This window comes from Duncaniella muricolitica (genome assembly GCF_910574735.1).
Lineage (GTDB): Bacteria > Bacteroidota > Bacteroidia > Bacteroidales > Muribaculaceae > Duncaniella > Duncaniella muricolitica.
The window spans coordinates 1-57,671 of the sequence record NZ_CAJTCF010000008.1 but is presented as its reverse complement, the minus strand read 5'-3'; the positions used below and the strand labels follow the sequence as shown (position 1 = coordinate 57,671).

47 protein-coding genes, 1 tRNA gene and 2 pseudogenes (1 of these 50 running past the window's edge) are annotated in these 57,671 nt (G+C 52.0%); 13 read left to right on the top strand and 37 right to left on the bottom strand.

Annotated elements, in window-relative coordinates; genetic code table 11:
* The 3 genes in view from QGT73_RS03170 to QGT73_RS03160 are tightly spaced (at most 29 nt apart) and all read left to right on the top strand, a layout consistent with a single transcriptional unit that may run on beyond the window.
* Positions 1–1,081: the 3' portion of a TonB-dependent receptor gene (locus tag QGT73_RS03170; RefSeq protein WP_123406633.1), read on the top strand. The gene continues 1,013 nt to the left of window position 1, outside the view; 1,081 of the gene's 2,094 nt are visible here — the last part of the coding sequence; its start codon lies off the left edge, out of view; its stop codon occupies positions 1,079–1,081.
* A gap of 7 nt (positions 1,082–1,088) precedes the next feature.
* Positions 1,089–1,763, top strand: coding sequence for a hypothetical protein (locus QGT73_RS03165; protein ID WP_123406631.1), 675 nt, complete (start codon positions 1,089–1,091; stop codon positions 1,761–1,763).
* Positions 1,764–1,792: 29 nt separating this feature from the next.
* Positions 1,793–2,374 carry a hypothetical protein gene (locus QGT73_RS03160; protein WP_280121391.1) on the top strand — a complete coding sequence of 194 codons (582 nt, stop codon included), beginning with the start codon at positions 1,793–1,795 and terminating at the stop codon, positions 2,372–2,374.
* A gap of 119 nt (positions 2,375–2,493) precedes the next feature.
* Here QGT73_RS03160 and QGT73_RS03155 read toward each other — a convergent pair whose 3' ends face one another.
* The 27 genes and pseudogenes from QGT73_RS03155 to QGT73_RS03025 form a co-directional block, all read right to left on the bottom strand.
* On the bottom strand, positions 2,494–3,228 hold the full coding sequence (locus tag QGT73_RS03155; RefSeq protein ID WP_280121390.1) for a hypothetical protein: 735 nt from the start codon (positions 3,226–3,228) through the stop codon (positions 2,494–2,496).
* Between the two features lie 5 nt (positions 3,229–3,233).
* A complete protein-coding gene (locus QGT73_RS03150; RefSeq protein ID WP_280121389.1) occupies positions 3,234–4,181 on the bottom strand; it encodes a relaxase/mobilization nuclease domain-containing protein in 948 nt (315 codons plus the stop codon).
* Positions 4,162–4,560 carry a plasmid mobilization protein gene (locus tag QGT73_RS03145; RefSeq protein WP_280121388.1) on the bottom strand — a complete coding sequence of 133 codons (399 nt, stop codon included), beginning with the start codon at positions 4,558–4,560 and terminating at the stop codon, positions 4,162–4,164. The genes QGT73_RS03150 and QGT73_RS03145 overlap by 20 nt, the downstream gene beginning before the upstream one ends.
* Before the next feature lie 167 nt (positions 4,561–4,727).
* Positions 4,728–5,144, bottom strand: a complete 417-nt coding sequence (locus tag QGT73_RS03140) for a DUF3408 domain-containing protein (protein ID WP_280121387.1) — start codon at positions 5,142–5,144, stop codon at positions 4,728–4,730.
* A 704-nt stretch (positions 5,145–5,848) separates the two neighbouring features.
* A pseudogene (locus tag QGT73_RS03135) lies at positions 5,849–7,056 on the bottom strand (primase-helicase family protein).
* Positions 7,057–7,068: 12 nt separating this feature from the next.
* A complete protein-coding gene (locus QGT73_RS03130) occupies positions 7,069–7,383 on the bottom strand; it encodes a helix-turn-helix transcriptional regulator (RefSeq protein ID WP_280121386.1) in 315 nt (104 codons plus the stop codon).
* A gap of 300 nt (positions 7,384–7,683) precedes the next feature.
* On the bottom strand, positions 7,684–8,688 hold the full coding sequence (locus QGT73_RS03125; protein ID WP_280121385.1) for a DUF6043 family protein: 1,005 nt from the start codon (positions 8,686–8,688) through the stop codon (positions 7,684–7,686).
* Between the two features lie 663 nt (positions 8,689–9,351).
* Positions 9,352–9,424 (bottom strand) — tRNA-Phe (locus QGT73_RS03120).
* A gap of 389 nt (positions 9,425–9,813) precedes the next feature.
* Positions 9,814–11,247, bottom strand: a complete 1,434-nt coding sequence (locus QGT73_RS03115; RefSeq protein WP_280121384.1) for a glutamate synthase subunit beta — start codon at positions 11,245–11,247, stop codon at positions 9,814–9,816.
* A 33-nt stretch (positions 11,248–11,280) separates the two neighbouring features.
* The gene (gene gltB / locus QGT73_RS03110; protein WP_280121383.1) at positions 11,281–15,756 is read right to left on the bottom strand and encodes a glutamate synthase large subunit; all 4,476 of its coding nucleotides are present in this window, start codon (positions 15,754–15,756) and stop codon (positions 11,281–11,283) included.
* A 22-nt stretch (positions 15,757–15,778) separates the two neighbouring features.
* Positions 15,779–17,140 carry an ammonium transporter gene (locus tag QGT73_RS03105; protein ID WP_280121382.1) on the bottom strand — a complete coding sequence of 454 codons (1,362 nt, stop codon included), beginning with the start codon at positions 17,138–17,140 and terminating at the stop codon, positions 15,779–15,781.
* Between the two features lie 325 nt (positions 17,141–17,465).
* The gene (locus QGT73_RS03100) at positions 17,466–18,284 is read right to left on the bottom strand and encodes a DUF4249 family protein (protein WP_280121381.1); all 819 of its coding nucleotides are present in this window, start codon (positions 18,282–18,284) and stop codon (positions 17,466–17,468) included.
* Between the two features lie 5 nt (positions 18,285–18,289).
* Positions 18,290–20,353 (bottom strand): TonB-dependent receptor plug domain-containing protein, encoded by a 2,064-nt coding sequence (locus tag QGT73_RS03095; protein WP_280121380.1) that lies wholly within the window; start codon positions 20,351–20,353, stop codon positions 18,290–18,292.
* Between the two features lie 126 nt (positions 20,354–20,479).
* Entirely contained in the window at positions 20,480–20,920 is a 441-nt protein-coding gene (gene rplI / locus QGT73_RS03090) for a 50S ribosomal protein L9 (protein WP_123616234.1), read from the bottom strand.
* A gap of 22 nt (positions 20,921–20,942) precedes the next feature.
* Positions 20,943–21,212 carry a 30S ribosomal protein S18 gene (rpsR, locus tag QGT73_RS03085; protein WP_170957576.1) on the bottom strand — a complete coding sequence of 90 codons (270 nt, stop codon included), beginning with the start codon at positions 21,210–21,212 and terminating at the stop codon, positions 20,943–20,945.
* Positions 21,213–21,578: a 30S ribosomal protein S6 gene (gene rpsF / locus QGT73_RS03080; protein WP_123616236.1), complete on the bottom strand. Its 366-nt coding sequence runs from the start codon at positions 21,576–21,578 to the stop codon at positions 21,213–21,215.
* Between the two features lie 183 nt (positions 21,579–21,761).
* Positions 21,762–24,164, bottom strand: coding sequence for a TonB-dependent receptor (locus QGT73_RS03075; RefSeq protein WP_280121379.1), 2,403 nt, complete (start codon positions 24,162–24,164; stop codon positions 21,762–21,764).
* Positions 24,165–24,227: 63 nt separating this feature from the next.
* On the bottom strand, positions 24,228–25,544 hold the full coding sequence (locus QGT73_RS03070; RefSeq protein ID WP_280121378.1) for a Na+/H+ antiporter NhaC family protein: 1,317 nt from the start codon (positions 25,542–25,544) through the stop codon (positions 24,228–24,230).
* Between the two features lie 16 nt (positions 25,545–25,560).
* Positions 25,561–26,127, bottom strand: a complete 567-nt coding sequence (locus tag QGT73_RS03065; protein WP_280121377.1) for a GNAT family N-acetyltransferase — start codon at positions 26,125–26,127, stop codon at positions 25,561–25,563.
* Entirely contained in the window at positions 26,124–27,074 is a 951-nt protein-coding gene (ribD, locus tag QGT73_RS03060; RefSeq protein ID WP_280121376.1) for a bifunctional diaminohydroxyphosphoribosylaminopyrimidine deaminase/5-amino-6-(5-phosphoribosylamino)uracil reductase RibD, read from the bottom strand. The genes QGT73_RS03065 and ribD overlap by 4 nt, the downstream gene beginning before the upstream one ends.
* A gap of 49 nt (positions 27,075–27,123) precedes the next feature.
* On the bottom strand, positions 27,124–28,800 hold the full coding sequence (gene ispG, locus QGT73_RS03055; protein WP_280121375.1) for a (E)-4-hydroxy-3-methylbut-2-enyl-diphosphate synthase: 1,677 nt from the start codon (positions 28,798–28,800) through the stop codon (positions 27,124–27,126).
* Positions 28,801–28,809: 9 nt separating this feature from the next.
* Entirely contained in the window at positions 28,810–29,313 is a 504-nt protein-coding gene (gene purE, locus QGT73_RS03050) for a 5-(carboxyamino)imidazole ribonucleotide mutase (protein ID WP_280121374.1), read from the bottom strand.
* A 39-nt stretch (positions 29,314–29,352) separates the two neighbouring features.
* Positions 29,353–29,958, bottom strand: a complete 606-nt coding sequence (locus tag QGT73_RS03045; RefSeq protein WP_280121373.1) for a phosphatase PAP2 family protein — start codon at positions 29,956–29,958, stop codon at positions 29,353–29,355.
* A 30-nt stretch (positions 29,959–29,988) separates the two neighbouring features.
* The gene (gene rpoN, locus QGT73_RS03040) at positions 29,989–31,434 is read right to left on the bottom strand and encodes an RNA polymerase factor sigma-54 (RefSeq protein WP_280121372.1); all 1,446 of its coding nucleotides are present in this window, start codon (positions 31,432–31,434) and stop codon (positions 29,989–29,991) included.
* 46 nt (positions 31,435–31,480) lie between these two features.
* Positions 31,481–32,464 carry an NAD-dependent 4,6-dehydratase LegB gene (locus QGT73_RS03035; protein WP_280121371.1) on the bottom strand — a complete coding sequence of 328 codons (984 nt, stop codon included), beginning with the start codon at positions 32,462–32,464 and terminating at the stop codon, positions 31,481–31,483.
* Position 32,465: 1 nt separating this feature from the next.
* Entirely contained in the window at positions 32,466–32,912 is a 447-nt protein-coding gene (locus QGT73_RS03030) for a lipocalin-like domain-containing protein (protein WP_280121370.1), read from the bottom strand.
* Positions 32,913–32,946: 34 nt separating this feature from the next.
* On the bottom strand, positions 32,947–34,470 hold the full coding sequence (locus QGT73_RS03025; RefSeq protein WP_280121369.1) for a capsule assembly Wzi family protein: 1,524 nt from the start codon (positions 34,468–34,470) through the stop codon (positions 32,947–32,949).
* 572 nt (positions 34,471–35,042) lie between these two features.
* Between QGT73_RS03025 and QGT73_RS03020 the strand changes: the two genes are divergently transcribed.
* The 3 genes from QGT73_RS03020 to QGT73_RS03010 all read left to right on the top strand — a co-directional run bounded on the left by QGT73_RS03020 (position 35,043) and on the right by QGT73_RS03010 (position 38,987).
* The gene (locus QGT73_RS03020; protein ID WP_123616246.1) at positions 35,043–36,038 is read left to right on the top strand and encodes a class II fructose-bisphosphate aldolase; all 996 of its coding nucleotides are present in this window, start codon (positions 35,043–35,045) and stop codon (positions 36,036–36,038) included.
* Positions 36,039–36,225: 187 nt separating this feature from the next.
* Positions 36,226–37,629 (top strand): Na+/H+ antiporter NhaA, encoded by a 1,404-nt coding sequence (gene nhaA, locus QGT73_RS03015; RefSeq protein ID WP_123616247.1) that lies wholly within the window; start codon positions 36,226–36,228, stop codon positions 37,627–37,629.
* A gap of 110 nt (positions 37,630–37,739) precedes the next feature.
* The gene (locus QGT73_RS03010; protein ID WP_280121368.1) at positions 37,740–38,987 is read left to right on the top strand and encodes a phosphoglycerate kinase; all 1,248 of its coding nucleotides are present in this window, start codon (positions 37,740–37,742) and stop codon (positions 38,985–38,987) included.
* Between the two features lie 217 nt (positions 38,988–39,204).
* Here QGT73_RS03010 and QGT73_RS03005 read toward each other — a convergent pair whose 3' ends face one another.
* The gene (locus QGT73_RS03005) at positions 39,205–40,152 is read right to left on the bottom strand and encodes a tRNA-dihydrouridine synthase family protein (RefSeq protein ID WP_280121367.1); all 948 of its coding nucleotides are present in this window, start codon (positions 40,150–40,152) and stop codon (positions 39,205–39,207) included.
* Between the two features lie 159 nt (positions 40,153–40,311).
* On the opposite strand from QGT73_RS03005, the gene QGT73_RS03000 reads away from it, so the two are divergent.
* From QGT73_RS03000 to QGT73_RS02990, 3 genes are all read left to right on the top strand, one after another.
* Entirely contained in the window at positions 40,312–41,418 is a 1,107-nt protein-coding gene (locus QGT73_RS03000; RefSeq protein ID WP_123616250.1) for a dermokine domain-containing protein, read from the top strand.
* A 179-nt stretch (positions 41,419–41,597) separates the two neighbouring features.
* A complete protein-coding gene (locus QGT73_RS02995) occupies positions 41,598–43,274 on the top strand; it encodes an OmpP1/FadL family transporter (RefSeq protein ID WP_280121366.1) in 1,677 nt (558 codons plus the stop codon).
* Between the two features lie 30 nt (positions 43,275–43,304).
* Positions 43,305–45,365 (top strand): AAA family ATPase, encoded by a 2,061-nt coding sequence (locus QGT73_RS02990; RefSeq protein WP_280121365.1) that lies wholly within the window; start codon positions 43,305–43,307, stop codon positions 45,363–45,365.
* A 58-nt stretch (positions 45,366–45,423) separates the two neighbouring features.
* Here the strand turns inward: QGT73_RS02990 and QGT73_RS02985 are convergent, their stop codons facing one another.
* The 8 genes from QGT73_RS02985 to QGT73_RS02950 all read right to left on the bottom strand — a co-directional run bounded on the left by QGT73_RS02985 (position 45,424) and on the right by QGT73_RS02950 (position 53,961).
* Entirely contained in the window at positions 45,424–45,738 is a 315-nt protein-coding gene (locus tag QGT73_RS02985) for a hypothetical protein (protein ID WP_280121364.1), read from the bottom strand.
* 35 nt (positions 45,739–45,773) lie between these two features.
* Positions 45,774–46,559: a DUF4296 domain-containing protein gene (locus tag QGT73_RS02980; protein ID WP_280121363.1), complete on the bottom strand. Its 786-nt coding sequence runs from the start codon at positions 46,557–46,559 to the stop codon at positions 45,774–45,776.
* A 68-nt stretch (positions 46,560–46,627) separates the two neighbouring features.
* Positions 46,628–47,266, bottom strand: coding sequence for a lipoprotein signal peptidase (locus QGT73_RS02975; RefSeq protein WP_280121362.1), 639 nt, complete (start codon positions 47,264–47,266; stop codon positions 46,628–46,630).
* Positions 47,267–47,268: 2 nt separating this feature from the next.
* A complete protein-coding gene (locus QGT73_RS02970; protein ID WP_280121361.1) occupies positions 47,269–47,649 on the bottom strand; it encodes a TraR/DksA family transcriptional regulator in 381 nt (126 codons plus the stop codon).
* Between the two features lie 54 nt (positions 47,650–47,703).
* The gene (gene ileS / locus QGT73_RS02965) at positions 47,704–51,132 is read right to left on the bottom strand and encodes an isoleucine--tRNA ligase (protein WP_280121360.1); all 3,429 of its coding nucleotides are present in this window, start codon (positions 51,130–51,132) and stop codon (positions 47,704–47,706) included.
* A 144-nt stretch (positions 51,133–51,276) separates the two neighbouring features.
* On the bottom strand, positions 51,277–52,572 hold the full coding sequence (locus tag QGT73_RS02960) for a M64 family metallopeptidase (RefSeq protein ID WP_280121359.1): 1,296 nt from the start codon (positions 52,570–52,572) through the stop codon (positions 51,277–51,279).
* 91 nt (positions 52,573–52,663) lie between these two features.
* Entirely contained in the window at positions 52,664–53,206 is a 543-nt protein-coding gene (locus tag QGT73_RS02955; protein WP_280121358.1) for a 30S ribosomal protein S16, read from the bottom strand.
* A gap of 86 nt (positions 53,207–53,292) precedes the next feature.
* Positions 53,293–53,961: a porin family protein gene (locus QGT73_RS02950; protein WP_280121357.1), complete on the bottom strand. Its 669-nt coding sequence runs from the start codon at positions 53,959–53,961 to the stop codon at positions 53,293–53,295.
* A gap of 252 nt (positions 53,962–54,213) precedes the next feature.
* Between QGT73_RS02950 and menB the strand changes: the two genes are divergently transcribed.
* From menB to QGT73_RS02930, 4 genes are read left to right on the top strand one after another with little or no spacing between them, the layout of a single operon-like run.
* Positions 54,214–55,035, top strand: a complete 822-nt coding sequence (gene menB / locus QGT73_RS02945; RefSeq protein ID WP_280121356.1) for a 1,4-dihydroxy-2-naphthoyl-CoA synthase — start codon at positions 54,214–54,216, stop codon at positions 55,033–55,035.
* Positions 55,035–56,066: an o-succinylbenzoate synthase gene (locus QGT73_RS02940; protein ID WP_280121355.1), complete on the top strand. Its 1,032-nt coding sequence runs from the start codon at positions 55,035–55,037 to the stop codon at positions 56,064–56,066. Before menB ends, QGT73_RS02940 begins: the two co-directional genes overlap by 1 nt.
* On the top strand, positions 56,063–57,022 hold the full coding sequence (locus QGT73_RS02935; protein WP_280121354.1) for an AMP-binding protein: 960 nt from the start codon (positions 56,063–56,065) through the stop codon (positions 57,020–57,022). The genes QGT73_RS02940 and QGT73_RS02935 overlap by 4 nt, the downstream gene beginning before the upstream one ends.
* On the top strand, positions 57,019–57,432 hold the full coding sequence (locus tag QGT73_RS02930; RefSeq protein ID WP_280121353.1) for a secondary thiamine-phosphate synthase enzyme YjbQ: 414 nt from the start codon (positions 57,019–57,021) through the stop codon (positions 57,430–57,432). The genes QGT73_RS02935 and QGT73_RS02930 overlap by 4 nt, the downstream gene beginning before the upstream one ends.
* Positions 57,433–57,553: 121 nt before the next feature.
* Here the strand turns inward: QGT73_RS02930 and QGT73_RS02925 are convergent.
* Positions 57,554–57,671, bottom strand: a pseudogene (locus tag QGT73_RS02925) (IS982 family transposase); the annotation flags it as partial.

Below are 57,671 nucleotides of genomic sequence, written 5' to 3'. Positions count from 1 at the left end.
TCGTCTGAATTTGTATATCAGAAAAAGTTTAGGGCAGAAACATTCCATTATGTTAGGAGGCAATGGTGGTGACAACATCAACCGTCTTGAATACACCGGCGACAACGGATATAGAGACAGATTCCATAACGCTTTTGCCGCAGGAATGGTCGGCTATAATTTCCAGACACAGAAAATATCGGTCAACCTTGATGCCGGTTTCGCTTGGGAAAACAGCGATATAAATGGAAAGACGAACAGTGACACGTATCCGTTCACACACATAAATGTGCGGTATGTCCCGAATCAGCGAAACAGTTTCTCCGCCTATTTCCAGTATGCTACAAACAGCCCCGGCATATCGGAGAAATCTTCAGATTTACTCCGAGATAATGAACTTATGTATATTACCGGCAATCCATTATTGGAAAATTGCAGACACACAACAGTGAACCTCGCATATACATGGATGCCGTCAAACGCTTTCGGCATGAGTGCCTACGGACGCTATTTCGGTATGTATGACCGTCAGTTGCTTGTCTATACACCATATCAGGATGGTAAAGCCCTGTTACGGTCATATATCAACGACGGCGATTATCTCAACGGTGAGATTGGATTGGCTGCTAACTGGAAACTGCTCAACGGAAAACTCCAGCTCTATGCCAATCCCAGTCAATCATTCTACAAATCAACCGGCATTTTTAACGATAACTGCAATTCGTTCCGAGTGACGGCTCAGGCAAGCTATTATCTCGACAGCTTCTATTTCCAAGCCTATTACGAGAGTCCTAAGAAAAGCATGTTCACTTCTTCTCCCCGGATAAATAAAGGTCGGAATTTCCATAGTGTGACTGTCGGTTGGGCAAACGCCAATTGGAATTTGCGCGTAATGGCAGCCAACTTCTTCAATAAAGGCTGGGACGGTGCGACCAATACAACAGCCTCACCATATTATAACGAACAGCAGACTATCATCGGTACATCATCACACCCTCGCATAAACTTCACCGCCACTTATACATTCGGCTACGGCAAGAAAGTACAACGCGGCAATGAAGTAGGTGAACAATCAGGCGCAGCCTCCGCAATCTTGAAATAAAACGGATATGAAGAAATTTTTGATACTTTTTGCTTTATTGTTGCCATCACTGGAAATCTTCGCTCAGAAAGAAAAAAATCCGTTTACCGCGACGCTTTACGGCGGTATCTACCTTAACAACGATCAGGCATGGTCGATAGAGCCGTCTATCGCATGGCACTTTCATAAATACATGGGTGTGGCTTTCGGCATGGAGTTGACCTCTCAATATAATCAACCAAGCAGACAGACCACAATAAACGGCAAAGAGGCAAGTTTGACGGATAATGAGAAGAATATTGCTTGGATTATTTTCAAACCAACTGTAATTTTCAAATCTCCAAATCTTTTGAAAAATAAAGAATACATACGGTTGTGGCTTCAAGCCGAGCCGGGAATCAGTCTTGCCTGTCCTTTCAGGAATTCACTTACATACGACATCTATGATATAAAAGGGGATGTTGGTACAATGGTAGATTACATGAAGTTTCCAAACAAAGGGCTTAAATGGTTTTATTGGAACGCAAGGCTATCTATTAATGTCGCTTTTGACTGCTTTGTGGTTGGTGCCGGATATGGCATTTCCAACCTCGACTATTACTCCGGACGCAGGAATGTGACGCTGCAAAATGGCTCAAAATTTTGGGTCCCGAAAAAGGAATTGAGCCAAAACATATTCCTGTCCATAGGCTATCAATTCTGACATTTTTATTATACTTTTTTCGCAGGAAGATGAAGAATATAAAAAAAGTAATTATTTTGCTGATATTTATAGTGCTGTTATCTTGCAATAAGATAGTTGCAGAAACTCCGGTAGTTCAAATGCTTGAAGGAGAAATCAGAGCCGGTTTGACTACCCCGATTGGTGGCTACCATACAGGGAAAGCGCAAATAAGCGCCTCTCTCGGCATTGAGGGTCGTTACAACATCAAAGGTACTCCGTGGGATTGCGGACTGATGCTTGATCTCTCCACCGCAAGACGCGGATATGAGCATCTGTATAATGACGGCTATGACCGCTGGCAAAGCAACCGTACTCTTGCATTAGCTCTGACAGGCGACTATAATTTGCGTCAAGGTACCAAGATAAATCCATTCGCGGGAATGGCGTTAGGCGCTGGCTTCAATGACGTAGTGGGAGACAAATATTTTCCGACAAAAGGTACGTCCTTTTATGCAGCTCCAAGAATCGGTGTTGAGTTTCTCTATCATATAAGAGTATGCGCACAGCTTAATCTATGTCGAAAAGGATATAACAACTTTAGTCTTTCATTGGGATTTGTGCTTGGTGGCCGTCCCAAAAAGAAAAATTGAAAAAACAGCTAATCATACCAAACCCTGCGGCTCCCGGAAAATGTCGGGATTCGCATCAAAAAAAGACCACCGAAAAAAATGATATTCATTTCTCGGTGGTCTTTACTATTTAGCCCGAACTATTTTTCGGTCGGATTAAAGTAGAGGAAAGTCTTGTCGGTTTCGTTTTTATGCTCCCGATGGCGGATAAGGTTCTTGATGCTGTCCTGCTCTTGGGGTGTGCCAGTCAAAAATTCTCTCTCATGGTTCAGTAATAACCGGAGTTCTTCTTCGGATTTATAGAGAGTCCGTTCTCTACGGTATAGCCATTCCACCTCCGTGAGTTTGTCGTTTTGACCAAGAAGATAGAAGAAGCCATAGCCGAACACAATATTGAATAAAAGGGAGACAGCGAAGAAGATATAGAACCACCGGGGGATTGATGCCCATATCGTACCGTTGGAGAGGTTGCGGACGCGATAGTTTAACCTTTCGGCAGAATCCTCCAACTTGGAGTATCGCTTTGCGAACGCTTTGTCGGCGCATTTCTGTGCGACTTTCTCAAGCGTGTCTTCGTCAATGACGGGATTTGACATCTTTTCCACTATCGGCCAGATGCCTTCGGTGACGGTCTTCACCGTGATTTTTGTTTGGGCTGTCAATCCCTTTTCCAGCAATTTAGAAAGGGATTCCTTCGTAGCTACGTTGTCAGGCACAACAACAGTTATTTCCGGCGCAGCCGCCGATTGAGGCGGAGGCGTTGCCTGTGACCGGGTTTCAAGTGTCGCGATGCGCTCCGTGTTGTCGGTTACCTTCCTTTGCAGTCCGTCAAGCTGCTCGCCTTGTTTTTTGACGGTATCATACATGTTTGCCATAGTTTCTAAAATCTAATTCCTTTTTTCTTCTTTTTACGTCTGTTCATCTCACGAGCAAATGCCTCTTCCTGCGGGTCGTAGCCGGGTCCGACCTTGAACAGATCCAGACCGTTTCCGATGACTGCCTCCGCAACCGCCTCGACAACATTCTGCTGTTTCGGCGGTTCTTGTTGCCGATAGACTACTTTCGGCTGCGCCACAGACCTCTCGCTTTGACCCTGCTTGCGGTTCAATTCAAACAGGTTGTTAAGTCGGCGATAGGTGAAATGTTGGTCAATCTTGCTGCCGTTCACCGTTATGTCACCGTCGGTAAACTTCACGCCGATATGTTTTCCGGTGTCGCGGTCATCATGGAACCTGACCTCAATCCCTGCGCAGTCAAGCCGACGCATGAACTCATCCCAAGATTTGCACCCATAGATTGCGGCGCGTATCTTGTCACGGAACTCCGGAATTTTGTCCTCATATTTCTGCTTCAGCGGCGAGTATGTGAGGCCGTATTTGTCTTTAATGTCTTTCACAACCTTGTCGCTCCGCTTGAAATTGTTGCGCTCATTGACCGCCTTTCCCGACATATTCACGCGGTTATAGACGATATGGAAATGCGGATGTTCCGTTTCCAAATGGCGCACGACAAGGTATTGAGTATCGGTTATGCTCATGCCTTGCATATACTCCTTTGCGAGTTTTGCCATGAAATCATCGGTCAGCCTCGGTGCGTCCGCCTTGTCAAAACTGATGGATATATGTCCGGCAGGGGCTTCCTTATCGGGCATGAAACCGTGCGCCGCCTCAAATGACTGTACCATTCGGCGATAGTCGAGAGTGAGAATATCGCCGCTGTCAATGATACGCCAAGTGTCAGGTGTGTACTCTTTTTTGTCGTGGAACTCGCGTGTGACATACCCCACGACATCATGAAACGAACCGCTTTTAAGTATTCTTGCAAACATAGTCAGCCTCCCTGTTTGGTCTTAATTTTCCGAGAATTTCCCAGAGTGTGTCGATTACTTTTAGTAGTTTCTGCGCCGCCCTGTGCATTTTCAGGGTGTTCAACCACGTTATAGCCTGATTGAAATCAGGGCTTAGGCGCAGTATTTGCTGTGAGATTTTCATCTCGGTTTCCGTCAGTCTGCTGACGATTGTGAGCCGGAACGCCCCGTGCCTGACGAACTCGGCAATCTTCACGCCGGAGGCTTTTGCCCTCTTGCGGAGGTCGGAGTATTCGGCCTCGGTCAGCTTGATTGTCACGACACGGTTCCTTCTCTCTTCGGTCGGCTTGGAGGGGCGACCGCCCTTGTTTGTATGGGTCACTTTCATTGTTGAAGTCATTTAATTGATTGTAATGGGGGAAGGCAAAGAGCGGCTTGTTCCGCGCAGTTTCGGGTTTCGTTTTCGGAGAAAAAGAAATCCCGAAACATATCCTTGCCTTCCCAATTCACTCCGTTTCTTGTGAAGCTGCCCCACGGTGTACCGGGTGCAGTGGTTCACTGCGATTTTCAGAGCTTGCGCCACGCTTCCACTTTCTGCCGGATCTCGGCGAGGTGGTTGCTGATTATGGAATTGGCGTAGGCGGTGGTGTTCGCTTTGCTGTCACCGATGCGACGCACGATGTAGTCAAGCTCGTTCCAAAGGTCATCGTCAAGAACGACAGTGTGACGCTTGCTGATTTTGAACGGCGCGAGATAGGCAGCCTTGTAGCTGTCAAGTTCCTCGCGGCTCTGCTTGCGGCTCATCCTCGTTGCCTTGGCTTCATCGGGCGCATCCGATGTATCGGGTTGAACGGTTGCAGTCGTTGCACTCGGTGTAATGACTGTATCGGTTGCGTCAAGTTCAACCGTTGAAGTTGGCTCAACGGCTACATCCGATAAATCGGTTGTACTTGGTTCAACCACTACGTTTGTTTCAGCCGACATATTGGTTTCATCAGTTCTATCCGATTTCTTCAGTATATCGGTGACACATGATTGGTATCTCGTATGGGTTGCACCCGGTTCATCTGATTGAGTCGCCGGCTTTGTTTCATCGGCAATGCCGATTTCATCAGTGAACAGTTGGGGTGATTGCATCCGGGCAACTTGATTTGTGTTGTCAACCGGGTTCACCGACTCAACTGAAACTGCTGATTTAGCCGATTTCTTCTTGTTGGACGATTTGGGTTGCTTCACGGAGTTATCGGGTGTGCCGTTCAACTGAGTTGAATCAGGCACGGAATTTACTTGCTGAATATGTTTCATACTTATATCTGGTTTGAAGAGTTTGTGAATACGCCGGATTTTCCGACAATTTCAGTTCCGTGGTGTCGCGCTTTCCTGTCGCTGCGTTTGCCCAGCAACTGATGATTGTGTTGAAATTGATAATTCGATGAAGAGAGGGTGTAACTATCTGCTGAATAGTTCGTTATTTTCTCATCGGCATTTCATCAATATTTTTATACCAACGAAAAGAAGAAGTAAACGGGTCAAAAGAGAAATTCATTTCCGATATTTTTTCTTTTCGGTGGTTCTAATCATTGTTGAGCCGATGATGAATGGGCGATGAGAAGAAAAGCCATTGACTGCTATGCTCTTATATACCTTTTCATCAATTCATCAAATTATCTAATCCAACGAGAAAAAAATTAAAGGTTCTCAAGCATCTGCCGGGTGACGGTGTAGAAGCGTCCAACCTTGCGGCTCTCAACGTATGCAGGTTCGTTGAGAAAAACTCCTATCTGGTATGTCGTGTATGAAGCGAGTTGGGAGATGGAGATAATTTCCAACACTCCTGTATCACCTTTCTCAGTGCAGTTCGGTCTGCCTTGACCCGTTGGTAGTCGAAGAGGTTAAGAATGTCGTTAATGCAGAATGACACGGCATCCACATTCTTCGTCACCATTATGTCCATAAGCAGCTCGGCGAGCTCTATCTCCACGCGGTTGCGGTTGGCGCGGATTATCCGCTGCAATGCCTCGGTGTCGGTCAGTGCAGGGTCAAACCACATACGGCTTTTCTCGGTGGTGGATAACGGTCGCTCAGAAAGATGGTACAGAAACGCGGGTATCTCGGCTTTTACCTTGTCGAGAAATGCCGTGTCATCGTGTTGCAGCCGTTCAATCTTCCTGACCCAATAGCGCGTTTCGCCGGGATCGATGACAACAGGCAGATACTCGTTGTTGGAGCAAAGCACGAACTTTGCGAAGAAACTCACCTCCTCGCGGTCTTGACCTTTCGCCTCCATCTTGTAGCGGTAGGTGGTGGAAAGTTTTTTCAGCCGTTCGGAGTCCTCGCGCTTGTTGAGCAACACCTCATCGACCACGATGATAAGTTTGCCGTTCTAATCCGAGTTGAACTGACTGCGGAAGCTTTCGTTTGTGTTGAAGGTCACATTGGCCTCAAACAATGCTTTGAGAAAGTTGAGGAATGTGGATTTACCCGTATTTCTTTCCTCCGACACAAGAAGGAGTATCGGAAGTTTCTGCAACGGCATCGTGTAGAGCAGTTGCAGATAGTCAAGACCGAGGTCGTACTGGCTTCCGAAAATATGCCGCACAAGAGCCTCGATTGTCGGCCACTCTCCCGGCATGGGGATATGGCTGATTGGTGAGTAACGGTTGAGGAATGTGCCGACAACGGGCTTGTAGTCGATGTGTGCCGGAACACAGCAGAAGCCGTCATACTTGGGAATGTTGGCAAGAAAGTCCTTGCCGTAGTCCTGCCGAATAGTCTATATGCTCCACGGCATACGGCACTCCGACAGTTCGCCCATAGCGTTGGGGCGCATGACGGTCTTGTAGTAGGTAGTGGCAATCCGCACAAAGCGGTCTTCCTTGATCTCGTTGTTCTCCATAGTGTTCAAGGATTAAGATCTCGCGCCACGCTCGGCGATTACGCGGGCCACATCGCTCTGGCGGTAAAACGCTTTCTTGCCGACCTTGACAGGAACGAGGATTTTGTTTCTTCCCCAGTTCCAAAGCGTGGTGTGGCACACTCCGAATTTCTCCATCACCTCCTTCTTCGACAGCAGGGCTTCCTGTGCCGCGCACACCATTGGGGTGAGCAGCTCCGCTTTCGCTGCCGCGATGGTCTGGTTCACCAAGAACAGCAGGTCTTCGGGGGTGACGCTGATGGTAATCCCGGTGACTCCGCTTTTAACTAACTCTAAAAGATTTTGCATAGGCAAATACTGATGCCGCCGGATTGTTAGGACCAAACGGTTTCGGCGGGCGTTATAAACCGTTCGGCCACCGCTCCCGTCTGGAACGGCGGTGCAAAGATAATGGGCAACTGCCCGCTTTGCAATAGTTATAACGCTGCAAATCAGCAAAATAAATTCGTTTAATTTCGTTCATTTAATTAAACGAATAAAACGAAATAAACGGTTTCAGAGCCACTCGCCGGAAAACAGGAAAAGCCACCCGACCGATAGGGTCAGATGGCTTCAGTTCCTTTGTAAAATCAGTTGGGTTGTATGTTTTCAGGCAACGGCCTTCTCAAATAATTGCGTTATCATTTCAAAATCCTTTTTGGACTGTCCTATGTCGATAATCCTTTTACCTCCGCCCATAGGCATGAGCAATTCATTGTGCGCCTTCTGCACACTTCTTACGCCGACAAACTTATGCTCCGTAAATTTTTCATTCAGGGCATCGTGGAAAGTGGTGATGTCGCAGTCCTCGATATGTGAACCTTCCTTCAAGAATATAAACAGCAGGGCAAGATGGTTGCCTTTGGAATGCTGTCTGATGACCCGTGCAATCCCGTCAATTATTTTATCGGTATTGGTCGGTATCAATTCCTCAAGCGGCTTGCGGATTCTCTTTCTGCCCCGTTGAGCAGGCATCTTGATGGCTTCCTCTTTTTTCTCGGAGGTCGCGGCTTCTTCAGTCGTATCCACAACTGTATCTTCCGCTTCAATATCATTGTCAAACTCCGGCATAGTGGAGTCTGTCACAGGCAATGTCAGCCCCATTGATTTCTGCACCTGACGGAATTTCTCCCAATCCTCTTTTGTGCGGTGACCGAGTGCTATGCTCCTTTTGATGGCGGCGCGGATTATGAGTCGTGCCATGCAACGTGACAGGAAGCCTGAACTTTTCTCTTGGATCAGATCCTCGTTGTAGGCAACCATCACTTCCCAACTCTGACCGAAATATAGCCACGCCAACATAGCAGGGACAATGGACTCCGGATTGCCGGACTGAAAGTCGTTGAGAATTGACGTACCTATGTCTGCATCGGCAAGCACCTTTTCAAGAGAGCCGATACTGTCTTCGCCACCGTCGGCGATATGCGACATAAGGGCGGACGCATATTGCGGCGCAATAATCTGGGCGTATTGGAATATTACTTGAAATCCTTGTCGGTCGCGTCCGCTTATCTCATTGGCGAAAGCGCAGTATTCCTCTCGGTGGCTGTCAAGCCACTCTTTGATAAGTTCCTTGAATCTCTCGTGTGTTATAGTTCCGGGCTGAATCTTCATAAATTAAAAGTGGAATCGTGAGGGCCTTCATTAACCCACAACAATCAAAACCTTCAACTATACCGGAATGTTCACGCACATACTTAAATATATATATATACTGAAACATGACTATCGAATCACATAGTCTGTTCTCGAAGAAGACCAAATTGTCTTACCTAATGTATAGGAAACATGATATTCAAAATATGGATTGGTTGAAACAACCCCTTTCTTAGCGGATTTCCAAACTTTTATCCCTTTTATTTCCACCAAGCACTTCTCTCCTTTCAGTACCGAATGGATGCTTTCGAATAGCTGATGAGTAAATCTTACTGGAATAAAATCTTCATGGAATCTATATGGCGTGCCATTCTCGTCGCAACTAACTATCTGTTGACAATTCTCTGGTGTGATATTTACATTAAAGAGCACTCTTCTTCCGTTAATGATGTCGCACAGTTGAAAATCGTTTACGGTTAGATGAAGAATACTCCTAAGTATCGCCATGTTGAATTAAATTTTGTTAAAGAATTCAGTTCCCTTTCATTCGTTACCGTTCAGCACCGTCCAAGGCCATTCAAACGCGATATTGATAGTGACTTTTGTAGTGACTTTGCAGAATAGTGACTGAATGAAAAATCGCTAACAATCTGTAATTTAGATTATTAGCGATTTTTGAGGTGGTGCCACCAGGAATCGAACCGGGGACACAAGGATTTTCAGTCCTTTGCTCTACCAACTGAGCTATGGCACCGTGTTTTTCTCTTTTGCGTTGCAAAGGTATGGACTTTTATTGGTTCCTGCAAATTTTTCGACAATTATTTTTCAAAAAAAATTTCACTTTTTTGAACACGATACGGTTAAAATCGCGTCTACCACCTATACGCCAATGCATTACATCACTCCGCGAAAGACAAACTTTTTTTGCTCTCTTTTGTTACTTCTTGTGCTCTTGATGAAGCCATGACCATTGTATCATACAAAAACAGTGTTTTATTGATGAGATTATTTCAGGAAATTTTGAGTGGAATTTCCGATTTTTACATTCACTGATATAAAAATCACGACAGCGATGACAAAAAATGTGTGACTACCCACTTTTCCGACACCGCCGTCGTGCTCCAACAGTATATAGCTACATCATCAGTTGGCTGTACTAAGATATGCATGGATGCCTTTGGCCGCATCACGGCCGGCTGCGATGCATCTTACAACGAGAGATGCTCCTGATGCCACATCACCTGCTGCAAAAACTTTATCCACATCGGTGGCGTGCGTCAACGGATCAACCTTTACATTGCCGCGCGCATCCTTTTCGACACCGAGCTGGTCAAGCAGACCTTCAGCGAGCGGATTGGTGAATCCCATAGCCAGAAGCACGAGTTCGGCTTTGATTGTCGACTTACGCCCCGTGTGCACAAGATTCATACGGCCGTTAGAAGAATCTTTTTCCCACTCTACCTCTTCAACCTCAACTTCGCTTACACACCCCTTGTCGTCCGGGATGAAACGGCGAGTATCAAGAAGCCAACGACGGTCACACCCCTCCTCATGGCTGCTTGAGGTCTTAAGCACCACAGGCCAGTAGGGCCACGGCGTGTCGGGATTATCATCTACCGGAGGTTTGGGCATTATCTCTATCTGCGTTACCGAGATGGCTCCCTGTCGATGCGATGTGCCCACACAGTCACTGCCTGTGTCGCCACCGCCTATCACAAGGACATTTTTCCCTTTGGCTGTCACACGTTCTTTTTCGGTAAACTTACGGCCGGCATTGACGCGGTTTTGCTGCCGGAGCAGTTCAAGGGCGAAGTGCACACCCTTGAGTTCGCGCCCCTCGACCCTAAGGTCACGCGGCTCTTCAGCCCCGATAGCCAGACACACGGCGTCATAGTCTTCGAGCAGTTGTGTTGCCTTGATGTCACGGCCTACATTCACACCGCATCGAAACTCTACCCCCTCGGCCTCCATCAGTGCTACACGACGGTCAATGACACTTTTGTCGAGTTTAAAGTCAGGGATACCAAACCGGAGCAATCCCCCGGGAGCCTCATTCTTCTCAAAGACGGTCACACTGTGTCCGCGACGGTTGAGCTGATTGGCACATGCGAGTCCGGCAGGTCCGGAGCCTATCACTGCCACCCGTTTGCCCGTACGCTGAGTCGGAGGCTGAGGCTTCACACGCCCTTCGGCAAACGCCCGCTCCACGATGGCAAGCTCATTTTCACGCACTGTCACAGCTTCATGCTGCTTGTTGAGCACACAACCCTTCTCACACAAAGCCGGACACACGCGCCCTGTAAATTCAGGAAAGTCATCGCTCATCGACAGAAGCGCATATGCCCCCTCGATGTCATCCATATAGAGACGGTCCTGCCATTCTGGCTGACGGTTGCCGAGCGGACAGCTCCAGTGGCAAAAAGGCACACCACACTCCATGCAGCGCGACGCCTGTTCGCAACGTTCCACGGCATTAAGGCGCATCTCCACCTCGTTATAATCCTTCACGCGCTCTTCTTTCGGACGATAACCGCCCTCTTTGCGCGATATATTCAGAAAAGCCTTGGGGTTTCCCATTTTTTCTTAATCTACTTTTTATAATACTGTTTTTTAACTCTTCCTCTCAGCTTCGAGCACCTTTTTATACTCTATGGGAATCACTTTAAGGAATTGGCCCACGTATGTATCCCAGTCGTCAAGCATCCTCGCAGCCAGGGGCGAGCGGGTATGCTTGTAGTGGGCCGATACCAGACGGTGCAACTCGCGGTTGTCCGATACATTTTCAATCAGCGAGAGTTCCACAAGCTCCATATTGCAGAAATAGTCAAAGTCGCCATTAGGATTCCATACATAAGCAATGCCGCCACTCATACCGGCCGCAAAGTTTCGTCCGGTCGTGCCAAGCACAACTACCCTGCCACCGGTCATATACTCGCAGCAATGGTCGCCTACACCCTCCACCACGGCAGTGGCACCCGAGTTGCGCACGCAGAATCGCTCCCCTACCCGACCGTTGATATAAATCTCGCCCGATGTGGCTCCGTAGAGCAGCGTATTTCCGGCAATTATATTATCCTCAGGAGCAAAGGCCGACCCGACGGGTGGGACTATCACAATCTTGCCGCCCGAAAGCCCCTTGCCTACATAGTCGTTGGCATCGCCTTCAAGCCTGAACGAGACACCATGCGCCAGAAACGCTCCGAAGCTCTGTCCGGCCGAACCCTTGAATGTACAGCGTATCGTATCGTCTGACAGTCCGTTCTCGCCATACTTCTTGGCCACATCTCCCGAAAGCATCGCTCCGACCGAGCGATCGGTATTGCAGATGAGAAACTCCAGTTCAACCGGCATGCCGGATGACAGTGCTGGGAAAGAGCGCGATATAATCTCGCGGTCAAGCACATGCTCGATCTCATGCTTCTGCTCTGTAATATTTATTATAGCATTGTCGGCAGCCTCCTCGGGTATATAAAGTATCTTGCTGAAATCGAGACCCGGAGCCAGCGCGGCGCGCATCCTGTCGTTGACACAGAGCATATCGGCACGACCAATCACATCATCCAGTCTGCGCACACCGAGCGAGGCCATCGTCTCGCGTATGTCGCGGGCAAGGAAGCGGAAGAAGTTGACCACATACTCCGAACGCCCGATGAAACGCTTGCGCAGCTCTTCATTTTGCGTAGCCACGCCTACGGGACATGTGTTCATGTGACATTTGCGCATCATGACACATCCGAGCACTATCAGAGCACTTGTGGCAAATCCATATTCCTCGGCTCCAAGCATCGCCATGATGAGGACATCACGACCGGTCTTGAGCTGACCGTCGGCCTGGAGTTTCACCTGTCCGCGCAGATTGTTTATCACAAGAGTCTGTTGAGTCTCGGCCAGACCTATCTCCACCGGCACACCGGCATAGCGTATGGAACTTGCCGGCGAAGCACCCGTACCGCCGTCGCTGCCACTGATGGTTATCAGGTCGCTCTTGGCCTTTGCCACACCGGCGGCGATGGTCCCGACACCGCTCTCCGAGACGAGTTTGACGCTCACCTTGGCTTGCGGATTCACATTCTTGAGGTCAAAAATCAGTTGGGCCAGGTCTTCGATTGAATAGATGTCATGATGAGGAGGGGGAGAAATGAGTGTAAGTCCGGGTATCGAATGACGGGTCTTGGCGATAATCTTGTCAACCTTGAATCCCGGCAACTGGCCGCCCTCACCGGGCTTGGCTCCCTGCGCTATTTTAATCTGTATCTCATCAGCATTGACAAGATACTCGGCCGTTACGCCAAAACGTCCGGATGCCACCTGCTTGATAGCCGAACGTGCCGATGTGCCGTCCTCTCTCGGAACGAAACGGGCGGCATCCTCGCCTCCCTCTCCGGTGTTGGAACGGGCTCCTATGGCATTCATGGCTATAGCCAACGCCTCGTGGGCCTCACGGCTGATGGAACCGAACGACATGGCACCCGTAACAAAACGGCGCATGATATTCTCCTCCGATTCTACCTCATCGACAGGTATCGGCGTGCCGGGACGAAACTCGAGGAAGTCTCGGATAAATATAGGAGCCGGCTTATTGTCGATCAGAGCGGTATACTCCTTGAATTTCTTATACGACCCCAGACGCGTGGCAAGCTGTAGCGTAGCTATGGTCTCGGGATTCCAGGCATGCTCCTCACCATCCTTTCTAAACGAATACTGGCCGATAAACGGGAGCGGAGCCTGCGTGTCAAAGTCCTTGCCATACGCCTCGGCATGCGCCATAAGTATGTCGCGTGTCATCGCCTCGAGACCGATGCCCCCGACCTTCGACACTGTATCGCCGAAATATTTACGACACAATGCGTCAGAGAGACCTATCGCCTCGAATAGTTGCGCGCCTTTGTAGGATGTAAGCGTCGAGATACCCATTTTTGACATCACTTTAAGCAGCCCTTTGTCGACAGCCTTGATGAAATTATGGCATGCTGTGGAAAAATCGAGCTGTATCTCTTTACGCTTCACCAGATCGTCAATCACGGCAAACGCCAGATAAGGATTGATGGCCGAAGCACCATAGCCGACAAGCAGCGCGAAGTGCATTACCTCGCGGGCATCGGCGGTCTCTATCACGAGAGCGGTCTGGACACGCTTCTTTTTGTCTATGAGATGATGATGCACGGCCGAAGTGGCGAGCAAAGCCGGTATCGGAGCATTGTTGGCATCCACACCGCGGTCTGACAATATCACATAATTGCACCCCTCGTCGACAGCCTTCTCGGCATCCTCACACAGCCTTTCAATCCCTCGGGCCATCCCCTCGGCACCCTCGCTGACCGGAAATGTCATGGAGAGTTTGCGTGTAATAAAGCCCTTGTAGCGCAGATTGCACAGCAGGTCAAGCTCGCGGTTGGTAATTATCGGACGTTTGAGCAACACCATCTTGCAGAGGTCGGGCGACAGTTCGGTCAACGAGAACTTCACGGCTCCGATATAACTGTCAAGACTCATCACCAGCTCCTCGCGCAGCGGGTCGATAGGAGGATTGGTCACCTGCGCGAAATGCTGGCGGAAGTAGGTATACATAAGCTGCGGCAACTCCGAGAGCACGGCGATAGGCGTGTCCTTTCCCATCGAGTTGACCGGTTCCTTGCCATCGGCCGCCATCGGGGTCATGATCTTCTCGACCTCCTCGCGATTGTAGAAAAATACCCTTTTAAGGCGGGCGAAATCGTCTACACTGTCAGCCACTTTACGTCCCGAAGTGATGGAGTCGAGGCTGATGCGGTTGCGTGACAGCCAGTCGCGATAAGGGAAACGCGACGCAAGCTGTTCCTTCAGCTCGTCATCATAATATATCTTGCCCTCCTGCATGTCGGCCATCATCATCTTACCCGGACGCAGACGCCCCTTTTCGCGTATCTCCGAGGGATCAAATGGCAACACGCCTGTTTCCGAGGCGAGCACTACCGTGTCGTTTTTGGTGATGAGATAGCGCGCCGGACGCAGACCGTTACGATCAAGCATACCGCCGGCATAGCGGCCGTCGCTGAACAGCAGAGCCGCCGGACCGTCCCAGGCCTCCATCAGACAGGAATGATACTCATAGAAAGCCTTGAGTTCGGGCGAGATGGGATTCTTGTCATTGAACGACTCCGGCACAAGCATGGCCAGAGCGTGAGGAAGCGACATTCCTGCCATGACGAAATACTCAAGCACATTGTCGAGTGATGCCGAGTCGCTCATGCCAGGCTGCACTATCGGAGTCATGTCGCGGCCTCCGAAAGGCGCGTCATTGAGTACAGCCTCACGGGCTTTCATCCACAGTCGGTTGCCCTGTATGGTGTTAATTTCACCGTTATGTCCGAGCATACGGAACGGCTGGGCCAGCGACCACGTCGGAAAAGTGTTGGTCGAAAAGCGCGAATGCACGAGTGCCATTGCCGTCGTGAAACGCGGATTCATGAGGTCGGGATAATAATATCTGAGCTGGAGGCTCGAAAGCATACCCTTGTAGACTATGATACGCGAAGAGAGCGACACAATGTAAAACTCCTCTTTGCCGGCAATATCGCCCGAGGCCGCTATTTTTTTCTCCACAGCCTTGCGCAGAAGATAGAGACGTATCTCTATCGGGTCGTTTGTCTCTTCGTCCGAAACGAAAATCTGCCTGATGGCCGGTTCGGCCGAACGGGCCACCGAGCCGAGTTGCTCGTTATTGGTAGGCACGTCGCGCACAGCCATAAGTTTGAGTCCGAGCTGCAGGGCCTCGCGCTCTATCACATCGAGTATCATGGCCTGCGACTCCTCATCCTTGGGCATAAACACGAGTCCCGTGCCGTAACGTCCCTTCTCTGGTACAGGGATACCCTGAAGCAATATAAACTCATGGGGCACCTGTACCATTATACCCGCGCCGTCGCCGGTCTTCGGGTCGGCCCCTTCGGCTCCGCGGTGCACCATATGTTCGAGCACCTGCAAGCCCTGCTCCACCAGTCGGTGGCTTTTGATACCTTTTACATTGACAAGCAATCCCACGCCGCACGCATCGTGCTCAAAGCGGGAATCGTAAAGTCCACGTGTCTGATTGTGGTGTGTCTGCATTATCTTATAACTTCTGATTTTTTCAATTCTCTTCAACTCCTCTGAACCAGTCGGCCTCCGTAGGCAGTTCGGTCGAGGCTCCCGACTCATATTCCTCATTGTGCTGCGATGCATCAAGCCCGACTCGCTCGTTCCACTTGCTCACACGCATGGGTATCATCTTATCGGTCAACCAATAGAGCATGTAGCTCACGCTGAAAGTGTAGACAAACACTATGCCGAGCACAATGATGTGGTTGAGGAAAAACTCACCACGCGAAATCATGTCGGGATCAGACGATGCAAAATAGTCATAGGCAAATACTCCTGTGAGCACCGTGCCGATGATACCGCCGAGCCCATGAGTCGGGAATACATCGAGCGCATCGTCAAGCACTCGGCTGTAGCTTTTCCATGACACAGCCATGTTGCAGCATACAGTGATAAAAAACGCAATAAATATGCTCTGGCCTGTTGTGACCCAGCCGGCACAGGGCGTGATGGCCACCAGTCCGACCACTGCTCCTATAGCTGCACCCATCGCCGAGGGTTTGCGTCCGCGCATGGCATCAAGGGCTATCCACCCCACCATAGCCACGGCTGCGGCGGTATTGGTATTTAGAAATGCCGATATGGCTATGCCGTCGGCCGCAAGTGAAGAGCCTCCGTTAAAGCCAAACCAGCCTAACCACAGGAGAGCTGCCCCAAGAAGCACAAACGGCACATTGGCCGGTTTGTTTTCCGATCCTGCGTCTCTGCGCTTGCCTAAAAACATCGCTCCGGCAAGAGCGGCCACTCCCGATGCGGCATGCACTACGATACCACCGGCATAGTCATGGACATGCATCATGCCGAAAAGACCCTCAGGATGCCATGTACAGTGGGCGAGCGGACAATACACTACCACTGTCCAAAGTATCATAAACAGCAGATAACCCGAGAAATGCACTCTCTCGGCAAATGCTCCCGTGATGAGCGACGGTGTGATGATGGCAAATTTCATCTGAAACAACGCAAAGAGTGCCAGTGGTATGGTTGTAGTCACCAATCCTATCTGAGACATTTCCGACGACGGATCGGTGACATTTCTGACTCCGACGTTTTTCATCATTATGAAATCCATGGGGTTACCGATCACATGGGCTATATCGTCACCAAAAGCAAGCCCGAAACCAAACACCACCCATATCACACTCACAAACCCCATTACAATGAAACTCTGCAACATGGTCGAGATGACATTTTTCTTACGAACCATACCACCATAAAAGAATGACAGTCCCGGCGTCATCATAAGCACAAATATCGTGGCAGTAATCATCCACGCCACATTGGCCCACAAATGGTCACCCGACAAGTCAAACTGTCCCTCCTGCGCATCGGTACGCAATCCTACAAAACTCATTACAAGAAGACTCGCCAAAACAAGGAGCCAACCTAAATTTACCTTCTTACCTAAAACTTTCATGACCTGTCATGAATTTAATGTGTGAAACCTATTGATGGATTGCCGCAACAATCCGACAAACTCTTAAAATTTGTTTATCTCGCCACAAATGTAGAGCTTTGCAATTAAATACGCAAGAAAAATTGCATTTTTCTTTAAAAATAGGCAAATTTTAGACATTTTCCATATATTCATCCCTGTTTCACGACACAAACCAAGACAGTCTGACCGTATAATAGAAAAAAGCAGGTGCTGTGACTTTATTCGCAGCACCTGTTGTAAATTATTTTTTTGACCGACCGTATTCAGGTATTTCGTCAGGATGAAACTCCATGTAATCCGAGACAGGCGACGAGGCCATAAAGTAACCGAGACACCTGTCTCCGCTAAACATCGCCGGACCGTTGCTGTTGTTCTGCAAAGCCTCAAGATAATCATGCATTTCTCCTGAAATTTGCATGACGGTAAAAGTAATCACATCTCCGTCATACAATACATCCTCTTCATCCTCTTCGTCAGTATCCCTGCGCGTAGTCATCGTTGCGACAGTGCATATTCCGTCGACGACACCGCGGTCGTCCGTCTCTCCCCACATATATATTTCGCCGTTACGGTAAAGTTTTATCCAGTAACAGTCTCCGTCATACGCCGCATTGTCATAAAAACGCCCCTGAAACACCGCCACATAATCATAGGGCATCTTGATCCAGTTAAACTCGATACTCTCGATTTGAGTCGCCGGATACATTGTCGCCATAGCTTCATAACGGCAATCCTTCCGCTCAACCGTCAACCGGTAATCGTGCCCGGCTATTCCCGACGTCGTATTGACAAAATAACCGTCGGCATCTGCATGGAGGTCATATGTCGCTCCGTCAGTCAGATCTGTCAGAGTCACGACCGCATCCGTAAGACGTGTACGGTCCATAGGCTCCCCCATAGGCGTGGTCATGGTTATGCCCACTCTCGCGCCGTCGGGAGTGAGTTCAGCCTCTATGACAGGGAGCGGGTCGATGTTGTGATAACTGATGTCGAGCTCCTTCTCACACGAAACGAGGACCGCCATCAAGCCTATCGACAGTAAAATATTATGTAGTCTCATATCTATCAGAATTTTAATGTATACGACACTGAAGGAACGATACCATACATAGACTGTTGCACCGCACGTGTGCCCGAAGGTTTGGATGGGTCATCCTCAAAATACACTACAAACGGATTATACCTGCAATATGCATTATAGATACCGAAAGCCCATTCATATGTAAACTTCCTGCCTATATGCGTATACGTGGCCGACAAGTCAAGACGATGGGTCGGCGGAGTCATATATGCGTTTCTGCGTGAATAGTAATAACAGGTCATCCCGCCTATCTCATATTTCACATCAGGGGCTGTAAGCGGCTGTCCCGACAGATAAATCCATGCCCCTGACAGACTCCAACGGTCAGTCAGCCGATAAATTGCCGTTATCGAAAAATCATGCCGGCGGTCATTGGTGGCGTTATACCACTGCCCGTCATTGATACCGGCAATCCTGGTTTGCGTGCGGGAGAGCGTGTAGGCCACCCAACCGGTCAGACGTCCCGCATTCTTGCGCAACATAAACTCCGCGCCATAGCTGCGCCCACGTCCTCCGAGTATAATGCTCTCCAACGCTATGTCAGAGAACGCGCTGCTGCCGTCCTTAAAGTCATAGACATTGGATATACTTCGGTAATAACCCTCGGCCGACCAGTCAAAAGCTCCGTCCATGGTCATGCCACTGTAGCCTATGCCATACTGCCGCGACCTTTCTGGCCTTACGCATGCCGAGGTCAGCGCGTAGCGGTCAAACGGAAATGATGTGCTGCTCGAACGTATGGCGTGCAGATTCTGAGTCGAGATTCCGGCTCCGGCCTTCACATTATGTTGCGGGGTGATATTGTATTTGATATTGACGCGCGGCTCGGCCTCGATATATGTCTTGCCGTCAAACTGACCGGTAACAGTGCCGGTGCTCATAAACTCATGAAAACGTCCTGCCGACAAGACCGAGGCGACATTCAGACGTAAACCGGCCGTCACATCTATCTTTCCGCCAAACGAGCCGGAATAATCGGCCCACACCGAATTTTCCCACAGCGAGCGTATTTCCCTTTCCCTCGCCGCATTGATTATCCATTCGGCTGACTTCACTTTGAGCAGTTCCGACCGCAGCCCCAGTTCTACAGCATGATTGTCATCGGGTTGCCATCTCATCCTCTCGTTAATAGAATAGTTATGGATATAAGTCCACATCGTCTCGTTCATATCCATTATGTCCACTCCCATTTCGGGATTGAAACGGGTCAGTGCGACAGAGGTTTTGAACGATAGATTATCACCGGCCATGGCCGTCCAGTTGACCGAGCCGCCAAGGTTGCCCCAATACATGCCCATAAGCTCCGACACAGCCATATTGTCACGGCTTATAAAAAACGATGCGTCCACCAGATGGACCGGCGAAGGACGGTAACGCACCTTGGCCGTGACGTCATAGAAATTCATCACCGTCCCACGATACTCCGGCACCATTTCGAGAAATGCATCCACATACGAGCGACGGGCTGTGACGGCAAACGACAGCTTGTCTCTCACAATCGGTCCCTCGGCCTTTATCTTTGCGGCAAGTATGCCTATCGAGGCCGAGCCATGAAACTCCTCCATATCTCCGGCAGCAAGAGACATGTCGAGCACCGAAGATGTGGCTTCGCCATACATGGCCGGCATCGCTCCCTTATAGAGCGTAGCCCCGCTAAGAGCCGCATCGTTGAATGTGGAGAATATTCCCATCACATGCGAAGGATTATATAACGAAATGCCGTCAAGCATCACGAGATTCTGATAAGCGTTACCTCCTCTGACCTCAAATCCGCCACCACCTTCTCCTTCGCTCCTCACGCCGGGCAACAGTGTTATCGACTTTATCACATCAGCCTCGCCTCCGAAAGAAGGTAGCCGGGTCAACTTTGACAATTCAAGTTGCTCAGCTCCCAGCCGCATACTGCCGATGCGATGACGGGCTGAATTATTGGTGACAACAACCTCCTGCAACTTCTCGCTCATGACGCTGTCAGCGGGCTCCTCGGCAGCCCACGCCGCGACAGCCCACAACATTACCAGACTTAATACACCTGACCTCCTCGACATAAAATTCGTATACCTATCAGACCAAAACATATCACTCGTCTGCATTACAGACAACGAGGTGCGTCAAACTCTGGTTTGACACACCTCGGTATTGGAGTCCTTTTGGATTAATATTCCTCGGGATAATTATTCTGCTACAACTTCGAAGGGAACCTCTACAGTCACGTCGCGGTGCAGACGGATGGTAGCGGTGTAGTTGCCTACTTCCTTCACAGCCTCAAGGCTGATGACCTTGCGGTCAATGTTGTGACCGAGCTTCTCGAGAGCCTCGGCAATCTGGATAGCGTTAACCGAGCCGAAGATAGTGCCGGTCGACGATGTCTTGGCACCGATGGTGAGCTTAACACCTTCGAGGGCGGCTGCTGCGGCCTCTGCCTCTGCCTTGATGCGCTCGAGCTTGTGGGCGCGCTGACGCTGGTTCTCGGCAAGAACTTTAAGAGCCGACTCAGATGCGATCACGGCTTTGCCGGTGGGGATAAGGTAGTTGCGGCCATATCCGCTCTTTACTTCGACTACATCGTCCTTGTAGCCAAGGCCGTTGACGTCTTCTTTAAGAATGATCTTCATAATTCCTGATTAGCTTTTAAAGTTATTTCATCAAGTCGGTAACGTAGGGGAGGAGGGCGAGGTGACGGGCACGCTTAACGGCCTGAGCCACACGACGCTGGAACTTGAGAGAAGTTCCGGTGATACGACGGGGAAGGAGCTTGCCCTGCTCGTTGAGGAACTTCTTGAGAAATTCAGGATCCTTGTAGTCGATATACTTGATACCGCTTCTCTTGAAACGGCAATATTTCTTCTTCTTTACGTCTACCGAAAGGGGAGTGAGGTAGCGGATTTCTGATGCTTGTGCCATGATTTAGTTCTCCTTTACTTCTTCGTTGACAGGTGTGGTTGATTTGGTGCGGTTGCGACGCTTCTCTGCATATTCTGCGGCATACTTATCGTTGCGGAATACGAGGAATCGGAGCACGCGCTCGTCGCGGCGGAAGGCGGTCTCGAGTTTCTTCACGAGAGTGGAATCGCCATCAAACTCCACGAAAGAGTAGAAGCCGGTAGATTTCTTCTGGATGGGATAAGCAAGTTTGCGAAGACCCCAGATTTCTTCATTTACGATAGTTGCTCCGTTGTCGGTGAGCACCTTCTCGAACTTTTCTACCGCTTCCTTCATCTGCTGGTCAGACAAAACGGGAGTTAAAATGAAAACGGTTTCGTAATGATTCATTTTGGTGAATGATTAGTTATTTGATTTTTAAGAAAGTGCGCTCAAAGGCACTTTTCCGGGCGCAAAATTAGCAATTATCCCCCACTCTACCAAACTTTCTTGCAACTTTTTCACTTTTTTCGATCCAAAAGCCTCCAAAAGTCACAAAACGCATGATCTTACACCGTATTTCTTTTATAATGTTTAAAACTCAATATTAAGTCGGATGTTAAACTGTCGGCGTGTCAGATAATTGGGCACGGCATACTGTATGTCGTTGACATCGGTGACCCAATAATAGGAGGCCACGTTGGAGATGTCGAGAAGGTTAAACACATCGGCTCCGACCCATACGCTTTTGAGCCATCGGCCTATGCCGCTGCGCGTCTCGCCCTCCTTGAGAGCCGGGAGCAGAGCATACTGCACCCCGGCGTCAACACGCTTGTAGGGCGGCATGCGGAAATAATCGACATCTCGCGAACTGCGTGGGGCGGTCGAGGGGAGTCCCTGCATGAATATGCCGCGCAGCGAGAACTTGAGCCGCGGTATTTTTGGGAAATAATCGGTAAAGTATAGACCGAATGAGTATCCTCTGTCGGTCGGACGCGGCACCTTGACCCCGTGCAGCGTCTCGGATGTCTTCATAAGCGAGAAACTCACCCACGAGTCACTGCCTGGCACAAACTGTCCGAAGAGCTTGAAGTCTACACCGGTCGCATAGCCCGACGATTCGTTACGGCCCGAGTAGACGAGTTTGAGGTTGTCGATTTCATAGGGCACGAGGTCTGACATGGCTTTGTAATAGACCTCACCCGAGAGCTTGAACGGACGGTTGAGAGCACGGAATGTATAGTCTGTCCCGGCTATGAAATGGATACTGCGCTGCGACTTGATTTCCTCGTTGAGCACTATGGTCTGGTTGCCGTCGGCATCAGTCACAGGCATACGGTATTCTTTGTAGAACGGTGTCTGGTAATAAAGTCCCGTCGCAAACCTCAACGCCCATCCGGGAGCGCGCTCAGGGATAAAGCCGACCGATGCTCGCGGACTGACAAGCGTCTCCTTGTTGAAACTCCAGTGGCTCAGACGCACTCCGGCATTGACCGTAACAAATCCGGCCGGGGTGGAAAATTTCCACGCGTCCTGCACAAAGGCCGCCACACGTGTCGACGTGAGGTCATGGCGTGAATCGAGATTATATATGACCCTAACCTCGTCGGGCATCGACGGGAGCGAATATCCTGCCGAGTCGCGCAGCTCCCACTCGCGGCTGCGGTCCATAATCTTTTCGCTCTGCACACTCAGCCCGTAGGTGAACGTATGGCGGCTGTTAAGGGCTGTGCTTCCTTTGAGAGCAAGAGCCATGACTGAGGCTTTGAGGCGGTTGCGGGCATGCTCGCGATAGCGTCCGACACCCAGCTCCCCGCCGACGTCGGAGGTTCCGGCCTGGTCGAGCCAATATTCGCCCGATATGTCATAGGCCACGAGCTCATTGGTGAGATAACCCGAGGCGAGAAGCTGAAGGGCTGTCCCGCGGTTCAGGCGATAGTCGAGCGAAAGGGCTCCGAAGTAGGTCTCGAAGCGGTCTTTTTCATGTCCGTCGAAATAGACGGTAAACTGTTTGGCATCGGATGATGTGCCGAATGTAGTGGTGCGGTTGACCGGCGTAAAGAGATAACTGTTTATAGCTACATTACCAAGCAGTGATGCCGAAAGCCGATCGGAAAACCGATATGTCATCGAAGTCTGATAATCGAAATAACGTGGGTCATACTCTCCCTTGGTGTCGGTCGACCCTAAAAGCGATGAGTTTGACTTGTATCTGATGCCATGCAGTTGACTGAATCGTTTGCTCCCCTGCCCTATGGCAAGCGAGCCACCCATGAGACTTGCCGACAGCGAACCCTCAAAGGCCTCGGGCATACGGTAGGTGATGTCGAGCACCGACGACATCTTGTCGCCATACTCGGCCGGATAGCCGCCGGTAGAAAATCCGATAGCTCCTACAAGGTCAGGATTGATAATACTCAGTCCCTCCTGTTGGCCCGACGACACCAGTTGCGGACGGTAAATCTCGACACCGTTTATATACACGGAATTTTCATCATAGGAGCCGCCTCTAACGGAATATTGTGACGACAGTTCGTTTGAACCGGTCACTCCGGCAAGTGTCGTGAGCAGCGACTCGACACTGCCGCCCGACACGTCGGGCGAACGCTTGAGCTGTGAGGCGTCGATGGTAGCCACCGAACCGGTCTGTTTCTTAAGTTCGGTCACCTCTACCTGCTGAAGCAACTCCGTGTCGAGCTGCAACATCACATTGAGAGTGACATCGGCCTCGGGGTCAATGAGTCTGCGCTTCTCCTCGCGATAGCCTATACATGAATAGTAGACGGTGATTGTGTCGGCCTTGGCACACGATAATGTATACTCTCCCTCCAGACCCGAGGTGACACCGATGGCCGTGCCGCCGATACGCACGGTGGCAAACTCGATGGGCTCGCCCTGCGCATCGGTTATCTTTCCGTGTATCCTCACCTGGGCGGCTATCGTACCGACAGCCGACAGCAGTATGATTATATATGTGACAAGGCGTTTTGACCTCATTTTATGCACGTGTTCTGACATACTATCTAAACGCAGTTTACGGCATAAAATTGTATCGACGCATCACCCCCTTCTGTGCAGACGGTAAGGGATAAGAAATACTATCGACAACACCACCATCAGAGCCAACGCCCAAGGGTAGTAGAGATAGACAAACGGAGCGGCAGGTGCTATTCCGGCAAGTGAGGAGGCCAGGAGGGTCTGCGCTCCGTAAGGGATGAGACACTGCACGATACATGCACACGAGTCAAGCAGCGATGCGTTTTTGCGTGGGTCCACTCCGTAACGCTCGCCTATCTCACGCGATATGCCGCCGACCGTGATGATGGCAACGGTATTGTTGGCCGTGCACAGATTGACTATAGCAACAAGAATGGCTATACACGCCTGTGCGCCCCGCAGTCCAGACACGCGCGAGGTGAGCACCCGCAGCAGATACTGTATGCCTCCGGCGGCCTTTATCACTCCGAGCATACCGGCTGCAAGCAGCGTGACGATAATCAGATCGCCCATCGAGTCTATGCCTGTGCCCATGTAGCCGAACAGGCTGATGATATCGTGTCCATAAAACAGTCCGAGTGCCAGGGCTGTGATTATGCCCAGCGACAGCACTACTGTGACATTTACTCCCATCACGGCAGCCACAAGCACCACTATATATGGCAGTATCATCACAGGGTTGGCGTCATCGCCGACCGATACCTCGGGCGTACCGAGGCTCATCACCACATACACAAGCAGTGTGATGATGGCGGCGGGGACACATATCCACAGGTTGGCCTTGAACTTGTCGGCCATCTGGCACCCCTGCGAACGTGTGGCGGCAATCGTTGTGTCGGAGATAAACGACAGGTTGTCACCGAAAAACGCACCGCCGAGCACTACGGCCACATAGAACGACAGACATGCCCCGCTTGCATTGGCCATCTCCACGGCAAGCGGCGTAAGGGCCACGACGGTGCCGACCGATGTGCCGATGGAAAGCGAGATAAAGCACGAGGCCACAAAGAGTGCGGGGACTATGAACTGAGACGGAAAGAAACGGAGTGTGAAATTGACAGTGGCGTCAATGGCTCCTATCTCCTTAGCCAGAGCGGCAAAGGCTCCGGCAAGAATAAATATCCATATCATATAAAGTATGTTGGCATGGCCGGCCGAGCGCGAGAAGGTCTCGATGCGCTCCACCAGTGTGCCGCCGCGACGATAGATGACAATACTCCACACCGAGGCCACAAGAAGGGCCACTGACAGGGGCATTTTGTAGAAGTCGCCTATGGCTATCGACACTACGAGATACAGACACAGAAATACGGCCACCGGCGAGAGTGCCAGCAGCCCGCGCGAGGTAGTGATTTCGGGAAGTCGGGTAGACGGATGCATGTTTGTCGGCAATGAATCAATCGGGATATTGCATATGGTCCATGAGGACGTGTATAAACGGACGCTCGCCCACCTGCACAAAACCCACACGCTCATAGAGACGGCGTGCACGGGGATTATCCTTGTCGACAAGCAGCCCGGCTGGTTTTCCACACTCGCGGGCCCGCTCTATCATGGCTTTAAGCAACTCCGAGGCTATCCCACGGCCTCGATAGGTAGGAAGCACGGCAAGCGTATCGAGATAAAACTCTTCCGGCTCACACTCATCCTCCACTCCTTCGAAATGATGACCGAGTTTTTCGGTGACAGTCTCGAAAAACGGACGGCGCAGTTCATGGAGCTTCGCTCCGTCATATCCTACACATACTCCCACCGGAGTGCCGTCATCGTCAACGGCCACAAGCGCGTTGCGATAACTGTACTGGCTGTCCTCACGTGCGGCAAGCGTCGCAAACATGTCTATGACATCATTGACAGTATGATTCTCGCCGGCAAGATTGGCGGCTATCTCCTCACCGATGGCATCCACCACCGAGGCTCCGATGAGCATAGCGTCCTGTGGACGCGCGGGTATAATCGTCATTTTTCTATATGTATTATCGTATTGTTATCAATAATCAGCGTGTCTGCCACACGGCAGTCGGGACTCAGCGCGGGGGCCTTGACCTCACCACCTATATATATAGGAGCGCGTTCGATGCGTATGGCATCCCACAGACCCGAGTCTATGAACGAACGCAACACTTGCGCGCCCCCCTCGACAAGCACACTCGTCACTCCTCGCGAATAGAGGTCGGAGAGCACATCGGTCAGTGAACTGTAGGAGTCATACACGACAGTATGGTCATCCGCACGCCCACCGGTACGCCCCCTGCGGTCGAGAATGACTCGCAGGGGCGAACGGCCGGCAAATAATCGTGTATCGAGCCGCGGACTGTCGGCAAGCACAGTGCCGCTCCCGACGAGTATCGCGTCGTGAGTGGCCCTCAGTTTATGCACAAGCATTGAGGTCACGGGAGTGGATATGTGGCCGTCGATATATCCGTCGGCACTCTCGGCCCACTTGAGCGTGACATACGGGCGGCGCAGACGATGGGCGGTCATAAACTTTCTGTTCAGAGCCACACACTCCGCCTCCATACACCCGGTCTCCACCTCGACCCCGGCCTCACGGAGCATATTGACACCGCGCCCGGCCACCTTTTCATACGGGTCGAGACACCCCACGACCACGCGCGGGATACCCTTCTCTATGATGAGCGAGGCACAGGGCGGAGTCTTGCCGTAATGTGAGCACGGCTCAAGGGTGACATACATGGTGGCGTCACGGAGCATGGTCTGATCGGCCACCGAAGCGATGGCATTGACCTCGGCATGTCCCTCGCCGTGACGTCGGTGCCACCCTTCGCCTATGATGCTGCCGTCGGGAGCTACGATGACGGCCCCGACCATGGGATTGGGCGAGGCGTCAAGCTCGCCGTGACGCGCCAGCTCGAGGGCGCGCTGCATGTATTTGTTCAATTTTTTCAAAATTGAAGGTTATGAGGTTATAAGAGGTTCAACTCGCCTACGCAATGTGTCACGGCTGCTCGTCCTGCCAGTCACCGTTCTCCTTTATGAGTGCGATGAGGCGGGGCAGGGCTTCGGAGGCCGGAATGTTTTTCACCACACACTCCTTACCCTTGTAGAGACTTATATGACCGGGCGCGGCTCCGACATAACCATAGTCGGCGTCAGCCATCTCTCCGGGGCCGTTGACTATACACCCCATGACTCCTATCTTCAGACCCTTGAGATGAGATGTGGCGGCCTTTATCTCACGCAATGTCGACTGGAGGTCGTAGAGCGTACGGCCACATCCGGGACAGGAGATAAACTCGGTCTTGGAGATACGGTGGCGTGTGGCCTGGAGTATATTTAGCGCGAGGCGGTTGAGCATCTCACGGTCTATATTGTCTGCCGTAGAATCAATGGCTATGCCGTCGGCGATACCTGACAGCAGCAGATAGCCGAAGTCGACTGCCGCAGCGATGGTAAGAGCCTCAAAGTCGTCGGTATCGTAGGTGAACGACACAACCACTGGATTGGTCAGACCGCGACATGCCATAGCGTTGACAAACGATTTGGTGCGAAGCGCGCGGTCGGGCTGCAAAGCCACAACAACAACCATGGCATTCCTGTCGGCCGCAATCTCGTCAAGGGCCTTATCCAAATCGTCATCATCAAGGTTAAACACAAGGACATGACCGTCGGCATCCGGCAGTTCGTCAAGACCAGCGATCTGCGGAAGAAGTCCGCGCCATGCCGAATCACGACGACACGGAGCGCATTCATCCACTCCGTCGGGATAGCCACATGCCTTCAATCCCTCAGCCTCGCCGACGGCATCATCGACATGACTGATGATGGCGCATGCCACAGGTATCTCACACTCGGGCTCCTCGCTGAGCGACACGCGTATGGTGTCGCCTATGCCGTCCATCAGGAGCGAACCTATACCGACAGCCGACTTGATGCGACCGTCCTCACCGTCACCGGCTTCGGTGACACCGAGATGTAGTGGGAAGTGCATATCCTCGGCATCCATGGCTTTGACCAGACGGCGCACCGTCTCGGTCATGACAAGCACATTGGAGGCCTTTATGGAAATAACAACATCGCGGAAATCCTCGCTCAGACACACGCGCAGAAATTCCATCGCACTCTCCACCATGCCGACCGGAGTGTCACCATAACGGCTCATGATGCGGTCAGACAACGACCCGTGATTGACACCGATTCGCAAGGCTGTGTGATGCTGCTTGCAAAGATCGATAAGCGGCACGAGAGCGTCGCGTATCTTGCCGAGTTCGGCGGCATACTCCTCGTCGGTAAACTCTATCTTCTTGAACGTGCGGCCCGGGTCGACAAAATTGCCCGGATTGATGCGCACCTTCTCTACTCGCGTGGCCGCCGCAAAGGCTGCCCGAGGATTGAAATGCACATCAGCCACAAGCGGCACCGACACCCCGAGCTCCGACAAAGCCTCCTTGATAGGCGTAAGATTCTCAGCCTCGCGCACACCCTGGGTGGTGAGGCGCACTATACTGCCTCCGGCATCGGCTATACGTTTTATCTGAGCGGCTGAGCCAGGCGTGTCGTTGGTGGAAGTGGTGGTCATCGACTGCACCACTACTGGCGCATCGCCTCCGATAGTCACCTGTCCCACCCTTACAGGCCACGCCCGATGACGCTGCCGGTGAAATGTATTGTTCACGTCTAAACTCTAAACTTTATACTCATAGATAACATCCTTCAGTGCCTCGTTGGCCTTGACGATTTTCTTCGACAGGGTAGCGCGATAAGCATCATATCGGGCAGCGAGATCGGGGTCAGCAAGCGCGAGTATCTGCACAGCTGTAACCGCAGCGTTCATGCCGGCATTAATGCCAACGGTAGCCACCGATATGCCCGGAGGCATCTGCACAATTGAATAGAGGGCGTCCATACCGCTGAGAGTCGAGTTGATGGGTATACCGATCACAGGCAGCGGAGTCATGGCGGCAATCACTCCCGGAAGAGCTGCGGCCATGCCGGCTGCGGCAATTATCACCTTTATGCCGCGGGCCTGCGCACCTGTGGCAAACTCCTCGACCTCACGCGGGGTGCGGTGAGCCGAAAGGGCATTCATCTCAAAGGGCACCTGCATCTCGTTGAGAAAGTCAGCAGCCTTTTTCAGTATGGGAAGGTCACTTGTGCTTCCCATGATAATACTTACTATCGGTTTCATTATTGTTTTGATGGAAATGTATAATGATTGTAATTGTGATTATATTCCTGATATGAGCCACACGCACAGAAATCCGTTGGCCGCTCCGGCGAGCACCTGGAGCAGAGTGTGGCGGCCGAGATATACACGTGAGGTCATGACCATGCCGGCCAATACGACGCCACACGAAATCCATACGTTCATATCATAAATGGCCTGATGGGTAGCCGCAAGTCTAAACAGCATGGCTACAAGTCCGCTCACTGCGGCCGCATGGGCCGAAATCTTCCACTTGAGATTGACCAGCGTATTGACCGCTATGGCTGCCGCGCCTCCCACATAAAACAGCGACAACCATGCAGGGGCGGCCGCACGATACAGAAAAAACGCACATCCGAGATAACACAGCATGGCTACACCGTAGGGTATGAAACGATCGCCTCGCTCGTTGAGCCCGGGATCTTTGACCATACCCGACTTATAGAGAGCGAGTATCACCGTAAGCGGGAGCACACAGGTGATGACAAATGTTATGGCCACCGTGGTCCACAGCACTCGGTGGGGCAATATGGCCAGCACCGACAGAAACGATGCCAGCATCATGCCGTAAGCAGGCACAAGCAGGGGCGAGAAAAGTAAAGACAGCAGTTGTGATATGCGTTTCATTCAGTGCTTTTACGATTATTATGTTTATACTTACAGTTTCTTGCGCAAACGGGCCACAGGGATGCCGAGCCGTTCGCGATATTTGGCTACCGTGCGGCGGGCTATGTTATAGCCCATCTCCGTGAGTCTGGCTGTGAGGGCATCGTCACTCAGTGGCGATGACGGAGCCTCCTCTTGTATTAACACACGCAGAGCCGAAAGGATTTCGCGCGACGAGGCATCTTCATCCTCGCTCACACGCTCGTTGAAGAAAAATTTCAGCGGATACACCCCGCCCTGCGTGGCTACATATTTGCCGGCCGTAGCTCTCGACACCACCGAAATGTCCATGCCGATGGCTCCGGCTATATCCTTGAGCACCATAGGGCGCAGGCGGCTCTCGTCTTCGCTCAAGAAAAACTCGCGCTGCCAGCGGGCTATGGCCTCCATCACCTTCATGAGCGTGACGCGACGCAGACGCAGCAGTTCGATGAAATCCGACGCATCGCGACGCTTGCTTGAGATAAACGACAGTGCCTCACGCTTGCGCATGCTTGTCTCGCCGGTGTCCGCAACGCTTACCTCGTCATCCACATCAAAACTACGCTCGATGGCAAGTTCGGGCAGACTCCCGGGCATCGACACAGTGATGCGGTCGTTACGGTCGACCTCGACATAAAAATCGGGCACAATGTGACGCGCACGGTCATCGGCATCACTCTCTCCGAAACGGCTCGCGGGCTTGGGGTCGAGCGAGCGTATCACTTCATCGGCCTCACGGAGCGACTCGCGCGAAATCCCGAGCAGCGAGCCGAGACGATCGAAATGACGCAGCGAGAAGACGTCAAAATAATTGTCGACAATCTCTCTAGCCGTCCTGACAGCCTCGGAGTCGGGCATGCGCCGCAACTGAAGCGACAGACAGTCACGCAGGTCATACGCACCCACTCCAGCCGGATCAAGCGTACGGATACGAGCGAATATATCCTTGATTTCAGCCATGTCCACCTCTATGCCTGCATCTATGGCCAGGTCGTCATCTATCTGCGGGAGTGTACGAGTCATGTAGCCGTTATCATCAATATTGCCGACGATATAGCGTGCTATCGCCAACTGACGCTGCGAGAGGTCGGTCTCGGCAAGCTGCGACATGAGCGACTCCATAAGCGACTCGCCCGCAGCCACCGCTACCGGCTCAAAACGCACATCATCGGCACTGCGGTTGTTGGCTTCGAGTCTGTAGGGAGGTATGTCGTCCTCGTCGCGATAGTCAGCAAGTTGCATCTGCTCGGCCGATTCGCCATATGTCTCGGTCGGCTCTTCACCAGCGACAGGTGTATCGACAACCTCAAGTGCAGGATTGTCATCCACCTCGCGGCGCACCTCTTCCTCTATCTCAGGCTCGGTCATCTCAAGCATACGCACGAGACGCATCTGCATGGGCGATAGCCTCAACTGCAGACGCTGCTCCAATGACTGTGACAGGGACTCTTTCATTCTCGGTTAAAAGTCTAAACTCTTTAAACTTTATAAACTCTCTAAACTATAAGTTATAGATCCCGGCCTTGTAACGTGCAAGGTTTTCAGGACAAGTGAACCAGTCCACTGTAAGAGACAGACCCGAGCGCAGATCTTGACGCGGACGCCAGTCGGTGAGCGAGGTGATGAGACTGTTGTCGCCACACAGACGGAACACTTCGCTTCCGGCCGGACGCAGACGGGCCGGATCGGTGACATATGTCACATCCTCACCCATTATATCGGCTATTGTCTCGAGTGTCTCGCGCATGGTCACTTCGGTGCCGGTGGCTATGTTTATCTCACGTCCCACCACACCGTCGGCATTACCGAGAGCGATGAAACCTGCTGCCGTATCGGTGACAAAATTAAAGTCACGTGTAGGCGTAAGGTCGCCCACCATAATCTCACGCTTGCCCGAAGCTATCTGCGCGATAATCGAGGGGATGATAGCTCTCGCGCTCTGACGCGGACCATAGGTATTGAACGGACGCGCTATAACAACAGGCAGGTCAAAGGCGTTGTGAAAACTCAACGCTATGGCGTCGGCACCAATCTTGGTGGCACTGTAAGGCGACTGCGGCTGCTTGGGATGCTTCTCGTCGATGGGCACATAACGGGCTGTGCCGTAGACCTCGCTCGTGGAGGTCACCACAAGACGGCCGACTCCGGCATCGCGACATGCCTGGCAGATGTTGAGCGTGCCTTTTATATTGGTGTCGACATAGCTGTCGGGAGCCACGTAACTGTAAGGGATAGCTATCAGAGCTGCAAGATGATAGACTGTCACACAATCTCTGACAATCTCGCGACACAGATTGGGGTCACGCACATCGCCGGTGACAACCTCGAGATCGGGATTGTCCATGCCTTCGAGCCAGCCCCAGTTGTTAAAGGAATTATATTGGCTCAATGCCCTTACTTTATAGCCTGCGGCGAGAAGAGCCTCCACGAGATGAGACCCTATGAAGCCGTCGGCCCCGGTCACAAGCACTTTATCTTTCATCATATCAATATGCTTTTGTGAGATGATATTCATATCTTATGTCATCGTCCGACACATACCATAGGGTCATGGCCGACGATGAGAGTGATTCAATATTAAGAGTCGTCACTTCCTCAAGATGCAGAGGCTGTGGCGGAGTATAAAACTCGTCTCCGTCGTTGTCGGAGTGGGAGAAATCGAGAGTCAGTTGCGTGTCGGTGCGCGACCACATGCCCTTGGCTGTCTTATAGTCGTTATAAGGATACAGGGTGAGTATCCACGCGAGGTCTCCCTGAAACGACCATGTGTAGAGCAACACATCGTCGGCAGCGGTGCCGTCGCTGTAGAGTGGCACCTCCTCTCCGTCGGCAGTGAGCGATGTGACGTTCCACCGTCCGAAAAGATGGCCTATGTCACCGTCCATACGCGTACACCCGGTGATTGCAGGCAATGTCACGGCAATCAGTAGCAAAACACACGTTATATTATATAATCTTCGCATCCGGCTATAAGTTTAAGAGTCCGTGATATTTTACCGAAACCATCGCGCCGAAAGCATTCGACGGCATATTGCCGCGGTCCACCTCGACCTGCGCGTTGACCGACAGCCCCTTTACACGGGCCGGACTCCAAGTCACCTCGGCCATCACCGACGAGAGATGTATCGGAGCCGGCAGCATGAAATATCCGCTGCCCCACGCCTTGCGGTAGCCCCCTTTGACCAGATAATCCACTCCGGGAGCTATCGAACCCTCGACCCCGACATGAAATCCGCGCATGGCGTTGGCCAAAAATTTATTGCACCCGTCAAGATTATAGATAGGTGCCATAAGTGCCGGAGTACCTATCGACTGCCCGTAATAGGCATAAGAATTATACGACACATTATTATAATAGTCATCCGACCCCGATGTGTGGCCGGTGATGGTAGTACCTACCCAGTCGGCCGGATTGAAATGTATGGGTCCGCTCTGATTGGTAAAGTCGAGATATTCGATTACAGCACCCGAGATGACTCCGCCTTTGCCGGGAGCTTTATACTCTATGCCCCACAGGCCGTCCCAGCCGTTCTGCTTGCCTATGCCCGACCCGTCCTCGAAAGGCCAGGAGAAATATCCGGCCAACTCATGACCGCCGTCGAGACGATAACGGGCCCTGAGATCCCACGACCCAAGATGATTGCCCACGTAGAAGCTCTCACCACCTTCACCTATCGGGAGAAGCATGCGCAGGAGCGTCTTGACTCCGGCCGAGCGGTCCTCATGACGCCACACTCTGCCGTGATTGTAAAAGTCGGTATAACCGCCAAACTCTCCGGCGGCCTGCATGCCCACTGTTACAGACAGTCTTTCAGAGGGTCGTGTGCGGAAATAACACCGCTTGTAGCTGTAATACTGACCCTGCGAAAGATTCTCATTATAATAATTGTAATGGTCGCGCCACCAGTCATCGTCAAGCATCTTGCCATAGGCTACCTCGCCCTGTATCTGCACCCATCCGTTGGTAAAGGGGATGTCCTGAAAATCGACAAATCCTGCCCTGACCTCGGGTATCGGACGGGCATTGCCGCTCTCCACAAGGTCACCGCTCGTAAGCCGCTGATTGAGAAGAGGCGAACCATGCTCGCGCATACCGGCCGAGAGAAACACCGAGCGGTAACGCACTATGCCGTAAAGCTGCTGGATACGTGCCGATGACGGACGCATCGGGTGTCTGAGCCACACCTCACCGGCCACGTCATACCGCTCATAATCCACAGCCGACGCATGGCCGCCGATCAAGTCAAGACCGAAGCCATAGCCCCATCGGCCTGCCATGTCGAGCGGACGCCACACCGATGCTTCGGCCTGGATATTGGAGGCACTGGAAAAACGGCCTCCACGCATAGCCGAAATATAATATGGTGCGAAATCACCGCTACCCGCTCCTGCCGTCAGCGACACCTCATAATCAAGCGGATATGCAGCTCCCGCACTCAGTCCCGACAAAGCCAGGATGGAATATATGGAGAGTTTTCGGAAATTAATCATTGACCGATATATACAATTTCCCACAAATTTAGCTCTTTTTTCCCTAACCGCAAAAAAAGAACTTTGTCACAAACGTCATCCTGCGCGACATTATCGCACCATTCTGCCATATTTCATGTCGTAACTTTGCGATACCGACACCACCGCCCTCAACCAACCCACTCTCAACCACCACACCCTCACTCCAAAAATATTTAAAAGCCACCGCATTATGCCACACATCACCATCCAGTCACCATGCACAACACTAATCGACAGCACTCACTACTACACAAAGCGTAATTACATTTTATGTAGTTACAATTTGTGTAAAAACTCCGTTCCCATTGGTAGAAACACCAACATGTGGCTTACTGCCTGCATGGAAGGTTTCATGATCCAATATATGCTTACTGGCTGAAATCGCAATATTTCAATCTCGGACAGTATACATAATCTATAAATCTGCCGTCAGCAAAGCCTGTTAACAATATTTTTGACAGGCGATGGTGCAGAATGAAAAAAATTTGCTAACTTTGTGGCCTTACGATTTGAAATCCATTACTCAACCCAACCAATATATAAGTACAAAAATGGTAAATTATAAGGATTTAGGTCTCGTAAACACCAAGGAAATGTTTGCCAAGGCCATCAAGGGAGGCTATGCCGTGCCCGCGTTCAACTTCAACAACATGGAGCAGCTCCAGGCCATCATCAAGGCCGCTGCCGAGGAGAAGTCACCCGTGATACTCCAGGTATCGAAAGGCGCACGCAACTATGCCAACGCCATTCTCCTCCGCTTCATGGCCCAAGGCGCAGTAGAATATGCCAAGAGCCTCGGCTGGGAAAATCCCCAGATCGTGCTTCACCTCGACCACGGTGACAGCTTCGAGCTCTGCAAAGACTGCATTGACAACGGTTTCTCTTCTGTGATGATCGACGGCTCACACCTCCCCTACGAGGAAAACGTAGCCCTCACCAAGAAAGTATGCGACTACGCTCACCAGTATGACGTGACTGTCGAAGGCGAGCTCGGCGTACTTGCCGGCGTTGAGGACGAAGTATCCTCCGACCACCACACATACACCGATCCCGAGGAAGTTATCGACTTCGCTACCCGCACCGGCTGCGACTCGCTCGCTATCTCGATCGGCACAAGCCACGGTGCCTACAAGTTCACCCCCGAGCAGTGCACCCGCAACGAGGAAGGCAAGCTCGTACCCCCGCCGTTGGCATTCGACGTACTCGACGCCGTTATGGAGAAGCTCCCCGGATTCCCCATCGTACTCCACGGCTCGTCGTCTGTACCCCAGGACGAAGTTGACACCATCAATAAGTATGGCGGCAAGCTCCCCGACGCTATCGGCATCCCCGAAGAGCAGCTCCGCAAGGCTGCCAAGAGCGCGGTGTGCAAGATCAACATCGACTCTGACAGCCGTCTGGCCATGACCGCTGCCGTGCGCAAGGTTCTCGCCGAGAAGCCCGCCGAATTTGACCCCCGCAAGTATCTCGGCCCGGCCCGCGACAACATGGAGAAGCTCTACAAGCACAAGATTGTATCGGTGCTCGGCTCGGCCGGCAAGGCATAATCTCCCTGTAAGGAAAATACGACTGTCCTGAAAATCGGGACACCGACAGATAAAGACTGTTATCGGCCCTAATCACAATGGCCGGTAACAGTCTTGTTTTATTTACCTGCTCAACACATTCTACCCCGTCCCGAACCCTCCAAGTCCGACATTTGTTAAGTCTAAAGAAACATAAAGACTTGACAAAATGACTCATCACACACCCGCTCCCCGTCCCGACGGACCGGGAACAGACACTTTCGCCCGCAACATCTTCTTCTCGGCGCGCAGAGCCATCTCGCATCATGCTTCGGGCGGCAATGTGCTCATGTTTGCGACACTGCTAGCATTGATTGTAGCCAACATACCGGGAATCAACACTCTCTATCACGACTTCTGGAGTCAGGAAATGAGGCTACAGGTGGGCGACTTCAACGTATTCTCCCACGGAGGTCACCCGATGACAGTGCTACAGTTTATCAACGACGCTCTCATGGCCATCTTCTTCTTCAATATCGGACTGGAGATTAAGCGCGAGGTGCTCGTCGGCGAACTCTCGTCAATACGTCAGGCACTGCTTCCTATAATGGGAGCCATCGGCGGCATGATAGTCCCCGTCAGTCTTTACTATCTGCTGGCACGAGGCACCGACTACACCGACGGCGCGGCCATCCCCATGGCTACCGACATAGCTTTCTCGCTCGGCATCATCGCACTGCTCGGCTCAAGAGTGCCATCTTCTCTCAAAATATTTCTGACCACCCTCGCCGTAGTCGATGACATCGGCGGCATAATAGTCATAGCGGCCTTCTATGCCGGACACATCGACGTGGCCTTCATAGGCTATGCAGCCATCGGACTGCTGGTGCTGCTCGCCGGAGGCGCAGTGCTGAAGATTCAGACCAAGATGTTTTACTTCATAATAGGCGGAGTGGTATGGTTTTTCGTGCTCAATTCCGGCATACACCCCACCATAGCCGGCGTACTCGTTGCCCTGTGCGTGCCGTCGACTCCGGTCTATGCCCCCAACAAGTACATACGTGTCATACGCGAAAACATACGCAACTTTCGCGAGGATGACGACGCCGACCTCGACGACCGCACCATCCTGAGCCACGAACAGCTCGACTGGCTCAAGCAGATAGAAACGGCCTCTGACCGCGTCATCTCACCGCTCCAGGACATGGAAGACCAACTGCACCCGCTCACCGACTATCTGATAATCCCGCTCTTTGCCTTTGCCAACGCCGGAATATTTCTCCTTGACATCAACCCGCTCACAGTGGTCACCGGCGTGAGTCTGGCCATACTCGTAGGTCTTGTAGCCGGAAAATTCCTTGGTATACTCCTCTTCTCATGGGCAAGCGTGAAACTCGGCATTGCCCCGATGCCCGAACAGGCCGACTGGCGCATGATGAGTGCGGTGTCGCTGCTCGGAGGCATAGGCTTTACAGTGTCACTGTTTATCGCCTCGCTTACGTTTGACGCCTCGACAGCCGCCGGCGCGGCAATGCTCAACGATGCCAAACTCGGCATTGTGGCCGGTTCGCTCATCGCAGGTATAGGCGGATATGTGATGCTGCGCCTCTCACTGCCAAAAGACAGGCAGTGAGAAGCCTCTCAGGCCATCACCATAAAAAAATGAAAGAAGAATTATACGATTAAAGAAAATTTTCCGTAATTTTGCGCTGTAAAACAGACAACCCAATAAAATTATCATCAATGACTATTGATCAGTACAATTTCAACGGCAAGAAGGCAATTGTGCGCGTTGACTTCAACGTTCCCCTGGACGAGAACGGCAACATCACCGATGACACCCGTATCCGCGGTGCGCTCCCCACACTCAAGAAAATCCTCGCCGACGGCGGCAGCCTCATCATCATGAGCCACATGGGCAAGCCCAAAGGCAAGGTCAACCCCAAGATGTCGCTCGGCCAGATCAAGGACACTGTAGGCAAATATCTCGGCACCGAGGTTAAGTTTGCCGAAGATTGCGCCCAGGCCTCAGAACTCGCAGCTTCACTCAAGCCCGGCGAAGTGCTCCTGCTCGAGAACCTCCGCTTCCACCCCGAAGAAGAGGGCAAGCCCGTAGGTATCGACAAGGCCGACCCCGCTTATGAGGCAGCCAAGAAGGAAATGAAGGAAAAGCAGAAAGAGTTTGCCAAGACTCTCGCTTCATATGCCGACGTATATGTCAACGACGCTTTCGGCACAGCTCACCGCCGTCACGCATCGACCGCTGTAATCGCCGACTATTTCGACGCTGACAGCAAGATGCTCGGTTACCTCATGGAGAAAGAGGTCAACGCTGTCGACAACATCCTCTCTGACATCAAGCGTCCTTTCACCGCTATCATGGGCGGCTCGAAGGTTTCGACCAAAATCGGTATTATCGAAAACCTCATGGACAAGGTGGACAACCTTATCCTCTGCGGCGGCATGACCTACACTTTCGCCAAGGCTCTCGGCGGCAACGTAGGCAAGTCAATCTGCGAGGAGGACAAGCTCGACCTCGCTCTCGACATCATCAAGAAGGCTAAGGAAAAGGGTGTGAACCTCGTGCTCGGCACCGACTGCGTTGCAGCCGACGACTTCAGCAACGACGCCAACACCATGGTAGTATCATGCATGGAGATTCCCGCCGAATGGGAAGGCCTTGACGCAGGTCCCGAGACCCGCAAGGCTTTTGCCGACGCCATCAAGGGTGCCAAGACCATCCTCTGGAACGGTCCCGCAGGTGTATTTGAGTTTGACAACTTCACAGCCGGTTCACGCGCTATCGCCGACGCTATCGTAGAGGCTACCGAAAACGGTGCTTTCTCGCTCGTAGGTGGCGGTGACTCTGTAGCTTGCGTCAACAAGTTTGGTCTTGCCGACAAGGTGAGCTACGTATCTACCGGTGGTGGCGCACTCCTCGAGGCTATCGAAGGCAAAGTGCTCCCCGGCATCGCAGCAATCCGCGGCTAATACTTGGAATAATTAGCAATTAGCAATTAGTAATTAGTAATTAGCAATTAGTAATTGCTGACAACAATAACAAACGTCCCGCATGTATTTTCAAAGTACATGCGGGACGTTTCATATTATTGACGTCTAATATTGTTTCATATTATTGACGTCTAATATTATTGTCTCATATTCAAGCTATCATGTCAGCATTAGCCCAATTACTAATTGCTAATTACTAATTACTAATTGCCCTAACTCCTTCTTCGTATTTTCTGAGCGAATTGGCTTTTTTTATAGCCTTCATAGCCTTCCGGTCAAGAGACGGAGCGAGATATTCCCAGAACGGCTTAACCTTACCCAACACCTGCGCATCACCGCTCAGAGTATCGCGATAATGACCGTAGACCATCGAATGGAGGCGCATCATAGCCTCGTGACGGCGAGACTCGTCCCACTCCTCACCCGCGAGCCATTCGGCCACGATGGAAGGACGCGAGAAAAGTCCGCGACCTATCATCACACCTGCAAGCGACGGATAGCGCGACAAAATGTCATCGATATGCGACGGATGCGTGATGTCACCATTATATATCACCGGGTGAGCCGACCCGGCGAGCAGAGCGGCAAACTCATCGAGCCACAGTTCGCCCTGATATTGCTGACGTGCTGTGCGCGGATGCACGGTGACATGGCTGAGCGGCAGAGAGTTGACCGCATCGGCCGAAACACGCCACTCGTCGGGCGACTCAACGCCGAGACGCATCTTGAGCGAGAACTCAATATCGCTGTAACGGCCTCTCATCTCATCGCCGAGCGCGGAGAGCAGCTCGGTGTCGGCTATCATGCCCGCACCACGCCCATGGTGGACCTGAGGTGGAAACGGACACCCCATATTGATATCAATCTGCCTGTAACCGGCCTCGGCCACAGCATCGCAGAGCATGCGAAACTCGCGCAGATCGCGCAGGATTATCTGTGGAGTCAGACGTATATCCTTATTGAAATCCGAGCCAAGGTGGCGCAGATCGCGACGGCGTATCTCACCGCGCTCCACACGCAGAAACGGAGTGTGATAGCGTGTGATGCCGTCACCGTAAATCATGTGATGAAAATGACGCCATGCAGTCTCGGTAAGCCCCTGTATAGGAGCCGAAAATATCGCTTTATTGTTCATTTCTTCCATATCTGTGACAAAAATAGTGAAAATTTAGGCTATATGTGTTGTAACTGAGGAGAAAAAACGTTATTTTTGTAAAAGGGATTCTAAACCTTTTTCACCCCGTGGTGTCTAAGTAGTAAGATACCATATAATTAGTCACAACTCTATCAGTAAAATCTCTCTATGAAACTGAAACGCATACTACTTACTATGGCAGGAATCGTGGCAGCCACCTCGGCGGTCACAGCCCAGTCATATTTTGACGATGACATCTATTATGATGCATCCAAGGACAAGTCCAAGCCGGCCAAGACCGTCAAGCAGACTTACCGCACCCCCTCGACCGTGATTGTGGCGGAATATCCCGCCGCTGACACCTATAACGTCACAGGCACCCGCACCATCAGTGTGGACGATTACAACCGTCGCGGCATCTTTGCCACCGACTCGCTGACCACCGACAGCACCGCCACCGACTTTGCCTACACCCGACGCATCGAGCAGTTCTACAATCCCGAGATTGTATCCGGCTCAGGCGATCAGGAGTTGGTAAACATCTACTACATGGAGCCGGAGCGTGTCAACGTCTATGTCAACACACCCTCGGGCTACTGGGGCTATGATTATTTCTACCCCGATTTCGCATGGTATGGCCCGAGCTGGGCCTTCAACTGGCGATGGAATTCACCCTGGTATTGGAACAGTTGGTATGACCCCTATTGGTCATGGGGCTGGGGACCTTCCTGGGGTTGGGGACCGAGCTGGGCATGGGGACCTGCATGGGGCCCATCGTGGGGCTGGGGTCCGTCTTGGGGCTGGAGCGGCCCGATATGGGGTGGTCCGTCATGGGGCGGCAACCGACCCACTCATCGCCCCGGAGTACGTCCGGGCTCTTCCTTCAACCGTCGACCGACAGGAGCCATCGGCACCAGCGGACGCCCCGGCCTTACTAACGGCGGACGTCCCGGCACCAACGGCTACACACGTCCTTCAGGCGTAAACGGCCGACCGTCGACCGGCACAAGCAACCGTCCGGGCGTAAATTCGACCAATCGTCGCCCCACACGTGGTGACGGCTCGGTGACAACCCGTCCCTCAAATACCAACAACGGTAATTACAACTATCCGAGCAATACAAACGGAGGTCGCGGCTCAGGTTACGGCTCAGGCTCATACAATCAGAGTTCACCCTCACGCGGCAGCTCATGGGGCACAGGCGGCGGCTCGTTTGGCGGCGGCCGTTCAAGCGGCGGAGCACGCACAGGCGGCGGTGGCCGTGGCCGTCACTGATACGTTTACCAACGGTCTTATAAAATTATAAAGTCAACAAAGTTAAGATAATAGCTCAAAGAAATATGTAACGGCTCAAGTCTTTAGGTATTATCTTAACTTTTTTATTACTTTTTTAAACCACTCTCACAATCGACTTGTTATTAACATAGCATACTCATCCATTCAACTTGACGTTTATGAACAAGACCCTACTTATAGCTCTCAGCCTCAGCCTCTCGGCAGGGACGATGATGGCCCAGTCGGCAGTCGACGCATACTCTATCTCACGTGGAGGCGACCTGCGCGGCACAGCCCGGTTTATGTCAATGGGCGGAGCGTTCACCGCTCTTGGAGGTGACATCTCCACTCTCAACCAGAATCCCGGCGGTATAGGCCTCTACCGCAGCAGCGACCTTTCGCTCACACTTGACCTCGAACCGCAGTCAATCACATCGAGCAACGGCGGTTCGGACTTAAAAACAAGCCAGACAAAGTTTAACGTCAACAACTTCGGATATATCGGAGCTGTCAATACCGGCAGCGAGACAATGCCATTCTTCAACTGGGGTGTAAGCTACTCGCGCGTGGCTTCGTTTGACCGCCGATATGGCGACATACTCAGCAACATCGGCACATCCTATACCAATATGGTGGCCGACTTTACTTCGCTTGACGGATTCACGCCCGGCACACTGGCTGAAACAAAGGACTATAATCCTTATCTCAGTTCGTCTGCTCCGTGGTCAAGCATCCTGATGTATAACTCTTACGGCATCAATCCGGCATCGGTCGACCCCAACAATACCGAATATGTAGGTCTGTTCAAATACAACGACATGCCGGGAGGCAACAACGGCTCGTCAGGCAACGCCATATATGATATCGAAGAGAAAGGCCACATTGACGAGTATTCAATCAACTTTGGCGGCAATGTCATGAATGTGCTCTATTGGGGCGTTGGTTTCGGCATTACTGACCTCGATTTCAAACAGTATGCCTATTATTCCGAAAATCTCAGCAACGCCAATGTGCCCGACGCCAATGCCGACACATACACCACAGGCAATGCCTCTCCTTTCACTCTGAGCAATTACAAACACATCTGGGGCAGCGGCTTCAACTTCAAGGCCGGCGTCATCGTCAAGCCTATCAATGAGTTGCGTATAGGTGTAGCCATACACACCCCTACCTACTACAATCTTTCATACGAAGGCCAGGGCTTCACCGAATTTTATATGTCTTCGCCCGACTATCAAAACGAGGCTTACGACGGCTCTTACAGCACCGATCTCGCCAACTTTGACTGGAAGCTCCGGTCGCCCTGGCGGTTCATGGTGGGTGCTGCCGGTGTAATCGGCGGACGTGCCATCATCAGTGCCGACTATGAATACCGCGCATATGGCGACATGAAGGTCAAGGACTGGGACGGATATTCTTTCGATGATGTGAACGGTGACATCAAGACCTATTATCAGTCGACCAACATATTGCGTCTCGGTGCTGAATACCGCCTCACTCCCCAGTGGAGCATACGCGCCGGCTACAGCTACGAGTCAAGCCCCGTCAAGAGCGAGATTCTCGACCCCACAGGCAGCCAAGCCAACTATATCTACACCTCAGGCCCCTATGACTACGAGACACAACCGTCATACACTCTGGACCGTTCCACCAATTATATTACCTGCGGACTCGGCTACAGATACAAGAATTTCTATGCCGACATGGCCTATGTATATCGCCACCGCAAGAGTGACTATCATGCCTTCAACGACTACAACGAGTCGATAGGCGACCATCTGCTCGTACAAGCCCCCAAGGCAGAGCTTTCCGACAACAACAGCCAGATAGTACTCACATTAGGATTCCGTTTCTAATCACACTCAGCACCATACCCATTACAATAAATGGCCCGCAAAAAGACCTCCTCACCTCCTTCGCGTCACAACGACACGGAGGAGGTGATTGACCTTGACAATCCCGAGTTTCAGAGAGCTTGGGAATTGTTGCAATATACCAGCCAATCAGTATTTCTGACCGGCAAGGCAGGCACAGGCAAATCGACGTTTCTGCGCTACATCACACGCCATACCCACAAACCATACGTAGTGCTCGCTCCGACCGGCATAGCGGCTGTCAATGCCGGTGGCCAGACACTCCACTCGTTTTTCAGAATACCGTTCAAGCCTATCACGCCCGAAGACCCCGACTTTGACCGCAAATGCCTGGCCGAACGCATGAAATATCCGGCGGTTCTCATCAAACTCATACGTAAACTCGAGCTCATAATCATCGACGAGATTTCGATGGTAAGGGCCGACATAATAGATTTCATCGACAAACTGCTGCGCTTCTACACCCGCAATGAGCGTCAGCCATTCGGAGGCAAGCAACTGTTGCTCGTAGGAGACGTGTTTCAACTCGAGCCGGTGGTGACAGGCGACATGCGCGATATACTGCGCCCCTATTACCGCAACTTCTACTTTTTCGGTGCTCACGCTTTCTCACGTATCAGGATTGTGCCCATCGAACTGCGCAAGGTCTACCGTCAGAACGACCCGGAGTTCATAGCTCTGCTCGACCGCATACGCGCCGGCATCTCCACACCTCAGGACATAGCCCGCCTAAACACCCGCGTGTCCGTCATACCTACCCCCGGCAAGAAGGCGGCCAAAGACTTCTCCATGACACTCGCGGCGAGGCGCGACATGGTCGACCATATCAATGAGGCCCATCTCAACGCCATCAGCAAACCGGCGTTTGAATTTCACGGCATCATCAAGGGTGATTTTCCCGAAAACTCTCTGCCCACCGACCTCGACCTCTCGCTCAAAGAGGGTGCGCAGGTGGTGTTTATCAAAAATGATCCCGACCACCGCTGGGTCAACGGCACAGTAGGACGTGTATCGGCCGTGGCTGCCGATCTGCTTGAAGTAACCCTCGAGTCGGGAGCGACACATCGGCTCAAACAAGAGGTGTGGAACAATATCAAATACACCCTCAACCCCAAGACCAAAAAGATTGACGAGACCGTGCTCGGCAGCTTCACACAATATCCGGTAAAACTGGCCTGGGCACTCACAGTCCACAAGAGCCAGGGACTGACATTCAACAACGCCATCATCGACCTGGGACACGGAGCCTTTGCCGGCGGACAGACCTATGTGGCACTGTCGCGTTGCCGCAGTTTCGAGGGCATGACGCTCGCCTCGACCATAGCCGACCGCGACATCTTTGTCAATCCGTCGGTGACACACTTCGCCCGCTCGTTCAACGACCAGTCGCTCATTGACGACGCCCTCGAGAAAGCCCGTGCCGACAGTTGCTATGACAAAGCCCGCATTCATGCCGACAGGGGCGAACTTGCCGAGGCCTTCGACATGTTAATCGAAGGTATGCGCAGCCGTCCAATACTTGACAATCAATTGCTGATGCGTTTTGCCCGACGTAAACTTTCTGTGGTCACACACATGCGAGAGCGTATTGATCTGCTTGAAGACCGCATCCGGACCGATAGCCTGCGGTTTGCCGACATGGCGTGCGAATACGTGTCGCTAGGTGACGACTGCATGCAGGACGACCTTCCTCTCCCGGCCATAGCCAACTATGACAAGGCTCTGACACTCTCCCCCACCCTTGCGCCTGCACTGCTCGGACGGGCCAAAGCACATATCATGCTTGAGGAGTATGACAAGGCTGTGGCCGATTACAGGACTCTGCTCGAAGAGTCGCCGCTGTCACTTGAAGCCATAATCGAGATGGCTGAATGTTACATGCATCTCAATGACACGCACAACGCGTTCGACCGATGCATGCTCGCTCTTGACATTATCAAAAACGACGACGAGGAGTATCCGCGCCGGCTTCAATATCGCCTGCACACCACTCTTGCCGACATATATGACGACATAGGCGATACCGCCCAGGCCGAGCTACACCGAAAAATAGCCCGACGACTCAGAGGGTAAGGCGATGATGCAAAAAATAAAAAAGAAAGAAATGTATTTATGACACCTCACTTTCATTCTACCCCAAAGGTATGAAATGAATGGTCGTTAGCGGCGGCCGTAGCGATGATTTTATCCTGTCGACGACCGACGGAAGTGTATCGACTGTCAACGACAAGTCGGAAATGCCCGGCATGTCACCAACTACGGCTATGCCGTTATAATCGACGGTCGAATGTATTTCGCCCGTAAACGGCATTACCGAAATATTGTCGGGCATGACAGTCAATGCCATGCCATGCGGCGGCAGTTGCGGTCCGTCATATGATATGACAGCATTTCCACACACTCCATCAGGAGTTATGACCGCATGACATCTTACCGACTGTCGCATAATATTATTTTTAATGGTCTCTTATGCCATTCAGTCTATCGGTTGCGCACAGTCTTCTGGCCTTCACGGGCACGGACATTGTCATTGCGTCCGCGTGTACGCACAAGGGTTATGGAATCGAGATATGACACCTCGCCCGGAGCAGGTGCATAATGAATGGTACCGTAAAGAGTTGAGGCCACCTTGGCCGAGTCAAGCACAAGCAGCAGACGGTTCATACCCTCGGCCGGTCCGGTAAACCACCTGTATTCGGTAGTGCCGTCATTATAATCCACAGCCATGTTGAGAGTCACGGGGCGATGAGTATTGAGGCCCTTGACCGACAGAGTATAGCGGTCGCCACGCTCCCAGTTTTTATCAGTAGAGACATTGAAGGATATAAAATCCGACACAAGCTCGCGTGAATTTCGACGCGATACAAGGCCGGTCCATATATTGACCGAATCGCCGTCGAGACTCGTGCGCCGCGGAGCCTTCTCAGCTTTGCCGCCGGCACGCTCGGCCTCGTCGATACGCGCCTGGAGCATCTCCTCCGTGCGCCGGCTCATCTCCATATATTTCTGGATATTGTGGCCATACCAATAGAGCGAAGTGTCGACCTGCTCGCGCGTCACGCCGTGCTTGGCATAAATCGACTGCAACAACACCTTGCGCAGCGAATCGCCGGCAAATGACTTGGCATCATTTTCGACCACGGCATCCCCCAGATATATGTCCGCCATAAGACTCGCCATACGCTCCTCGGGTATCACATAGCCCGGAGTGCGGCTGCAAGCGGCAAGCACTATCAGGGCCGCGGCTATCAATAGGATGTTACGCATGACTGGTTGACTGAAATGACGGATAGAGACCGGTGATGGATTTCAAAAAATTTATTTACTGTAGTTTTTCAATTGTTGCTTTCGCTCGTCAGTTCTCTCAGAGCCGAAGGTGACAACACGTAGCGGTGATAGAAGATGAGCAACGCCACTATGCCACACGAGATGGCTGCATCGGCCAGATTGAACACCGGCTGAAAAAACAGGAAGTATTCGCCCCCGACAAACGGCACCCACTTGGGCCAGAAGAACGAGAACAGCGGGAAATAGAGCATATCGACCACCTTGCCCATAAATACCGGAGCATAACCGTCCCCCGCAGGGAAGAGCGTAGCCACCTCGGGCGGATAAGGATTGTCAAATATCAGACCGTAAAACACACAGTCAAATATATTGCCCGCTGCCCCGGCAGTTATCAGGGCAAGACACACAAGATAACCCGCCGGCACTCTGGCGATACGGTAAATCTTGCAGATGTACCATATGAGGGCCGACACGGCCACTATGCGAAACAGTGTAAGCGCGAGCTTGCTCCCGATGGTCATGCCGAAAGCCATGCCGTTGTTTTCGATAAACAGCAGATGAAACCACGAGAGAATGGGCATATCCTCGCCCAGATAGAAGGAGGTTTTGACCCACACCTTCAATATCTGGTCGAGGATTACCGTAATGACAATTATTATAGCAACTAAAGTGCCTCTTGAACGCATAATTATTTTTTCTGCATATTCTTTGCCTCGACACTGCGAGTGGCATGCGGCACAGCGCGGAGACGCTCCTTGGGGATAAGTTCGCCGGTCTCGCAACATACACCATACGTCTTGTTCTCGATGCGTATAAGCGCGTTCTGCAGATGCTGTATGAATTTAAGCTGACGCGTGGCAAGCTGGCCGGCCTCCTCTTTGGAGAGGGTTGTCGCCCCCTCTTCAAGCACCTTGAATGTGGGCGAAGTGTCGGCTATGTCGTTGCCGTCGGTGTTGTTGATGTTGGCGCGGAGGGAGTCATACTCCTTCTGAGCCTTGGTGAGTTTTTCAAGGATCAGGGCTTTAAATTCCTGAAGCTCCTCATCACTGTAACGCTTCTTCTCGCTCATAGTGGATGTGTATTAGGCAGTGGAAATGTTGATTCTGTTCGTAATGTTAACGTTTTATTTGTTTAACGAAATTTTAACGTAAATGTTCACGTCATCTATATCAAGTTGACTCACGCCCTCGGCTTCAGGGTCGACAGTGGCGATGTCGAGCGAGTTGGCAAGCACCTGACGCGAGATGTAGTCGGCATGTTCGCGTATGGCCTCATCGGTAGCCTCTGACGATGAGAATACGAGGCTGATGCGGTCGGTGACCTCAAAGCCGCTCTGCTTGCGGATGTTCTGCACACGGTTGACAATCTCGCGTGCTATACCCTCGCGCTTAAGCTCGGGAGTAACGGTGACATCGAGCGCGATAGTCACGGGGCCGTTGTTGGCCACAAGCCATCCGGGGATATCCTCCGAGATTATATCCACGTCACAGGCATCGACACGAGTCTCGACACCGTTGATCGAAAGATTGATATATCCGTCGGCTTCGAGAGCGGCCACTCCGGCGTGATCAAGGTTCTTGATGGCCTCGGCCACGGCCTTCATGTTCTTGCCATGCTTCGGGCCGAGCTTCTTGAAGTCGGGACGCGCGCTCTTGACGATGATATTCTCGTCGCCCGACACTATCTTGAGGTCCTTGACATTGATTTCATCCTTGACCAGACCCGAGATGGCCTCGAGCATCGAACGCATGTCGGCATCGAGAGCGGGCACCATAAGGGTGCTCAGCGGCTGACGCACCTTGATGTTGACTTTGCGTCGGAGGGCAAGTGACATCGACACAATGTCCTGGGCCAGACGCTGACGCTTCTCAAGCTCGGGAGCGGAAAGCGAGACGTCGACAGCGGGGAACGAGGCGAGGTGGACCGACACGTCCGATCCGGTCAGCGCGCGATAGAGCTCGTCGGCATAGAACGGAGCGAAGGGTGCTATGAGGCGCGACACTGTCTCGAGACAGTGATAGAGTGTCTGATAGGCTGCGGTGTCACCATTCCAGAAACGTTTGCGGTTGAGACGCACATACCAGTTGGAGAGCGAGTCGACAAACTCCGAGACAGCACGTGCCGCACGGGTGGGCTCGTAATCGTCGAGTGCCTCGGTGACGTCACCCACGAGGGTGTTGAGCAGCGAGAGCACCCAGCGGTCTATCTCGGGACGCTCGCTCACGGGGATAGCCTGAGCCGAGGGGTCGAAGCCGTCGAGGTTGGCATAGAGAGCGAAGAATCCGTATGTATTATATAATGTGGAGAAGAACTTGCGCGAAGTCTCGGCCACACCGTTCTCGTCATATTTGAGGTTATCCCATGGCGAGGAGTTGGAAATCATGTACCAGCGCACCGGGTCGGCTCCGAACTTCTCTATCTGACCGAAGGGGTCGACAGCGTTACCCAGACGCTTTGACATCTTGTTGCCAAACTTATCGAGCACAAGACCGTTTGACACAACGGCCTTGTAGGCCACCGAGTCAAATAGCATGCCGGCGATGGCGTGGAGCGTAAAGAACCATCCGCGGGTCTGGTCGACACCCTCGGCGATGAAATCGGCAGGATATACCTCGCGGTTGTCAAACGCCTCCTTGTTTTCAAACGGATAGTGTATCTGTGCATAAGGCATGGAGCCGGAGTCAAACCACACGTCGATGAGGTCTTTCTCGCGATACATCGGTTTTCCGGTGGACGAGAGCAAAATGATGTCATCGACATAGGGACGATGGAGGTCTATGCGGTCATAATTCTCCTTGGAGTAATCACCGGGTACAAATCCGGCCTTGCGATAGAGATTCTCCTTCATGAGTCCGGCCTCGACGGCACGGTCCATCTCGGCGCAAAGCTGCTCGACCGATGATATGCACAGCTCTTCCGAGCCATCCTCGGTGCGCCATATGGGGAGCGGAGTGCCCCAGTAACGGCTGCGAGAGAGATTCCAGTCCTGAAGATTCTCAAGCCACTTGCCAAATCGGCCCGAACCGGTCGACGCGGGCTTCCAGTTGATACCCTCGTTGAGCTCCATCAGACGCTCGCGCACGGCTGTGGTCTTGATAAACCAACTGTCGAGCGGATAGTAGAGCACCGGCTTGTCGGTGCGCCAGCAGTGGGGATAGTTGTGGGTGTGCTTCTCTATCTTAAACACCTTGTCGGTGGCCTTGAGCTCCATGCATATCTTCACGTCGAGAGTCTCGGCGTCGGGAGCGGCATCGGGGTCGTAGGCATTCTTGACATACTGTCCCTGCCAGGGTGTGTAGGCCTCGACATCAACCATCTCCTCGACAAACTTGGGGTCGAGGTCGCTGAGCAGATAGAAACGTCCCGACATGTCGACCATCGGACGGATGTTGCCGTCGCGGTCTATGAGATGGAGCGGCGGCACACCGCTCTGCTTTGACACACGAAGGTCGTCGGCACCGAATGTGCCGGCTATATGTACGATGCCCGTACCGTCGTCGGTCGTTACATAGTCACCGGGGATGACGCGAAACGCACCCTCGCCCGGATTGACCCACGGGAGGAGCTGCTCATAGTCGATGCCCACGAGGTCAAGACCCTTGACCTGTGCGGCCACTTCATAGGGCACGAGCTTGTCGCCCTTGACATAGCCGTCCATGGGGAGCGATGTGGCCTTGGGATTGAAAAGCGAGGCCATGAGGGCGTCGGCCACCACTACCGTGATAGGTTTGCCCGAATAGGGATTGTAGGTGCGTACGATATTATACTGTATCTCCGGACCCACGGCAAGCGCGGTGTTGGAGGGAAGTGTCCATGGAGTTGTGGTCCAGGCCAGGAAGTAGGGTGTGCCCCACTTGAAAAGGATTTCTCGATAGGGTGACAGAGCGGGCGAATCATTGTCGACCACCTTAAACTGAGCCACACACGTGGTGTCCTTTACATCGCGGTAACATCCGGGCTGGTTGAGCTCGTGAGAACTCAGACCTGTGCCGGCTGCGGGCGAATAGGGCTGGATGGTGTAGCCTTTGTAGAGATAACCTTTCTTGTAAAGCTCGCCGAGAAGCCACCACACGGTCTCGATGTAGCGGTTGTCATAGGTGATATAGGCGTTGGGCATGTCCACCCAGTAGCCCATACGCGAAGTAAGGTCTTCCCACTCGCCCGTAAACTTCATCACCTCACGACGACAAGCGGCGTTATATTCGTCGACCGAAATCTTCTTGCCTATATCCTCCTTGGTTATGCCGAGGTTTTTCTCCACTCCAAGTTCTACGGGCAGACCGTGGGTGTCCCAGCCGGCTTTGCGCTTGACCTGGAAGCCCTGCATGGTCTTGTAACGGCAGAAAATGTCCTTGATGGTACGTGCAAGCACATGGTGGATGCCGGGACGGCCGTTGGCTGAGGGCGGACCCTCGAAAAACACAAACGAGGGACATCCCTCACGCTCCGACATGGTGCGGTGAAACACATTTTCGTCGCTCCACATTCCGAGCACACAATTGTTGATTTCGGGCAGATTCAGCCCTGAATATTCTTTAAATCTCTTGGCCATGATGAGATGAATTTACTTAAAAGGTTAAACCCTCCACATAAAGGGTGCTAAAAAGCACCGCAAAATTAGCAAAATTCTGTGGTAAAAACTACTACCAAGACTAAAAACTATACGTTTTTCAATCCGAAAGTTTACTGACACATACTACTTGACATAGAAATCGATGAGGCGGTCGATGGCGCGGGTACAGGCGGGACAGAAGGTCGGGGCTGTGTTGGTGCGCATGCGGCAGTCGTCGGCGGGACGGTAGACTCCCTTGAACTGATAGCCGCCCCCTTCATACACTCCGACCGGATATCGGGCGGCATCCGCCACAGGCGTGGGCACAGGTGTGGACGGTGCGAGCAAATCCTGCCATTTTGACGCGAAGTCGGTGAGAGTGGTGAGATTGGGTTCCCATGGCTCGACTCCTGCAATGTATATGGGGTCTGACATATCGTCGCCCTCGTAAAAATACTCATCGCCGAGCCCTCCGAAGCTGTGACCGAACTCATGGACCACAACCGGCTTGAAATTAGAATGTCCGGCCGTGGTGAGAGTGTAGAAATTATAGATGCCTCCGCCGCCATATTCATTTGTGTTGGCAAGAATCACGACATGCTCGTAGGGTATGCCGGCAAGGGCATCGTGTATGCGTCTGACATTGCCTGTGGTCAGATAGCGGTCGGCATAAAATGTGCTGAAATTGGAGCCTACGGCTGTGGATTTCCACTCGCCGAGACGCGGCACACTCACTCCGCTGTCGGCCGACGGAGCCGCAACGGCCACAAAGTTGAAATCATCGGCCCGCTCACTGAACGGCTCATGTGAGAGTATGGCCTTGACTGCCGTCTCGGCATCCCTGTAAAACTTCTCGGCCTCGGCTGCGGTATAACCCTCGGCAAGAATAGCCACGTCTATGGCGCGCGACGGCTCACCACCTTTATGTATATAGCGGTGAGGGTTGGAGACGACTCCCGACATGTCGGCGATCAGTATGTCGGACGGCTCGACCGTATGGGTCATGGAGCCCACGACGTTTCCGTCCACGCCCCACAGTTCCACACTGACATTTGCAGCCCTCTTGGGAACAGGCACGAGAAACGTATTCTCAAAAGCCCTGGCCGTGCGCGTGGCTTCGGGCGTGGAATACCATTCCTGAAACAGAGTGGAGAACGATGTCACATAGAGCGTATCAGCCGTCACGGCGTCGGTCATGACGATGCGTCCGTTGCCTCGAAGCGGCATAGCCGAAAGGTTGTGGCGGCGTCCGGCCCAGCCTTGGCTCCGGCTCGCGCGGTCAAGCAGCAAAGTACAACCGGCATCCGGCCCGGCTTTGCCTCCGAATATGTAGTCGAGCCGCAGGGTGGAGTCGGCAAAATGTTTATCGAAATCCTGTGAATGCAGCGGCATTGTAGTCAAGGCCATTGCAATTGAGAAGAAGAGTGTGGTCGGTCTCATGATATTGATGTTGTAAAAAAACATCAAGGATGGGCGGCATGATATATGCAGTCCATCCTCGAGATTTTGTTTGAAATGTAAGCTGTAAGGCTTATTCTGCGGCGGGAGCCTCTGCCTCGGCGGGAGCTTCCTCAGCGTTAGCAGCAGCCTCTGCCTCAGCGGCGGCGGCAGCGAGTTCTGCCTTCTTCTTGGCTACTTCCTCGGCCTTAGCCTGGTTCTTGGCCTGCTCAGCCTCAAGACGAGCCTTTGCGTCAAGCTCCTTCTTATCGGCGAGAGTTGCGCGGAACTTGTCGGCCACCTGCTGTTTCTGAGCCTTCCAGGCCTCGAAACGACGCTGTGCCTCAACTTCGTCAAATGCGCCTTTCTTCACGCCACCCTGAAGATGCTTCATCAGGAGGACGCCCTCGTTGGAGAGGATAGTACGAACGGTGTCAGTAGGCTGTGCACCGACGTTAACCCAATACAAAGCACGCTCGAAGTTCAAAGTTACTGTAGCAGGATTAGTGTTCGGATTATAAGAACCTATCCTTTCAATAAATTTACCATCTCGTGGTGCCCTGCTATCGGCGATAACAATTGGATAGAACGCATAGTTCTTACGACCATGACGTTGCAGTCTGATTTTTGTTGCCATTAAAGTGATTTGTATTAGAATTCGGGCGCAAAGTTACAACTTTTCCCCGGCACGTGCAAATTACGGCTGATGTTTTTTCAAAAATTTCAGAAATTATATCCCAGAGAGAATGTCACTCTGTTTTCATGAAATTTCACGGATGAATCATTATACATGTTACACAAGCCAAATGAGCCTGACACACCGAAATAGAAGTGGTCATAAGCCAATCCTACTCCCGCGCCCCAAAGCACATCCACACGATTCATATCACCGTCATCACCATAGATACTGTTTGACATATCGATATTTTTCCCGCTGATGTGCTCCTTGCCGGAAAAGCCCACTTCAAGTTCGGGGCCGGTAAACAGATGCAGACGCACATCCCGAGTGAAATCAAAGTGATAACCGGCCATAACAGGGACACGCATACCGAACTTGCGGACTGAGACTCCATCCAGTACAATATCGTCCTGAAACAAATCCACCCAGTCTTTATTGACCGAATATGTATTATAATACAATTTCAGGCCCGGCTCAACGTAAAAATTGGCCACAACGGGGATATTATATATTCCTCCAAACTCGACACCGCCGCCATTATTGAAAAATTTGATTCCGACAGGGCCCCCTGTTATTTTACCGGGGCAAGTGACTTCTCCACCCACACGGATACCGAAATAAGCCCGATTGGCAGGATTGTCAACCAGATAACTTTGAGCACTCGCACTTACCACACCAAGTGCGACCAATGCCGATAATAAGAATCGTTTCATGACTTTTTTAAGTTTATTATCTTAAATTGCCTATAGACATCACAAATCTACCTATTATTTCAAGGCCAAACAAATGCGACACGAAAAATTGCATAATTTTACCTACATTATGACCATTATTTCACAACAATCACATTAGCATCATGAGATACATGCTCCATTTCGACATACAGCCGAAATATTATTGGCATGATGTCACGACATACTTCATTTTTGTGTAATTTTGCATGTCACAATCATAACACATCACTTATGAAAAGAGTATGGACCAAGATAAAGGAGTATGACGACATACTTTTTGAACGTTATGGCAAGATAGCCAAAATCACCATCAACCGTCCGGAGGTGTACAATGCCTTCCGCCCCCACACCAACTTCGAGATGCTCGACGCCATGGCCTATTGCCGTGAGGCGAGCGACATAGGCGTGATAATTCTCACCGGCGCAGGCGACAAGGCCTTCTGCTCGGGCGGTGACCAGAAAGTAAAGGGCATCGGCGGATATATCGACGACAACGGTGTGCCTCGCCTCAATGTGCTCGACCTCCACAAAGCCATACGTTCCATACCCAAACCGGTGATAGCCATGGTCAACGGCTATGCCATAGGCGGCGGCCACGTGCTTCATGTGGTGTGTGACCTGACCATAGCCTCTGACAACGCCCGCTTCGGACAGACCGGCCCCAAGGTAGGAAGTTTTGACGCCGGTTTCGGTTCGAGCTATCTTGCCCGCTGCGTGGGTCAGAAGAAAGCCCGCGAGATATGGTTTCTCTGCCGTCAATACACGGCCAAGGAAGCCGAAGAGATGGGAATGGTCAACAAGGTGGTGCCCTTTGACCGCCTCGAGGATGAGACTGTGGAATGGTGCGAGACAATACTCAGCCGTTCTCCGATGGCTATACGCATGATCAAACGGGCTCTCAACGCCGAACTTGACGGCCAGCGCGGCATGATGGAGTTTGCCGGCGATGCCACTCTCATGTATTACCTCATGGCCGAGGCTCAGGAGGGCAAAAACGCATTTCTTGAGAAACGTACCCCCGACTTTGACCAGTTCCCGAAATTTCCCGGCTGATGAAAGCCTCGTGGCATAAACATCGGCTCGACTTCCGCTTCACCGCCATCACCTCGCGCGACAGTCTCACATTCAAGGACACCTATTATATAAAGGTGTGGGACGAGCAGTCGCCCGAGGTGACGGGCATCGGTGAGGCCGGACTGTTTCGCGGCCTCAGTTATGACGACCGCCCTGATTATGAAAGCATGCTGACCCGTGTATGCTCCGATATAGACCTGTACACCTCATCAACCGACGGCCTGGCCGAATATCCCTCCATACGCTTCGGAGTGGAGACCGCCCTGCGTGACCTTGCCGGAGGCGGTGTGCATCGGCTGTTTGACACACCGTGGAGCAATGGCCGGGGGGCTATTACGATAAACGGCCTGATATGGATGGGCGACCGCGAGACGATGCGTAGCCGCATCGAGACAAAACTTGCCGAGGGATTCGGATGCATAAAGGTAAAAATCGGAGGCATCGACTTCGGCCAGGAACTGGAACTGCTCGCCTATCTGCGTTCGCTCGCGCCCGACATAGAGATACGGCTCGATGCCAACGGGGCTTTCAGGCCCGACGAAGCTCTCGGCCGGCTCGACCGGCTCGCCAAGATAGGCATCCACTCCATCGAGCAGCCTGTACGTCAGGGCCAATGGGATGAGATGGCGCGCATATGTGCCGACAGTCCGATAGCCATAGCTCTTGACGAGGAGCTGATAGGTATTAACGACAATGACTCGCGACGCCGCATGCTCGACTCGGTGAAGCCCGATTATATAATACTCAAACCGACTCTTACCGGAGGGTTCGAGGCTTCGGACGCCTGGATCGACCTGGCCGCCGAACGCGGCATCGGATGGTGGGCTACATCGGCCCTTGAGTCAAATATCGGCCTCAATGCCATAGCCCAATGGGTGTCGGCCCATGACACTGTAATGCCCCAGGGACTGGGTACGGGACAACTGTATCACAACAACATAGCGTCACCCCTCGTTCTCTCGGGCGACAGGCTGCGATATGACACAGAGAAAGACTGGGGAAAGATATGATAACATCCGACAGCATACTCACTACCGCAGCGAGAGAGTTTATTGCCCAATGGTATGACGACAGTCAATACATTAAGGCTCACACCTCAGGCTCGACAGGCGCGCCTAAAGAGATAGACCTTGACAAGAACGACATGAGGGCATCAGCTCGAGCCACCATAGAGTTTTTCGGCCTGAATGCCGGTTCGACACTCCTGCTCCCGCTTTCGCCTGACTATATAGCGGGCAAAATGCAGATTGTACGGGCCATCGAGGCGGGATGCCGGCTTATAACCGAACCGCCATCCTCCCGGCCCTTTTCAGCATATGACGGCGCGTGCACGCTCATCCCCGTTGTGCCGTCACAACTCGAAGGACTGTTGGACTCGCCTTTTGTCAGCAGGGCTGAAAACATCATCATAGGCGGCGCGCCTCTCTCTCCCGGCCAAGAGCGTAGCCTGACGTCTGCCGGACTCAACGCCTATGCCACCTATGGCATGACAGAGACATGTAGCCATGTGGCACTCAGACGCATAGGGCATGACACTTACCGCGGATTGCCGGGATTTGACTTCTCGACCGACAGCCGCGGATGTCTTGTAATCGACAGCTCGACCCTGTCGTTCGGACGGCTGATCACCAATGACATGGTGAGCCTTTCCGGCACAAATGAATTTGAATGGCTCGGACGATATGACAATGTGATAAACTCGGGCGGAGTGAAAATTCATCCCGAGGAGATAGAACGAGTCATGGCTCCGATACTCCCTGTCGGAGCGACAGCCTATGTGACCTCGCGCGCCAGCGAGCGTTGGGGCCGGGAGGCTGTGATAGTGACCGACAGCCGCGAGGTGACAGCCGAATTGCTCGTCAGACTCAAGGATTTGCTGCCGCAACACCACGCTCCGCACGACATCATCTATCTCGACCACATACCGCTCACTTCTTCAGGAAAAATAATAAGACAACGGATATGATACAGCAAACCGAAATCACTCTGCGCCCCTATGGTCGCGGCATACATATGGTAGGCGGCGAAATCATGAGGGCGTTACCCAAACTCCCCTCCAAGGGCATACTCAATCTGCTCATAAAACATACGTCAGCCGCCCTTGCCATCAACGAGAATGCCGACCCGGATGTAAGGGCTGACCTCGAGACTATCTTTGACAGGCTTGTGCCTGAAAACGCGCCCTATTATCTTCACACTTTTGAAGGCTCGGACGACATGCCGGCCCACGCCAAGTCGATAATCGCCGGTGTTTCGCTTACAATCCCCATCACCGACGGACGTCTCAACTTAGGCACATGGCAGGGTATATATCTATGTGAGTTTCGCAACCACGGTGGCCCGCGCCATATCGTAGCGACAGTTCTTGGGGAGTGAGGTTTAAGTATAGAGTATAAAGGTTAAAGTTTATGCATAGATCAAATGACCATTCAACTTTAAACGCCCTTAAACTCTATACTTTAAACTCTATACTTTAACGTGAGTTCGATATAAGCAATCAGAACAAAGTTAGCTGGTTATCTGTCACAAACTCCAAAGAGATAGACGGTTTCTTTGGGAAAAAGCAGTAAGCAGCGATAGCACTCAAGGCATTGGTGATAAAATTAGCGAAAGAC

What these genes read in the sequence shown, in the direction of transcription:
- QGT73_RS02955 (WP_280121358.1), bottom strand. Translation starts at nt 53,206, where the DNA reads ATGGCAACAAAAATCAGACTGCAACGTCATGGTCGTAAGAACTATGCG.
- QGT73_RS03025 (WP_280121369.1), bottom strand. Translation starts at nt 34,470, where the DNA reads ATGATTAATTTCCGAAAACTCTCCATATATTCCATCCTGGCTTTGTCG.
- QGT73_RS03145 (WP_280121388.1), bottom strand. Translation starts at nt 4,560, where the DNA reads ATGACTTCAACAATGAAAGTGACCCATACAAACAAGGGCGGTCGCCCC.
- QGT73_RS03065 (WP_280121377.1), bottom strand. Translation starts at nt 26,127, where the DNA reads ATGACGATTATACCCGCGCGTCCACAGGACGCTATGCTCATCGGAGCC.
- QGT73_RS03070 (WP_280121378.1), bottom strand. Translation starts at nt 25,544, where the DNA reads ATGCATCCGTCTACCCGACTTCCCGAAATCACTACCTCGCGCGGGCTG.
- QGT73_RS03140 (WP_280121387.1), bottom strand. Translation starts at nt 5,144, where the DNA reads ATGTCGGCTGAAACAAACGTAGTGGTTGAACCAAGTACAACCGATTTA.
- QGT73_RS03105 (WP_280121382.1), bottom strand. Translation starts at nt 17,140, where the DNA reads ATGAGTTTTGTAGGATTGCGTACCGATGCGCAGGAGGGACAGTTTGAC.
- QGT73_RS03010 (WP_280121368.1), top strand. Translation starts at nt 37,740, where the DNA reads ATGACTATTGATCAGTACAATTTCAACGGCAAGAAGGCAATTGTGCGC.
- gltB (WP_280121383.1), bottom strand. Translation starts at nt 15,756, where the DNA reads ATGCAGACACACCACAATCAGACACGTGGACTTTACGATTCCCGCTTT.
- QGT73_RS03095 (WP_280121380.1), bottom strand. Translation starts at nt 20,353, where the DNA reads ATGTCGAGGAGGTCAGGTGTATTAAGTCTGGTAATGTTGTGGGCTGTC.
- QGT73_RS02930 (WP_280121353.1), top strand. Translation starts at nt 57,019, where the DNA reads ATGATACAGCAAACCGAAATCACTCTGCGCCCCTATGGTCGCGGCATA.
- rpsF (WP_123616236.1), bottom strand. Translation starts at nt 21,578, where the DNA reads ATGAATCATTACGAAACCGTTTTCATTTTAACTCCCGTTTTGTCTGAC.
- QGT73_RS02985 (WP_280121364.1), bottom strand. Translation starts at nt 45,738, where the DNA reads ATGCGACAGTCGGTAAGATGTCATGCGGTCATAACTCCTGATGGAGTG.
- QGT73_RS03150 (WP_280121389.1), bottom strand. Translation starts at nt 4,181, where the DNA reads ATGTTTGCAAGAATACTTAAAAGCGGTTCGTTTCATGATGTCGTGGGG.
- QGT73_RS02950 (WP_280121357.1), bottom strand. Translation starts at nt 53,961, where the DNA reads ATGAAACGATTCTTATTATCGGCATTGGTCGCACTTGGTGTGGTAAGT.
- QGT73_RS03165 (WP_123406631.1), top strand. Translation starts at nt 1,089, where the DNA reads ATGAAGAAATTTTTGATACTTTTTGCTTTATTGTTGCCATCACTGGAA.
- rpoN (WP_280121372.1), bottom strand. Translation starts at nt 31,434, where the DNA reads ATGAAAGAGTCCCTGTCACAGTCATTGGAGCAGCGTCTGCAGTTGAGG.
- QGT73_RS03045 (WP_280121373.1), bottom strand. Translation starts at nt 29,958, where the DNA reads ATGAAACGCATATCACAACTGCTGTCTTTACTTTTCTCGCCCCTGCTT.
- QGT73_RS02995 (WP_280121366.1), top strand. Translation starts at nt 41,598, where the DNA reads ATGAACAAGACCCTACTTATAGCTCTCAGCCTCAGCCTCTCGGCAGGG.
- QGT73_RS03155 (WP_280121390.1), bottom strand. Translation starts at nt 3,228, where the DNA reads ATGGCAAACATGTATGATACCGTCAAAAAACAAGGCGAGCAGCTTGAC.
- ileS (WP_280121360.1), bottom strand. Translation starts at nt 51,132, where the DNA reads ATGGCCAAGAGATTTAAAGAATATTCAGGGCTGAATCTGCCCGAAATC.
- QGT73_RS03000 (WP_123616250.1), top strand. Translation starts at nt 40,312, where the DNA reads ATGAAACTGAAACGCATACTACTTACTATGGCAGGAATCGTGGCAGCC.
- QGT73_RS02975 (WP_280121362.1), bottom strand. Translation starts at nt 47,266, where the DNA reads ATGCGTTCAAGAGGCACTTTAGTTGCTATAATAATTGTCATTACGGTA.
- QGT73_RS03005 (WP_280121367.1), bottom strand. Translation starts at nt 40,152, where the DNA reads ATGGAAGAAATGAACAATAAAGCGATATTTTCGGCTCCTATACAGGGG.
- nhaA (WP_123616247.1), top strand. Translation starts at nt 36,226, where the DNA reads ATGACTCATCACACACCCGCTCCCCGTCCCGACGGACCGGGAACAGAC.
- QGT73_RS03035 (WP_280121371.1), bottom strand. Translation starts at nt 32,464, where the DNA reads ATGATGAAAGATAAAGTGCTTGTGACCGGGGCCGACGGCTTCATAGGG.
- QGT73_RS02980 (WP_280121363.1), bottom strand. Translation starts at nt 46,559, where the DNA reads ATGCGTAACATCCTATTGATAGCCGCGGCCCTGATAGTGCTTGCCGCT.
- QGT73_RS02940 (WP_280121355.1), top strand. Translation starts at nt 55,035, where the DNA reads ATGAAAGCCTCGTGGCATAAACATCGGCTCGACTTCCGCTTCACCGCC.
- QGT73_RS02960 (WP_280121359.1), bottom strand. Translation starts at nt 52,572, where the DNA reads ATGAGACCGACCACACTCTTCTTCTCAATTGCAATGGCCTTGACTACA.
- QGT73_RS02970 (WP_280121361.1), bottom strand. Translation starts at nt 47,649, where the DNA reads ATGAGCGAGAAGAAGCGTTACAGTGATGAGGAGCTTCAGGAATTTAAA.
- QGT73_RS03130 (WP_280121386.1), bottom strand. Translation starts at nt 7,383, where the DNA reads ATGCAAAATCTTTTAGAGTTAGTTAAAAGCGGAGTCACCGGGATTACC.
- menB (WP_280121356.1), top strand. Translation starts at nt 54,214, where the DNA reads ATGAAAAGAGTATGGACCAAGATAAAGGAGTATGACGACATACTTTTT.
- QGT73_RS03160 (WP_280121391.1), top strand. Translation starts at nt 1,793, where the DNA reads ATGAAGAATATAAAAAAAGTAATTATTTTGCTGATATTTATAGTGCTG.
- QGT73_RS03020 (WP_123616246.1), top strand. Translation starts at nt 35,043, where the DNA reads ATGGTAAATTATAAGGATTTAGGTCTCGTAAACACCAAGGAAATGTTT.
- QGT73_RS02990 (WP_280121365.1), top strand. Translation starts at nt 43,305, where the DNA reads ATGGCCCGCAAAAAGACCTCCTCACCTCCTTCGCGTCACAACGACACG.
- QGT73_RS02935 (WP_280121354.1), top strand. Translation starts at nt 56,063, where the DNA reads ATGATAACATCCGACAGCATACTCACTACCGCAGCGAGAGAGTTTATT.
- rplI (WP_123616234.1), bottom strand. Translation starts at nt 20,920, where the DNA reads ATGAAGATCATTCTTAAAGAAGACGTCAACGGCCTTGGCTACAAGGAC.
- QGT73_RS03075 (WP_280121379.1), bottom strand. Translation starts at nt 24,164, where the DNA reads ATGAGGTCAAAACGCCTTGTCACATATATAATCATACTGCTGTCGGCT.
- QGT73_RS03100 (WP_280121381.1), bottom strand. Translation starts at nt 18,284, where the DNA reads ATGAGACTACATAATATTTTACTGTCGATAGGCTTGATGGCGGTCCTC.
- purE (WP_280121374.1), bottom strand. Translation starts at nt 29,313, where the DNA reads ATGAAACCGATAGTAAGTATTATCATGGGAAGCACAAGTGACCTTCCC.
- QGT73_RS03115 (WP_280121384.1), bottom strand. Translation starts at nt 11,247, where the DNA reads ATGGGAAACCCCAAGGCTTTTCTGAATATATCGCGCAAAGAGGGCGGT.
- QGT73_RS03125 (WP_280121385.1), bottom strand. Translation starts at nt 8,688, where the DNA reads ATGAAGATTCAGCCCGGAACTATAACACACGAGAGATTCAAGGAACTT.